The sequence below is a fragment of the Streptomyces sp. NPDC032161 genome (assembly GCF_040636995.1).
Taxonomy (GTDB): domain Bacteria; phylum Actinomycetota; class Actinomycetes; order Streptomycetales; family Streptomycetaceae; genus Streptomyces.
Genome location: NZ_JBEZVN010000026.1, coordinates 1 through 56,607, shown reverse-complemented (window position 1 = coordinate 56,607; position 56,607 = coordinate 1). Strand labels below are relative to the sequence as shown.

Here is a 56,607-nt window from a genome sequence, read left to right as displayed (position 1 = left end):
TTCTGCCACGCCTTCCAGGTCCGCTGGGCGAAGCCGAGCGCCGAGACCACGTTGGTCTCGAAGACCTTGCGGGCGACGTCGAGGTCGAGGTCCGCGACGGGGCCGAACACCGGGTTCGTCCCGGCGTTGTTGACCAGGAAGTCGATCCGGCCGAACGCCTCCATGGTGCGCTCGACGGCCGCCTCCCGGTGGGCCTCGTCGTGCGCCTTGCCCGCCACCGCGATCGCCCGGTCGGCGCCGAGCCGCTCCACGGCCTCCTTGAGCGCGTCCTCGCCGCGTCCGGTGATGCAGACCCGGTCCCCGCGGGCCACGAACGCCTCGGCGATGCCGTAGCCGATGCCGCGGCTCGCGCCCGTGATGAGCGCGACCCGCCCGCTGTCCTGCGCAGTCATGATGTCCTCAGTCCCTCGCGTCAGTTGAGCGGTCCGCCGGCGACGTACATGACCTGGCCGGAGACGAAGCCGGCCTCGTCGCCCGTGAAGAAGGCGATGGCACCCGCGACGTCCTCGGGACGGCCCACGCGCTGGACCGGGATCTGGGTGGCGGCGGCGGCCTGGAACTCCTCGAAGCCCATGCCGATCCGGGCGGCGGTCTGCGCGGTCATCTCGGTGACGATGAAACCGGGGGCGACGGCGTTGGCGGTGATGCCGAACTTGCCGAGCTCCTTGGCGAGCGTCTTGGTGAAGCCCTGCAGGCCGGCCTTGACGGCGGAGTAGTTGGCCTGGCCGCGGTTGCCGAGCGCGGAGGAGGAGGACAGCGAGACGATCCGGCCGAACCCGGCGTCCACCATGTGCTTCTGGACGGCCTTGGCCATCAGGAACGCGCCCTTGAGGTGCACGTTCATCACGGTGTCCCAGTCGGACTCGGACATCTTGAAGAGCAGGTTGTCGCGGAGCACGCCCGCGTTGTTGACGAGGATCGTCGGCGCCCCGAGTTCGGCGGCGACGCGCGCGACCGCGGCCTCCACCTGGGCGGCGTCCGACACGTCGCAGCCGACGGCGAGCGCGGCACCCCCGGCCGCGGTGATCTTCTCGACCGTGTCCTTGCAGGCCGCCTCGTCCAGATCGAGTACGGCGACGGCCCGGCCCTCGGCCGCCAGGCGTACCGCGGTGGCGGCGCCGATGCCCCGCGCCGCTCCGGTCACGATGGCGACACGCTGCTCGGTGGTGGACATGCTTGGTTCTCCTCGCCCTTGGATCGCCGCTCAGCGGACGTCGGGGGCCCGGCGCGGAACCTCGCGTCGCGCCGGACCTCCCATGACTGAGCGACCGCTTAGTACCTTCAGCAGACGAGACGCTAGAAGCCCCGGCACCCGGTGTCAACGGCCCACGGCCGCAGGGGCGCATGTCACATGGCTCGGCGCCGCCCGGAACACCGCGGGCGGGTGTTCCGGGCGGCGCCGAGCGCCGGGCCGGGCGGCGGACGTAGCGGACGCGAAGGAGCAGGAAGGGCTCAGCGCACCAGCAGGTCGAGCAGCCGCTCCACCTCGGCCGCGGGGTCCGCGGTGAGGCCGCTGTGCACGGGGCCCGGCTGGATCACGGTGGAGCGCGGCGCGATCAGCCACCGGAAGCGGCGGCCCGCGTCGTCACCGGCGGCCTGACCGGCGTCCGCGCCGCCCTGGCAGATGCCTTCGACCGCGTGCAGTGCGGCCCGTACACCGGCCACGTCGGCAGCGGGATCCAGCATCATCAGCTTGGCCTCGTCGAGATGCGTGCGGGCGGCGACGAAGCCCCGCGCACGGCAATAGACGACCACGCCCGCGTTGAAGCACTCGCCGCGCTGCACCCGTGGCACCACGCGCAGCAGTGCGTACTCGAAGACATCGCGCTCGCTCACCGGTGGCCGTCCTCGTCGTTCGTGTCGGTGCCGTCCTCGTCGCTCTTCCTGGTGGGGTGCGGCCAGGGGCTGTGCCCGGTCAGCCAGCCGGGCGCCTGCGACGGCCTGGAGGGCGTGGGCCCGGCCATCGTGATCCGCTCGTGAATGGTCGCGGCGCGCGGAAGCAGCGCCGCCACGTAGGCGCGGCGCAGTTCGTCCGTGGAGTCGAAGCCCGGCTCGTCGACCAGCCATTCGTCGGGGACCTCTGCCGTGACCTCGGTGAGCAGTTCCTCGGTGACCAGCGGCGCGAGTTCGGCGGCCGCCGCCGCTATGTCGGGGGCGAAGGGGGCGAGCGCGTGGTCCGAGGCGTCGTACGGCTTGGCGGCGGACGCCTGGGCGCCGGGCCAGTTGTGGTGCCAGATCATGGTGGCACCGTGGTCGATGAGCCACAGATCACCGTGCCACACCAGCATGTTCGGATTGCGCCAGGACCGGTCGACGTTGTTGATCAGCGCGTCGAACCAGACGACGCGTCCGGCTTCCCGGGGATCGACCTGGTAGGCGAGCGCGTCGAATCCGATGGACCCGGGCAGGAAGTCCATCCCGAGGTTGAGCCCGCCGCTGGCCTTCAGGAGCTCCTGCACCTCCTGGTCGGGCTCCGCGAGCCCGATGACGGGGTCGAGCTGGATCCGTACGAGTTCGGGCACGCGCAGCCCGAGCCGCTGCCCGAGCCGGCCGCAGACGACCTCGGCGACGAGCGTCTTGCGGCCCTGTCCGGCGCCGGTGAACTTCATGACGTAGGTGCCGAGGTCGTCGGCCTCGACGATTCCGGGGAGCGAGCCGCCTTCACGCAAGGGCGTGACATAGCGGGTCGCAGTGACCTCTTTCAGCATTTTCCCAGGCAACCCATCTATTCAGCCTTGCAATCCACGACCGACTCGGAGAGAGGCAGCAGTAGGAATCGCCCGTCGACGGCTCCGGGGAGAATCCGGTGGGTTCCGAACGGCATGCGGATTCCCCTGCCTCCCCAGCAGTCCGCCAATGGCCGTTCGCCCCTTGCTTCCGACCTCCGGCATGAAGTGAGCATAGTAACCGAGGGTGATCGTCGGCGAGCAGTACCCGAGCCACCGTGCCGAGGTCACGACAGACTCTCCCGCCTCCAGCATGATCGGGGAGCAGGTGTGCCGCGGCACATGGAAGCACTCCTTCGGCTCCGCGTCGGCCGAGGCCGGCATCATCCGGCGGCGGACGTGGCGGACGCCTCGCGCGATCCGGCGATTCCGGTCCGATGCCCAGTGGCGTGAGATGCCGAGTGGGTTCAGGCCCTGGGCCACCGTCTACGGACGCTTCCGGGCCCTGCGGAACGCCGGCGTGATTCGCGGTGGTTGGCATGGCCGGCCCGGAAGGCGAACAGGAAGGACTGGGCGGCGGCGCCGCAGATGCGGCGGGCGCTTCGTCACGATCCGATCTCGGCTTCCGGGCGAGGTCTTGTTTTCGGTCACGTAATCGATTCCAATCTTCCGTGTAATCGATTCCATGGCCGGTGAGTCGCTGGCTCCGAGGCCACGGGAACCGCAAGAAGGTGGTCAGGGAGATGGCGAGCATCAAGGATGTGGCGGCCGAGGCGGGGGTGTCCGTCGCCACGGTCTCCCGCGTTCTCAACAGCCATCCCTCCGTCAGCCCCGACGCGCGCGCACGCGTCCTCGCCGCCGTCGAGGCCCTCGGCTACCGGCCCAATGCCGTCGCCCGTTCCCTGCGCACCGATCAGACGCGCACCCTCGGCCTGGTCATCAGCGACGTACTCAACCCGTACTTCACCGAACTGACGCGCTTCGTCGAGGAGGAGGCCCGCTCGTTCGGCTACAGCGTCATCATCGGAAACGCCGACGAACGCCCCGACCTGCAGGAACATCACATCCGTACGCTCCTCGACCGTCGGATAGACGGACTCCTCGTCTCCCCGGCCAACGGCAGTTCGCCGTTCATGCCCGGTGCGGCGGCGGGCGGCACACCGATGGTGTTCCTCGACCGCTGGATCCAGGGCGTGGACGTGCCCGTGGTGCGTACCGACGGCCGCGCCGCCATCCGGGACCTCGTCGCCCACCTGCACCGCCTCGGCCACCGCAGGCTGGCGATCATCGCAGGCCCGGCCGCCACCACCACGGGCGACGAACGGGTCGAAGCCTTCCGCGAGGCGATGCGCGAGCACGGACTGGCGCTGCCCGACGGCTACATCGGCCAGGGCGATTTCCAGGCGGACAGCGGACGCCGTGTCACCGAGCGCTTTCTGACGCTGCCCGAACCGCCCGAGGTCGTGTTCGCCGCCGACAACCTGATGGCGCTCGGCGCGCTGGACGCGATCCGGGCGCGCGGGCTGCGCGTCCCGCAGGACATCGGGCTGGCGGCCTTCGACGACATCCCGTGGTTCCCGCACACCGATCCGCCGATCACGGCGATCGCCCAGCCGACCGGCGAACTCGGCCGCGCCGCCGTGCGCGCCCTGGTCGACATCGTCGAGGGGCGCCCCCCGCAGTCCGTCACCCTTCCTGCCCGCCTTGTCGTACGCAGCTCGTGCGGCGAACCCGCGTCGAACCGGAGGAGCAGCCCGTGAGCACCCGGGACGAGTTGCCGCGCGTCGAAGGCGTGGGCAGGACCAAGGCGCGCGAACCGGGCGTCGCCCGGCGGGAGATGGTGGAGTCCTCCGATCGACGACCCCTTCTTCGCGCAGACGGAGACGTGTGCGCGGGCGGAGGCGAAGGCGGCCGTGGTCGCGGCCGGAGGAACTGGGCCGACGCCGTGCAGAACGCGGTGCGAGCCGCAGAGGGAAAGCGGGTCGATAGCATGGTCGAGGTGCCAGTTCAAGGTAGTCACCGAGAAGAATGTTGCCGACTTCTCCAGAACAGCGCCTGAGCAGCGTCCGATCCCGGAAAGCAGGAACAATGCACGTCAACGACCACCACCAGTACGACCTGCTGGTTGTGGGCTCGGCCAACGCCGACCTGGTCATCGGTGTCGAACGCCGGCCAGCACCCGGTGAGACCGTGCTCGGTTCCGATCTCGCCGTCCACCCGGGCGGCAAGGGAGCGAACCAGGCGGTGGCCGCCGCCCGCCTCGGGGCCGTCACTGCGCTGCTGGCACGGGTCGGCGACGACGCCCACGGCCGCCTGCTGCTCGAATCGCAGCGGGCCGCCGGAGTGGACACCGAGGGCGTCCTCGTGGGCGGGGCGCCGACCGGAGTCGCGCTGATCACCGTGGACCCCTCCGGCGACAACAGCATCGTGGTGTCGCCGGGCGCCAATGCCCGGCTGACCCCGGAGGACATCCGGGCGGCCGGCCCCCTCTTCGAGGCGGCGCGGGTCGTGTCCGTTCAGCTGGAGATTCCGCTGGAGACGGTTGCCGAGGTGGCCGGTGCCATCTCCCCCGATACCCGGCTGGTTCTGAACCCGTCCCCGCCCGCACCTCTGCCCGATCACGTGCTGGCCGCCTGCGACCCCTTGGTCGTCAACGAGCACGAGGCGCGCTACATGCTGGGGGAAGCCGCCGGCGCCACGCCTGAGGAGTGGGCGCGGGCACTGCTGAAGCTCGGCCCGCGGTCGGTCGTGGTCACGCTGGGTGCGGCGGGCGCGCTCGTCGCCGAAGGCCGTACGGGGGACGCCGTCCTCGTACCGAGCCCCAAGGTCGAGGCCGTGGACACGACGGGGGCGGGCGATGCGTTCACCGCCGCCCTGGCCTGGCGGCTCGGCCTGGGAGAGCAACTGGCCGAGGCCGCCGCGTTCGCCGTCAGGGTCGGTGCGGTGGCGGTCACCCGGCAGGGCGCGCAGGAGTCCTACCCGAGCGCCGAGGAAATGTCCGTGCTGTGACGGAAACGGGAAAGCGCAACCGTCATCCCGCCGGGGCGCCGACGGGATGACACACGGTGCGGCGTGCCGGGTGCGTGGAGGCGGGGACCGGGGCGCATGACCGACAACCGGTCAGCCCCGGACGCCGACCACGGTCATGACGCCGGGTTTCCGGCACGTTCCCGGGCCCACGCCGCATCGCCGCCGGGCGCGGCGCCGGCCGGGCCGTTGCAGTCCGTCGCGCTGGAGCCGCGGACGATGAGTTCCGGCCCGAGTCGTACGGTGCGGCTCGGGCCTGCCTTCTCGCCGGCCAGCCGCCGGTCCAGCAACCGGGCGGCCTCCGCGGCCAGTTCGGCAACGGGTTGGCGGACGGTGGTCACACCTGGGTCGGTGAGGCTCGCCATGGGGATGTCGTCGAAGCCGGTGACGGCGATCTCGCCCGGGACGTCCACTCCCAGCTGTCGCAGCCGTTGCAGTACGCCGATGGCGATGAGGTCGTTGGCGCAGACGATGGCGTCCGGGCGGTGTGCGCGCACCCGGTCCACCGCGGCCCGCCCCCACTCGACGGAGAATTCACCGAGTTCGACACGTCCGGGCGCCCGCGGGTCCAGTGCGCCGACGCCGGACTCGTACGCGGCCAGACGTTCGACCGCCGCCGAGGCGGTGCCCGCGGCCCCGACGAAGCACGGACGGCGACGCCCCGCGGCCGCGAGGTGGTCCAGCACGAGCTGTATGCCGGCGGCGTTGTCGACGACCACGGAGTCGGCGACGCCGTGGCCGCAACCTCGGTCCAGCAGTACCAGCGGCACCCGGGCCGCTGCGGCGGTCACCGCGGCCACGCTGCGTTTCTCGTCGACCGGGACGACAAGCAGGGCGTCGACCTGCCGGGCCAGCAGGGCGTCGATCCGGGCCGCTTCGGTCATCGGGTCGTCGTCGCAGTCGGCGAGGATCACGGCACGGTCGTGGGTGTGCAGCGCGCGCGTCAGCTCCCGTACCAGAGTGGGGTAGAACGGGTTGGTGATCTGCGGCAGGACGAGACCGATGGTGCCTGTCGAACGGCTGCGCAACGCGCGGGCCACGTGGTTGGGCCGGTAGCCGAGGCTGTCGACGGCCGCACGTACCCGCCGGGCGGTTTCCGCGCCGACCGGCCGGCTGCCGGCGAGCACCCGGGACACCGTGGCGACGGAACAACCCGAAAGCCGAGCCACGTCTCGCAGTGTTACTTCCGCCACTTCGGATCGCCTGCCCTGTTCTTCTGGTCCGGCCGCGTGAAGCGGGCGGATGCCTACGGGGAGTTGGCAAACGTTATCACCGGTCGTTCCCCGCGCCCAGACTGCGATCCGCTGTCCCAAACGGGTCACAACGTGAGATAAGACTTCACCCATTGACATCGTGGGCGTCGGTGCGCAAAGTTCTCGGAGAACGATTTCCCAGATCGTTTTCCCAACGTTTTCCTACCGCGTGATCAAGGAAGAGTGCGCGGTACCCGTCTGTTCCGCTGCCCGCCCGTGGGTCGGCGCCGCACGCCGGCGTGGACCGCGAGGGCGGTCGGGGACCGTACCGGCGCACTCTGTGCAGTAGCCCTGTTGCGGCGCTGGCCGAGATCCATCGCAAACTGTTCAACTGAGCGAAGGGGCTCATTTGATGGCCAGAAAGATCATCCTGGACTGCGATCCCGGGCACGACGACGCGATCGCCATGCTCCTCGCGTACGGGAACCCGGACGTGGATCTGGTCGCCGTGACCACCGTGGTCGGCAACCAGACCCTGGAGAAGGTGACGCGCAACGCGTTGTCCGTGGCGCGTATCGCCGGCATCACCGGGATCCCTTTCGCCGCGGGAAGTCCGCGGCCGCTGGTGCGGACCATCGAGACGGCGCCGGACATCCACGGCGAGTCGGGACTCGACGGCCCGGTGCTGCCCGAACCGACCCTGGAGCTGGACCGCCGCCACGCCGTGGACCTCATCATCGACACGGTGATGTCCCATGAGCCGGGCGAGATCACCCTCGTCCCCACGGCCGGCCTGACCAACATCGCGCTCGCCGTACGCAAGGAGCCGCGCATCGCCTCCCGCGTCCGCGAGGTCGTCCTGATGGGCGGCGGGTACCACGAGGGCAACTGGAGCGCGGTCGCCGAGTTCAACATCATCATCGACCCGGAGGCCGCGCACATCGTCTTCAACGAGAGCTGGCCGGTCACCATGGTGGGTCTCGACCTGACCCACCAGGCGCTCGCGACCCCGGAGGTGCGGCAGAAGATCGCCGCGGTCGGCACCAAGCCGGCCGCGTTCGTGGGCGAGCTGCTCGACTTCTTCGGCGCCACCTACCTCGAGGCGCAGGGCTTCGAGCACCCTCCGGTGCATGACCCGTGCGCCGTCGCCTACGTCATCGACCCGACCGTCATGACGGTGCGCAAGGCCCCGGTGGACATCGAGCTCACCGGCGGGCTGACCCTCGGCATGACCGTGACCGACTTCCGGGCGCCCGCCCCGCCCGACTGCCACACCCAGGTCGCCGTCAAGCTCGACCACGAGCGCTTCTGGGACCTCGTCGTGGACGCCCTGACGCGGATCGGTGACGGCGCCGAATGAACGTCTCCACCAGTACCAAAGCCGTCCCGGACGGGCCGACGCCGGTCACCGGCCGGCGTCCGGTCCGGGTGGGCGTGCTGCTCGCCGCGCTCCTCATGGCGTGCTTCGCCTTCCAGCTGAACGCCAGCATGCTCAGCCCGGCCCTGAAGAGCATCGAGGACAGCCTGGGCGCCACTTCGGCCGAGATCGGGCTCACCCAGACCGCGTTCTTCACCTCCGCGGCCCTGTTCTCGCTGTTCCTGCCGAGGCTGGGCGACATCATCGGCCGCCGCCGGGTGCTGGTCGCGATGATGGTGCTCATGGCGGTCGGCTGCGTGGTCTCCGCGCTGGCACAGAACGTGCCGATGCTCTTCGTCGGCCGCATCATCCAGGGCGTGTCCGGGCCCACGGTGCCGCTGTGCCTGATCATGCTTCGGGTCGAGGTCACCGAGCCGAAGAAGTACGGCACCCTGCTGGGCGTGATCACCGCCGTCAACGGTGGTATCGCCGGGGTCGACTCCCTCGTCGGCGGGTTCCTCGCCGACAAGCACGGCTTCGCCTCGGTGTTCTGGGTGATGGCCGTGGTGGCGGCGATCGCCGCGGTCCTGGTCGCCACCATGACACCGGAGACCAAGGCGGACACCGCGTCCCGGATGGACTGGCCCGGCGTCACACTGCTGGTCGTCTCCGTCGGGGCACTGCTGATCGCGCTGAACGAGGCCGGCAAGCTCGGCGCAGCGAACTGGCCGCTCGTCGCCGTCCTTGCCGTCGTGGCCGCGATCGCCTTCGCCCTGTTCTGGCGGACCGAGAGCAGGAGCGGGCACCCGCTGGTCGCCACCCGGCACCTGCGACAGCGCGCGACCTGGGCGACGCTGCTGACCACCGTGCTCACCATGACCGGCGTGTTCGCCGTCATGAACGGGCTGATCCCGGCGTTCGCCCAGGACGCACACGCCGGGCTCGGCATGTCCGCCGAACAGTCCGCATGGTGGACACTCACGCCGTACGCGTTGGCCGGGCTCGCCATGGGTCCCATCGCCGGCCGGCTCGCCGCCGGCTTCGGTTACCGCCGTATCCTGCGTCTGGGCCTGATCGGCGCGGCCGGCTCCGTCGTCCTGATGATCCTCACCCTGGGCGGCCAGTCGCGTGCCCTGCTGCTCGTGGCCTCGCTCCTGGTCGGCATCACCTACGCGGGCGTGGGCAACATCGTGCTCAACGGCCTCGGCATCGTGCTGTCACCGCGTGAGAACCCCGGATTCCTGCCCGGGTTGAACGCCGGTGCGTTCAACCTCGGGGCCGGGCTCAGCTTCGCGGCGCTCTACGCGGTCCAGACGGCCTTCCAGCCCGCCGACCCGGCATCGACCGACGGCTATGTCGCCGGCATGGTCGCGGGCGTGGTCCTGCTGGGCCTCGCCACCGTGGCGTCCTTCCTGATCCCCAAGCCGGTGGCGGCGGAAGACGGAACCTGACGGCTGCGGCTGCGGCTGCCCCGGCATGACACTGTCGACGCCGGGGCAGCGGGATCGGCTCGGCCGGTAGACCGGTGGACTTCCCGGGGCTGTTCACAGCACCCCGAGGGGCGGGCGGATCTACCTGCTCAGGCCGCACGACTGATGGGCCGCGTCCCTCTTCGAGGGGCGGCCCATCACCCACGAAGTCGGCGTTCGACCGGACGACGAGCGTCTTCCCGTCCAGCGCCGCCCGGATCTCGTCGGCGGCCTCGGCCGGGTCGACGGCGTCGTCGGGGACGTCCTTGGAGCGCGACGGCACCTTGCGTGACCGGGTGTCCATCAGGGTGGTGCCGCCGGGGGCGAGGGCAGTGATGTGTGCGGCGGAGGGGTGCTGCGGTCGAGATGGGCGACGGCGAGATCCTCGCCCGGGAGGCCGACGGCTTCTGAGCCAGGTGGTCCCCGAACCTGCTCGCTGTGCCTCCAGGGGCCGGTGCGTGGGAAGAGGCGCCCTCACCCACCGGTGCCCCGAGTACGCGCCTGACCACCCTGTGCCCACGGCAGCGGCACGGCGCGGGTGCTGCTACGGCACGGGGCGGGAGCGAAGCGGCCCGCGCGGGCTGCCGTCAAAGCTCGAACTCGACGGCCACAGGGGGTGTTCTGCCAGGCGTGGGCGCGTTCGACATGCCGTCGTTGGGCGGCCCGGTTGAGGCTCGAGGCACCCCCCTGCGTCAATGGTCAGGCTACCGGCGTCGCATGGCTGACAGCGTGTCAACTTGCCGCCAGTTGAAGCGTCCTGGCTGGTCCGCGCTCGGTCCGGGCTCAAGCTGATCGCGGAGGCAAGCGTTTTCGAAACGGAACGCGCACACCCTCCGCAGCAGGCGGCGTGAGGAGAGTGCTCGGGTTCATGACGGAGGCATTCGGAGGCGCCGGACCCGGCCCACCCCGCCCACTCGTACTTCGCCCGACGCCACGACCGCATCCGGCGCGGCACCGCCGACGCCTTGCGAAAGGCCCGTGACGCCGGCCACGTACACCAGGACGCGCACCCCGACGACGCCGTGATTCGCCTGACCGCCCTGATGAACGGCCTCCAGGCGCAGTGGCTGTTCCAGCGTGAGATCGGCATGCCCCACCACCTGCGCGGGGCAATACTCGACCTCCTGACCGAGCAGGGCAGATCCGCGTCCGACGCCACGCCCTGACACAACACCCCCGCATCCCCGCGACGGTGTGTCCGGCGGCGCACATCGCCGAACACGCCGAACGCCCCTACGGGGCACGCTCCTCCCCCCGCACCACCACTCGGGCCGCACACAGCACCCTCCGCCCGATTCACCGCGCGACAACAACAGGCGCCCCGCGCCCATTTCGCAGGGCGGACGGCATACGGCGGGCAACCGCTCCACGCACACCCCAGGGGCGCGCCACCGAGCCTCCGCTCTCCCGAACAAACCGGCCGCTCACCGCCACGTCTTCACACCCAGTCGGACCGGTCGGCCACCCGGATGCCTCGACTCGCCCGCCAGACAGGCGAGTTCACCGCCGGTGCGACCACGACGCGGGCATCCGGGAACCCCCTCACGCAGAGCCCGCCGGACCGGCCGACACCACGCGTGCCGACGTGTGGCCGTCGGCCACGCCCGACGACAACACACCCGCCGACACGCCATCGGCCCGCTCCCGCGAGGCATCCCGGTCGCCCTATTTGCTCCCTTCCTCCCCTTGCCGATCAGGTGAAATACCTCACGAGACAACCGTTCAATGTTCAACTAGATCTCGCGTAGGGTTCGGATATACCCGGACAACCCGGTATGAGTTCCGCGGCCGCCGACCCAGCGGTCGCGGAAGGAGCAAGGAGAACAACGATGCTGAACCGCATGATCGGACGGCGGATCGCCGCCACGGCCGTAGCCACCGCAATCGCCGGTGGTGCGCTCCTGGCAGGTACCGGCGCCGCCTCCGCGGCACCCCGCCCCGCGCCCGAGCGAGCGGCGGCCGTCTCTCACTCCGTGAGCACCAGCGGGCACGGAGGATGGGACGACCACCGCAGCGATCGCGGCCACAACGGCCACCGCGCGGACCGCGACGGCCGCTGGGACCGTGGCCACCGCTGGGACGGCTACCGCACCTGGTACCGCACCGGCAGCAGCTGGTACAGCAACGACCACGGCCGCCACTACCGCTACGACGGCCACCGTCTCTACCACTCGGTCCACGGCACGTGGATCGTGGTGACCAGCCTTCCGCACGGCTTCGGCCACCACATCTTCCGCTGATCCCGGGATGAGCTGCACCGCCGCCCCTACGCGGCGGTGCAGCCGCCCCCGGTGCCCAGGAGTTGATCAGGCCATGGCCTACCACTTGGACAAGTCGCTCGACATGGAACTCGTGCTCGCCCCGGACGAGCACGTCACGGTGCCCGCTTCCCTGCGCTACGGATCGGACGATCCGTACGCCGTGACCTTCGCCTTCCACACCGGCACCGAAGAACCGGTGACGTGGACCTTCGCCCGCGACCTCCTGGCCGACGGTGTCCTCCGGCCGACCGGTGACGGGGACATACGCCTCTGGCCGAGCGGCGCCGGGCACCGGATGGTGCTCAACCTCGCCCTTTCCTCCCCGGCGGGCCGGGCCCGGCTCGCCGCCCCGCTCCGCGTGGTGACCGACTGGCTGACCCTTACGTATCACCTGGTTCCGGCCGGGCGGGAGACGGACGACCTCGACGTGGAGGCCGAGCTCTGCCGCCTGCTGCACGGAGCGGGCTGACGAGCCGCGCCGGGCACCCCGTCACCCGACCGGTTCACGCTCTCCTCCCGCGGCCCCCGATCGGAGAACCCGCACACCGGACCCCCGCGGGTTCCACTCGACCGGCCCCGCCCGCGAGGCCGTTCGGCACACGGCCGCCGCGCCTCCTCCGCCCCAGGGCCTTCCGGGCGACTGACCGTACGGCCGGCCCCGGAACCGCAGGACCACCGGTGCGCGAGATCGAGATGCCGCCCCAGGGCGATGTAACTAGCCTCCGAACCGGGACGCATCGGGTCCCTCCCTCGGCTTCGGCCTCTCCCGGACACAGTTCGGAGACCCCATGGACCACCCGCTCGGACCGTGCCGCGCGGTGCCCGTCGCCGCCCGCCCCACCGTCGTCACCGCAGGGTGCCCGTCATCCGCTGAGAATCCCCGGACGGGCCCGGTAGCGGCCGACCGGCCACGACACGGCCCACGCGGGAGCGGACACCGTCCCCGCCGTGAGGGCGGCCACCGCCGAAGTCGACAGCCGCGGCGACCAGCCCTTCGGCAGGACCGGTCCGCGGGCCGGCCCGTGCCGTACCTGATCCAGCCGAGTACCGACCGGCCGACGGGCGGGAGCAAGCCTCCCGGCCCCGGGGCCATGGAGCGTTCTCATGATCAACGTCATGCCAGTGGACGGCGTCTCCCCCGCCCCCGACGCACGGGAACCGGCCGACCTGATCGTCCGTAACGGCCGTGTGTTCACCGGGGACCGCGCACGCCCCGCCGTCTCGGCCCTCGCCGTACGCGACGGCCGTATCACCGCGATGGGCGACGACTCGGACGTCGCTCCCTTCGTGGGACAGCGGACCAGGGTGGTCGACGCCCTCAACCGCCGGATCGTTCCAGGGCTCAACGACTCCCATCTGCACGTGATCCGCGGCGGTTTGAACTATCTGCTGGAGCTGCGCTGGGACGGCGTCCCCTCGCTGCGCACCGGTCTGTGGATGCTGCGCGAGCAGGCCGCGCGCACGCCCAAGGGTCAGTGGGTGCGGGTGGTGGGCGGCTGGACCGGCGAGCAGTTCGCCGAGCGGCGGCTGCCCACCGTGTCGGAGCTGAACGCCGCCGCCCCCGACACACCGGTGTTCGTGCTGCACCTGTACCAGTCGGCCATCCTCAACCATGCCGCGGTGAAGGCGGTCGGCTTCACCAAGGACTCCGTGGCGCCTCCCGGGGGCCAGATCGTCCGCGACCACTCGGGCGAGCCCACGGGCATGTTGCTGGCCGCCCCGGCCGCCGGACTCCTGTACGCCACGCTCGGCAAGGGACCGAAGCTGTCGGACGACGAACAGATCGGCTCCACCCGGCACTTCCTGCACGAGCTGAACCGGCTCGGACTGACGAGCGCCATCGACGCGGGCGGCGGCTTCCAGAACTTCCCCGAGAACTACGGGGCCGTGACGAAGCTCGCCGAACAGGGCCTGCTGACCATGCGTATCGCCTACCACCTCTTCCCGCAGACCGCGGGGCAGGAACTGGACGACCTGCGGCGGTGGATCGGCATGGTGCGCCCCGGGGACGGCGACGAGTGGCTGCGGCTGAACGGCGCGGGGGAGAACCTCGCCTGGTCGCCCGCGGACTACGAGAACTTCACCGAGCCCCGGCCGACCCGCCCCGACACGGCGGACGGCGAACTCGAGGCGGCAGTACGCCTGTTGCTCGACAACGGCTGGGGCTTCCGGCTGCACGCCACCTACGACGAGACGATCCGCGCCGACCTCGACGTCTTCGACAAGGTCGCGGCGGACGGCGGATTCCCCCGTGGTGTGCCGTGGTTCTTCGACCACGCCGAGACCGTGTCCGAGGCCGGCCTCGACCGGATCGCGCGGATGGGCGGCGCGCTGTCCATCCAGAACCGCATGATGTTCCAGGGAACCGCGTTCAGCGAACGCTACGGCGCCGCGCGCACCGCCAGCACTCCCCCGATCCGCCAGATGCTCGACTCCGGCCTGACGGTCGCCGCCGGCACCGACGCCACCCGCGTCTCCAGCTACAACCCCTGGCTCTCCCTGGAGTGGCTGGTGCGCGGACGCAGTATCGGCGGGCAGCAGCTGGCGTCCCCGGAGAACCGGGTCGACCGCGCCACCGCGCTCCGCATGTACACCGTGGCCGGTGCCGAACTCAGCGGTGAGAGCGACGTCAAGGGGATCCTCAAGGAGGGCTACTACGCCGACCTGGCGGTGCTCTCCGAGGACTTCTTCTCGGTGCCGGAGGAGGACATCTCCCACATCGAGTCCCTGCTGACCGTCGTCGGCGGCCGCATCGTCTACGCGGCCGGGGAGTTCGAGGGTCTCGCCGCTCCGCTGCCCGGAGTGGAACCGTCCTGGAGCCCGGTCGCCTGCTTCGGCGGCTACCACCGGACGGTGGCCCCCACCCCGCCCTCCGGTGTGCGGCAGGCGCAGGCGCTGGTCGAGGCCGTGGCCGAGTCCGAGGAGCACCGGCAGTGGCGGATCACCCAGGGTTTCGCACGGGACGGCACCCGCCCCTCCGAGATCTTCGACGCCTGTTTCGTCCTGTAGCGGGCCGACGGACCGTCGCTCCCGGCCGCCGAAGGCGCCACCGGGCCGCGGCAGTCCGCCGCGCAGACACAGTTTCAGACGAAAGGTTCAGCATCGTGGTGAACACCCAGAACGTGAAGGCCGACCCCGCGGCGTCGCTCCTCAGCCCGGAGAACAGCGTGCTGCTGATGGTGGACCATCAACCGCAGATGTTCTTCGGCACGACCAACGCCGACCGGGGCGAGATCATCAACGCCACCGTGGGGCTCGCCAAGTCCGCCAAGGTGTTCGGCGTGCCGGTCGTCCTCACCACGGTCGCCTCCAAGAGCTTCTCCGGGCCGCTGCTTCCGCAGCTGGCCGAGGTGTACCCGGACACCGAGCCCATCGACCGCACCACCATGAACTGCTGGGAGGACCAGCGGGTGGTCGACGCCGTCAGGGCGACCGGCCGCCCCAAGATCGTGATGGCGGGGCTCTGGACCGAGGTGTGCATCTCGCTCGCCGCCCTGTCCGCCGTGGACCAGGGGTACGAGGTGCATGTGCCCACCGACGCGTGCGGCGGTGTGTCCGTGGCCGCGCACGACAACGCCGTGAAGCGCATGATGCAGAACGGCGTCGTGCCCACGACCTGGCTGACCACCCTGCTCGAATGGCAGCGCGACTGGGGCCGCACCGAGACCTACGACCCGGTCATGGACGTGGTCATGCAACACGCCGGGGCATACGGGGTCGGTGTCGTCTACGCCCGCGCCATGCTGTCCGGGCACTGAGGCGGAACTCGGGCCCGGTGCTCGTTCCCCGAGCACCGGGCCCGCCGTCCGGGCCTCACCCCATACCCATGCAGGGAGCGACAACGGATGACACCTCCTGGGGACGGTGGTACGACGGCCGGCGCGAAACCGCCCGCTCCGGACTCCGCCGCCGTGTCGACCTGGCAGCCGCTGCGGCTGCGTGTGTTCCGGACCCTGTGGATCGCGCAGTTCGTCTCCAACGTCGGCGGCTGGATGCAGACGGTCGGCGCGCAGTGGCTGATCACCCAGGAATCGGGGTCGGCCGGGCTGATCGCCCTCGTCCAGACGGCGGCCAGCCTCCCCGTCCTCCTGCTCGGCATCCCCGCCGGCGCCCTGGCGGACATCGTCGACCGCCGAAAACTGCTGCTGGCCGCCCAGGCCCTGATGTTCACGGCCGCCGGGCTGCTCGCCGTGCTGACCGCGCTGGGGCGGATGGACTCCTACGGCGTCCTGGCCCTGACCTTCGTGCTCGGATGCGGCACCGCCCTGATGAACCCGGCGTGGCAGGCCATCCAGCCGGAGCTCGTGCCGAGGGAGCAGATCCCCTCCGCCGCGGCCCTCGGCGGCGTGAACATGAACCTCGCCCGGGCCATCGGTCCGGCCCTCGGCGGCCTGGTGGTGACGCTGGCCGGCACCGCCACCGTGTTCGCCGTCAACGCGGTGTCGTTCCTCGTCACCCTGGGCGCCCTCGCGACCTGGCACCGCCGGGCCGAGCCCGACCCGATGGGGGCCGAACGGATCCTCCCCGCCCTGAGGGCAGGGAACCGCTACGTGCGGAACGCGCCCAGGGTGCGCCGGGTGCTCGGCCGGTCGCTGCTGTTCGTCCCCTGTGCCGCCGCCCTGTGGGCCCTGCTGCCGGTGGTCGCGCGGCAGCGGCTGGGCATGGGGGCCGGGGGCTACGGTCTGCTTCTCGGAGCGGTCGGCGTGGGCGCGGTCCTCGGGGCCGCCCTCCTGCCCCAGGTACGCAGACGCTGGTCGAGCAATGCCGCGCTGACCACCGGAGGGCTCCTGTTCGCGGTGACCCTGGCGCTGCTGGCGGTGGTACGCGTCTCCTGGGTCGTCGGTCCGGTCCTGGTGTTCTCCGGGGTCGCCTGGGTGGGCGTGCTGTCCATGCTCAACGCCCAGATGCAGGTGACGACGCCCGGCTGGGTGCGGGCGCGGGCCCTGGCCTTCTACCTGACCATCTTCCAGGGCGGAATGGCGATCGGTGCCGCCGTCTGGGGCAAGGCCGCCGACGGGGTCGGCCTGGTGCCGACCCTGCTGATCGCCGCCGTCGTGCTCGCGGCCGCGTCGCTGGCGGGGCTGTTCCTCGCCGTACCCGACTCGCCGCTGGACCGTTCGGTCTCGATGCACTGGGCGGCTCCGACCATGATGCTGGAGCCCGCGGAGGACGACGAACAGGTCCTCGTCACCATCGAGTACGTGGTGCCGGCCCACAACGCCGATCTCTTCATCGAGTCCATGCGGGCCATGGGCCGCTCACGGCTGCGCACCGGCGCGGTGAGCTGGGACCTCTACCGGGACGGCACCGATCCCGACACGTACCTGGAGGTCTTCCTGGTGGCCTCCTGGAAGGAGCACCTGCGGCAGCACAGCGGCCGTCTCACCGGCTTCGACCGGCAGACCGAGGAGCGCGCGCGGTCGCTGGTGGACCCGGACCACCCCTTCAAGGTCACCCACTACCTGCCCGCCCGCAAGAGCCCTCCGGCCTGACCCGTCCCCCCACGCCATCCGGAGGTGATCGCGGCCATGACCACCGAACCCGCCTCGTCCAGCCCATCGACCTCGCCCGCCCCACCGGGGAAGGGCCCCACGACGCCGTCGGCCGTCGCGGGGCGCAGCGCCCTCGAATGCCTCCTGACCTTCGTGCTGCTCTTCGGTGTCACCACGATCGTGCGCTGGGTCATGGGGCCCTCCGCGCTCTCCGATGCGGTTCCCGGGATCCACCCCAAGCTGCTGATCGTCGGGGCGGCGGTCGGTCTGCTCCTCGGCTCGTCGGATTCCTGATCGGTGCGGCCATCGCCCTGCTCGGCACCAGCTCGGGAGGCAGCGTCAACCCCGCCCGCCAGTTCGGTCCGGCGGTGGCGTCCGGCGAGCTCGCCTTCCTGCGGGTGTATCTGGTGGCGCCCATGGTGGGCGCGGTGATCGCGGCGTTCGCCCTGGACCGGCTGCGCGCCCGCCGTACCGTACTCACCCACCGGCTGTGCGGCACCCAGGCCGACGGCACGCCCCTTCCGCCTCTCACTCGCCGTCGAAGCACCGTCACCGACCGCCCATGACGCGAATTCTCCACGGCCGGAAATTCTCCCGTTTCCGTGGTCACCGAAGACGCGGCGGCACCCCACCCGTCGGCACGGACCGAAAATAATGGAGAAAAAGACGAACGGCCCCGCGGAACCGACCGTTCGGACTTGACGCCGAGACAATGGAGTCCCGATGTTCGAACAAAAGAGTTTCACACGAAATCAATGGCCTGAAACGAGTACATCCCACCGTCATCGCACCGGATTCCTTCCGGAATTGGGCGGGGCCTCCGTTCCCGCTTCTGCGACATCCCGCACCCCGTTGGCCAGTTGAGCGAATCCCTGGAAAGGCTTGTGATGCGTGCTCTGCGTTTCAGTCGTTCCGGAGATCCCGATGTCCTGCATGTCACCGACGTCCCCGACCCCGGGCACGGCACCACTGCGAAGCGGTCGTCGCCGTCAGATCCGCTTCGGTGAATCCCTCGGACCTGAAGAACGTGGCCGGCCGGATGGAGGGAACGACCCTTCCGCGCACGCCCGGACGCGACTTCTCCGGGGTGGTGGTCGACGGACCACCCGAATGGGTCGGCGTCGAGGTGTGGGGCACGGGAGGGGACATCGGGTTCTCGCGCGACGGCTCGCACGCGGAGTATCTCGCGATCCCCACAACGGCCCTGGCCCGTAAACCCGAACCGCTGAGTTTCGAGGAGGCGTCGGTCGTGGGGGTCAACTTCGTCGTCGGCTGGCTCGGCGCCGTCGAGGCGGCACGGCTGACCGCGTGGGAATCCCTCGCGGTATTCGGCGTCTCGGGTGGGGTCGGCGGCGCCGTGGCCCAGATCGGCCGTGCTCTCGGCGCCCGTGTCATCGGCATCGACCGGGTCCGGCCGGCCGACGACACACCCGCCGTGTCGTCCATCGACGCCTTCGTCGCGCTCGGCGGCGACCCGCAGGACGTCGGAGCGCAGGTCGGACGCCTCACGGCGGGCAAGGGCGCGGATGTGGTGTACGACGCCGTCGGAGGCGTCACCACACCGGCGGCGCTGGCCTCGTTGGCACACCGCGGCCGACTGGTGGTGATCTCCTCGGTCGGCACGCGGACCGCGGAGATCGACCTCGTCGACCTGTACCACAACGAGACGCGGATCCTGGGGTGCGACAGCCGCCGGCTCGACGCCGCGCAGAGCGGCGCACGCCTCGACCTGCTCAGGCCGTTCTTCGACCGAGGGAGTTTCCGGCCGCTTCCCGCCGCCGGCCGATACGACCTGGAGAACGGCAAGGACGCCTATGTCGCCCTCGCGAACGGAACACGGGGCCGCGTGGTCATATGCCCCTGAGGGGGTATACGGATCGTGTCCCCTCGCCCGAACCGGTCGGAGAAACGTGACCATATCGGCACCGTCGCCGCCTTTTCACCGGAACACCGAACGGGCGGCGACGCGGCTTTTTTTCCAGGTCGATCGTCAGAAATACCGATTCGCCTGGATTCCAGGAGGAAACACCTTCTCCGGCGAAAGAAATCGAGAATCAACTCCGAGAAATCACGGCCGCGAAGAATCCCGCCCCGGATTGCGGCTCCCACGAGTTGTTGACCGTAGAGGGTCGTCGTAGTGTCGGTAGTGCCGCTGCAGGAGCAAGGAGCGGCACCCTCAGAATCCTACGAAGGAGACGAAGATGAAGATTCAGAGCATCTTCGGCCACGGAGACGGGGACAGGGACTACGGCGGACGCGGTCGGGACTTCGGGCGCGGACGCGGCTACGGGCGCGGACGCGGCTACGGACGCGGCCGAGGCTACGGACGGGGTCGCGGACGCGGCCGCGGGCGTGGCGGACGCTACTGACGGCCCCCCGACTTCATCCCCCAGCAAGAGGCCGGCCCGCGCTTCGGCGCGGGCCCGTCTCGGGCGCCGGAACCGTGTCAGTGGGCCGCGGCACGCGGCCCGGGGGCCGGTGCGCCCCGAGGCGCACGTCGCCGCGTGGTCCGGCGCACCGTCCGGCGCGCGGAGCGGGTCCGTTCCGTGACGACGGCTCACTCGTGGTGCGCGACGCACTCCGCGAGCGGAGCGAACAACGTCTCCCAGTTGCCCGGCAGATGCCGTATCGCCGCGCCGAGATGGAAGCGGACCATCGTCCACTCGTCGGGCCGGGCCCGGGTGCCGTGTTCCCGGACCGCGTCCAGGCACCGGTCGATGAACTCCGGGTCCTCCTCGTCCAACCCCAGCCACTCGCAGGCGCGTTCCGCCTGCGGTGACTCGTCGAACCAGTCGTCCCATTCGGTCGCCGCGCCCAGGAGGTAGAGCAGATGGCTTCCGGGGGCCGGCAGGCCACCGCGCAGCCCCTCGGTGGTGAACTCGCGCTCGGTGTCCCCCGCCAGGGCCGAGTTCTCGGCGGCGTGGGCGACCAGATCCGCCCAGTACGCCGCGTCGTGCGTACCGGTGGTCTGTCGCATGTGCGCGCTCGCGAAGGCCGCCATCGCGTCCGGATCGTCGATCAGCGGCGAGAGGACGATGTCGCTGCTGTGGTCGAACCCGAAGTAGTGGCGCCGGCCGTCGAGCGTGAGCGACTCGATGCCGCCGACATGGCCGTCCCGTCCGGGCAGCGGGGAGAAGCGTTCGGCACGTTCTTGTTCCATGCCGACGACCGTAGCGGCCACCACCGACATCGGCGGGACGGACGCGAAGGGGCACCCGCCACCGGCTGGTGTCGGGTGCCCCGGGTCTCCTGCCTCAAGGGAGGTGGATGCGCGTCACTTCACCTTGCAGCCGCCCCTGTCGTGGCAGGGCCTGGGCTTCGGGCAGTGCTTGTCGTGACACGGCTTCGGCGGCTTCGGGCAGTGCATGTGGTCGTGACACGGCTTCTTCTTGACGACGATGCGGGCCATGTCCTGGTTCGACCTGACGGTGCCGTTCTCCGCCGTGGCGAACGCCACGTTGGTGACATGGCCGTTCCTGGCATCGGCCTCGGTCACCTGGTAGGTGCCGTTGCAGGTGGTGCTGTCACCGGGCTGTCCGACCGGGGCGAGCGTCGTCGCGGCACAGGTCACACCGGTCACCCGGTCGTCCGTGATCTCGACGCCCGTCAGCTCCTGCGGTCCGGTGTTGGTGACCGTGTAGGTGTAGGTCACCGTGTCGCCCACCCGGTAGGTGCGCGACGTGTCCACCGTCTTGTCCAGCCTCAGCCCCGGCTCGCCCACGACGGTCACGGTGGCGTCCCCGGGCTCCGACACGACCTCGGTGTTGCCTGACCGTCCTTGCGCGGCGGCCACGTTGACCACCCGTCCCCGCGCGGCGTCGGCCTCGGTCACGGTGTACCTGCCGGTGCAGGTGGTGGTGGCCCCGGGGACCAGTTCCGTGGCCCGGCAGGTCACGTCCGGCACGAGGTCGTCGCTGATCGCGATGTTCGTCAGGCGCGCGTTGCCGGTGTTGGTGACGGTGTACGTGTACGTCACCGTGTCGCCGACGCGAGCGGTCGTGACATCGGCCGTCTTCTCCAGGCGCAGCCCCAGCTCGGAGGCGACGACCAGCGTCACGTCGTCGGGCGGCGACGTGACCGTGGTGCCGCCGGACTGTCCTTGCGCCCTCGCGGTGTTGGTGACCGAACCGGCCGCCGCGTCCGCGTCGGTGATGGTGTATCTGCCGGTGCAGGTGGTGCTGTCACCGGGCTGTCCGGCCGGGGCGAGCGTCGTCGTGGCACAGGTCACACCGGTCACCCGGTCGTCCGTGATCGCGAGTCCCGTCAGCTCCTGGGGGCCGATGTTGGTGACCGTGTAGGTGTAGGTCACCTCGTCGCCGACCTCGTACACCCTGGTGTCGTCGGCCGACTTCTCCAGCCGGACACCGGGCCCGGACTGCACGGGGACGGTGACGTCGTCGGGCGGTGATGTGATCTGCGTGCCGTCGGCCTGCCCGTGCGCCCTCGCGGTGTTGGTGACCGAACCGGCCGCGGCGTCAGCCTCGGTGACCGTGTGTCTGCCGGTACAGGTCATCGTCTCGCCCACGGCGAGGGCGGTCCGCGGACAGGTGATGCCGGTGACCCGGTCGTCCGTCACGTTCACGCCCGTCAGCGGGACGTTGCCGCTGTTGGTCACCACGTACTCGTAGGGCACCTCGGTGCCCGGCGTCACCGGGGTGGGCAGCGGCGGGTTCTGCGGGATCTGCTTGACCAGGTTGAGCTGGGGCAGCGGGGCCGCGGGGTGGACGGTGACGTTCCTGATGAGGTGGACGTCCGTGAACAGACCCGTCGACGCGCCGAACCCGAACTTGTAGGTCGAGGGCACCGGTTGGGGCGCCGGGGTCTGCAGCACCTGCTGGGTGCCGTTGCCGTCGTGGAAGTCGATCGAGACCGTGATCACCGGGCTGGGCGACGGGGAGATCTCGACGGTCACCGTGCGGCGCGACGGCTCCAGGAGCGCCTCGGCCTCCTCCGGCGTGGAGCCCGCCGGGATCGAGGTGGTCGGTCCCTGCAGCTGCCCGGGCAGCGTGGAGGGCCAGGGGCCGGTCGTCGAGAAGTTGTTGGTCGTCGCGGTGAGGAAGCAGTAGCCCTCGGTGCCGTTGCCCGGACCGCGCAGGGTCACCATGTTCGCGCCGGGCGCCGGGACCCGGAACGACGTACCGGCGGGCGAGCGCGTGGCACAGCCGTTGCCGCGGTGCTCCCAGTCACCGAAGTAGTTGCCGAGCACGTCCAGACCGACGCCGAGGTAGCCGTGGTTCACACCCGGCAGGAACGTCTCGTTCGGGTCGTCGTCGGGCAGCTTCTGCGCGTAGCCGAGGCTGCCGCCGAAGGCGCCGGGCGCGCTGAGCGACGCGGCACCGTCGATCAGGAAGAACGAGATGCCGTCGGCCGGAGGGCTGGTCGTGCCGCCGTACTGCCACTGGTCGAAGGTGGTGACCAGACCCTGGTTCGCCGGGAGTGCGTGGTTGTAGAGCACCGCGGCGGACTGGTCGTTGGACGCGTCCGTCAGCCGGAGATACCCGTGCGGCGCGGCGTTGTCGGGCGGTACGGGGCCGCTGTTGCCGGCCGCCGGGCAGCCGGTGAGCGGGTGGGTACCGGGGCCGGGCGCGGGCGCCTGGGGCGCACCGGTCAGGCAGGCCGACCCGAACGCCTCGAATTCGGGGTCCGCCGTGGCCCCGGTGAACGTCTCGTCCACCAGCGGTACGCCCACGGGCTGCGCGACGGCCATCTGGGCCGGCAATCCCAACCCGGCGGCCAGCAGGCCGAGTACGCCGATGCCACTCGCGGCCCACCGCCCCAGTCTGTTCCGCCCCTGTCCTCCGGTCGGGACTGGGATGTGTCTCAGAATCATGCGGCGAAACGTAGGTGGGCCGTTCCGGCCTGCGGGAACAACACGCCCTGTGGTTTTTGATCCCCTACGTCCGGCGTACGCACGCGGACTATGAATGATCTGAAAAGAAACCGCACCCGGAACTATAGGAATACTAAGCCGAATTGACGGGGGTGAAGCGGCCCGGCGCAGCACCCTTCGCGTCCCCTCTCGGGCGGCTCCTTCGGCCCGGTCCCGTCTTCGCCCTCTCGGTCGGTGAGCGGTGGCGGCACGTGGCCGACGGTCGAGGCTGCGGCCATGTACGCGATGCGGGTCCCGGTCCCACGGCCCGTTCCGGCCCTGCCCGGATGTCCGGCGTGTTCACCGGACCCATTCGTACGCCTCGTCCTCCTCGCCGGTGTCCCGGTCGTCGTCGCTGAGGAGATCGTTCATCTCGTCCTCGGTGAGTGTGCGTGTCTCGTCCATGGTTCTCATGATGCAGATCGGGCTTCGGTCGGCCGGGTGGCCCGGCCGATGTTTCCGGCAACCAGGTCAACGGGACGCGCGGACGACCTCCCCGGGTCGTACGCGGGAGCGCTGCCGGCCGCGGGCGGCCGTGCGGCACCGGGCCCGGATCACGCCGACGGGCCACCGGCCGCCCGGGCGGTCACCCCCTGCCGGGCTCCGCGAGCGGCCCCGGTCCCCCGCTCCTGCCCTGCGAAGGAGCCCGCCCCTCCGGTGCCCCGGCCCGCCGGTGGCCCAGCTGTTCGCACTGCCGCGCAGCAGGGCGATCGGACACACCAGCGGGAGCAGCCGGTAGGGCAGGGTCCGCGGCTGTGCGCCGGGGCCCCGCGACCACGGGTACCAGCCGGTGGAGCCGAAGCCCAGCGCGTGTCCGCCGGGGTCGATGCGCAGCGCCCAGTCCCACACGTCCTGGAGGTACGGGACCGGGGCGAGGGCGGCGAGGACGAGGGCGGCGAGGTGGACCCCGTCCAGCCACCAGGGCCGCGCCGTGTCGTCGAAGGCGGCGCGTACCCGGGGCTGGGCACCCGCGCGCACCAGCGCGACGACCTCCCGCGGCGGGGCCACGAACGGCCGGGGTACGCCTCGGCCGGGCAGGCCAGCACCTCCTGCCCCTGCCGGGCACGCACGGCCCGGGGGTGGGCGGCGAGCAGCAGGCGGTTCACGCCCCGGCCGTCCCGAGCCTCGCCGAACGTCCGATGACGGCGGCGGCCGCCTGCTGCATCCGCTGCGCCTCCCGGCCCAGCGCCTCGGCGCCGTCATGGGTGAGCCGGTAGTAGCGCCGTGCCCGGCCGTCCACGACCTCCTCCCGGTCGGTCGCGATCAGCCCGGACCGCTCCATCCGTTCCAGCGCGCCGTAGAGGGTTCCGACGGCGATCCTGAGCCGTCCGCCGGTGGCCCGCTCGGCGGCCTTGATGATGCCGTATCCGTGCAGCGGTCCGTCCATGAGCGCGACGAGGATGAAGTACTGCGGCTCGGTCAGAGTCGATTGTCTTGTCGTCACACCGGTCATCATATATCGGCCGACGATGCATGCTCTTCGGCCACTTCGCGCAGCGGCCGTTCGGGGATCCGGCCGACCCGTGCGGGGTGTGCGCGGCACGTGCCCCGCCCCACGGGAAGCGGATGTCCCGATTCCGCCCCTGCCGGGGCCCGCTCCCGGGACCCGCTGTCAGTGAGGGCTCGTAGAGTCCGGCCCATGAGCGACGTGAAGAGCAGTTCCCTCTTTGCCGCCGTCGCCCCCGCAGCCGACGGGGACGAAGCCCAACGGGACGCCGAAGTCCGTGCGTTGATCGCCGACGGGGCCGATCCCTCGGCCAGTGACGCGGAGGGGGGCGTCCCTACGCATCCGACGGTCGCACTTCCCCGGAACGGCGACGCCCCGTTGCCGTCTCCGCAGGTCGTCGAGGCGCTGCTGGAGGCCGGCGCGGACGTGCACGCGGTCGACGCGCACGGCTCGACACCCGCCGCGTGGGCCGCGGACGCCCAGGACTCCGATCCGCAGGCCGTGGTGGACCGCTCGCTGGCAGTGCGCTGCGCACGTCCCCGAGCGGTGGAACTGCTGCTCACACGCGGAGCCGACGCCCGGACGATCAACCACCTGGGCCGCACGCCCCGGGAATCGCGCCGTCTCTGCCGGAGTTCGGCACGGCGCGGCGGAACGCACGAGAGGAGATCATGACCATGCTGGAGAACGCGGGCCCGCCCGCCCGTATCGGCTACCCCGTGACGGAGGGCGGGCCACTGCCCATCGACATGGCCGCCGTCCGGCGGATCGCGGAGGAAACGCGGGCCAGGTTGTCCGAGGCGTGCCGGGCCGCCGGGATTCCGGACGACAGCGACTGGCTGGCGGAGCGGGTCCGGCCGGATTACGAGAGCTACCAGGCGTTCGTCGCCGAACTGCGCCACGACTGCGATCCCGATCACGTCCCGTTCATGCCGAAGCTGTGCGCCGAGGCCCTGGGGGACGACGCCCGGACGAACCGCACCCTGGTCGGGAACCAGGAGCTGGACGAGCCGTTCTTCCACCACGGCGATCTGATCGTGAAGGGGCATCTGGACGTGGCGGCCCCCTTCGTGGTCACGGGCTCGCTGACCGTCGAGGGCTGCATGAAGGACTGCGGCCCGGACTCCGTGGTGGCCGTGGGCGGGGACATGACGACCCGCGCGGTGCACACCGACGGCGAGATGTACGTCGGCGGCGACATCGAGGCCGAGATCGTCTACGGCTACTACAACGACAACACGCTCCAGGCCGGGACCATCCGCGCCCGTCTGGTCATCGAGGACGAGCACGCCACGATCGCCGATGTGGAGGCGGAGACGCACTTCGACCTGGACGACTTCCAGCAGGGGCTCGGCGACGGAGTCCAGGAGCGCCTGCGCGCACTGCTGGTGGACGAGGTCTTCAGCAACGAGGAGGACGAGGACGTGGAACAGCTGGACCAGACGCTCCTCTTCGCCCGCCTGCGCGAGGGGGAGAAGGTCTTCCGTAACGACGGTGCGGGATCCGACTGATCCCGCACCGCCGGCGCACGGGACGCCTCGGAGCGACGGTGTACGGCAGGGCTCCTACGGTCGCAGCGCGGCCAGGACCCGGCCGCGGAGGAGTTCGTACTCCTTACGGAGTCGCACGATCTCCGCGGGCCTTTCGATCACGTCCCCGCCGACGACCTGTTCCTCGGGACCGAACTGCTCGCGCGTGAGGTCGACTTCGATCCCCATGCCGAGCCGGTTCCACCAGTGGTGGTCCACCCGCTCGCCGTCGACGTGGACCTCTCCGCGTATCAGGTCACCGCCCAGCAGGTCGTGCACGACCAGGGCGGTGACCCCGCACTGGTCACGGGCGGGATTGTCGGGGGTCCAGTGCGGGCGGTGATCGGGCGTCGACGTGTCCGCGCCCCAGCCGTCACGAATGGCCCGCTCGATGGCGGTGAAGCCGCTCAGTGTCATGCTCCCCAGCCTCGCACGCGCCACCGGCCGACCGGGCGTCGAGCCGCCCGCCCGGCCACCGGCCGACCGGCCGCTGCACAACACCCATTGGGCCCAACGGCCCCGCGGCCATCCGGAGTAATTCCGGTGGGCCGCACGCCGTATCACCGCCCTTCCGCGCCGTCGATCCGTGACGCCCGCTCATGCCGGCGCCCGTATGTGCCGATGACGACGAGGTCCCGGGCCCTGGAAGACGCGGCTCTCCCGTCGCACGCCCGGGCACCCCACACCAGTCATCAGGCAAGAAGTCGCGAGCACCGGCGGCCGCGACTGTCGCGGAAGGAGAACCGGCGTGAGCACGTCGCAGGAACACGAGGTCGGCCCCGGACGTCGGACCGTCGTCACAGCGGTCGGAGCCGCTTCGGTGGCCGCCGTACTCGCCGCGTGCGGCAGCAAGGAGGAGGCACAGGCGGAGGTGGAGCCGGCGTCCGGGCCGACCACGGCCGCGGGGAGCCCCACCGCGAAGGACGGCGGCAAGGACGTCCTGGCGAAGACGGCCGACATCCCGCAGGGCGGCGGCAAGATCTTCGCCGACCAGGACGTGGTGGTGACACAGCCCAAGGCAGGTGACTTCAAGGCGTTCTCCTCGAAGTGCACCCACCAGGGGTGCAACGTGTCGAGCGTGTCGGGCGGCACCATCCACTGCCCCTGCCACGGCAGCACGTTCGATATCGCGACGGGCGACGTGACGTCGGGTCCGGCCACGCAGGCACTGCCCGCCCGACCGATCAAGGTCGAGAACGGCACGATCACGCTCGCTTCCTGACACCGGGAGGAACGCCGGCACCGGCCCCCTTGCCGGCACCGGCCCGCCCACGGCTCCGCCAGGAGTCGAGCACGGCGTCGGTGGTCGTGACGGTGGCGACGAGGGCGAGCGTGTGACGGATCATCGCGGGGGTGTAGTCGGCCGGCACCCCCGCGATGGCGTCGGAGGGCACCACCACCGTGTATCCGAGGTTCACCGCGTCGAACACGGCGTTGGGGACGGCCACATTGGCCGAGACACCGGTGACGACGAGTGTCCGGCAGCCGAGGTTGCGGAGCAGGGCGTCCGCGTCCGTTCCGGCGATCGGTGAAAGACCGTGCAGACGCCGCACGACGAGGTCCTCGTCCCTCACCTCGACGGGCCCGGCGATCCGGACCGCCGCGGTGCCCGGGTGCTGCTGCACGGGCAGGCGGCGGGCGGCCCGGAACAGACGGGCGTTGGTGTTGGCGCCCCGCCCGTCGGGGCGGCGCTCGGCCACCGCGTGCATCACCTGGACCCCGGCCTCGTGAGCGGCCTCGACCAGCCGGGCGACGCGGTCGAGCATTCCGGACGATCTGGCCTCCTCGGCCAGTTCGGGCAGTGCGCTGCCGGGGCCCACGACGCCTTGCTGGCATTCGACCGTCATGAGCGCGCAGGTGACCGGATCGAGCAGTCCGGCGAGCTGCCCGGGGGACTGTGCTGCGGGGCGTTCCCTCGACGGCACGGCGGGTCCTCTCGGTGAAGGATCGGCTCTGTCGGTGACGGGACATCGGTACGGATCGGGTGCCGTCGGCGTGCGAACCGGCTCCTTCGCCGACTGTCCGGGCGCGGAGGCTAGCCGCCATTGCGCGCCGAAGGAAGAGACCCCATGATTTCTGACACATAGTCAGATAGTCGGAGAAGGGGAGGCGCTCCATGACCGTCACACAGCGACGGGGCCGCCGGATCATGATGACCGGGACCGAACGCGACACCTACCTCGCCGAGCAGCGCACCTGCCGGGTCGCCACGGTGTCGTCGGACGGCCACCCGCACGTCGGAGCCCTGTGGTTCGCCTGGGACGGTACGTCGCTCTGGCTGTACTCGATCACCCGCAGCCTGCGCTGGTCGCAGTTGCGCACCGACCCGAGGATCGCGGTGGTCGTGGACGACGGGGCGGAGTACGGGGAACTCCGCGGCGTCGAGCTCTCCGGCAGGGCCGTTCCCGTCGGCGAGGCACCCCGCACCGGTGCCCCCTGCCCCGAACTCGACGGACCGGAGCGCCTGTTCGCCCGGAAGTACTTCGGGACGGACGCGATGCCGCACGACGGGCGGCACGCCTGGCTGCGGCTCACCCCTCAGGCCGTCACCTCCTGGGACTTCCGGAAACTCGCGGGACCGCGCACGGCCTGAGCGCTCCCGCGCCGGAGGGCCGGCCCGATGCCCAAGGGCTCCGGCCGGATACCCGGAGCCCCCGACCCTGCCGCGCCCTGGTGCCCCTGGAGGCCCGGCCCGATGTCCGGAACGACCGGCGGGGGGCCGTGACCCGGTGCCCGGAACGCTCCGGCTCGGCCGTGCGCCGGTGTGCGGGAAGACGCCCCGAGGGCGTGCCAGGCGTCGCGGGCCGGACGGGACATTCGAAACACGCCCTACACCGTCGCCTCGCCCAGTTCCCGGGCGGCCGTGCGCAGCGCGTCCACCGTCGCCCGGACCGACGGACGCCGTTCCGCGCCGGTGCGCCACACGGCGTGGACGTGCCGCCGCATCCGCTGCCGTACGGGCACGAGCCGCACCCCGTCGGGTACCGGTCCGCGTCCCAGGCGGGGGGCCACGCAGACCCCCACTCCCGCGGCGATCAGGGCGAGCTGGGTGTGGTGCTCGCCCACCAGATGCGCGATGCGCGGCTCGAAGCCCTTCGAACGCAGCGTGAACACCAGCCACTCGTGGCAGAACTCACCCTCGGGCCAGGACACCCACTCGTCGTCGGCGAACTCCTCCAGGTCCACCTCCGGCCGGTCCGCGAGGGGGTGGTCGGCCGGCATCGCGATGTCCGGTGTGTCGTCCAGGAGTTCCATCCTGGTCAGACCGCCGGGAACCGGCAGCCGCTTGTTGCTCCAGTCCAACGCGACCGCCAGGTCGATGTCACCCCTCAGGACGCCCCGGATGCCGTCCTCGGGTTCCAGCTCCCGCGTCCTCACCCGCAGTTCGGGATGGTCGGCGCACAACGCCCCCAGCACGGCGGGGAACAGCCCGCGCGCCGCCGTGGGAAAGGCGGAGAGCAGGATCTCGCCCACCACCTCTCCGCGCTGCGCCTCGATGTCGGCCTGCGCCAGTTCGACCTGGGAAAGGATCCGCGCCGCGTGGTCGGCGAGCAGTCGGCCCGCGTCCGTGAGGCGGATCCCGCGGCCGTTCCTGGCGAGGAGCCGCTGTCCCACCTCCCGTTCCAGCTTCGCCATCTGCTGGGAGACGGCCGACGTGGTCACGTGCAGGCCCGTGGCGGCGCCGCTCACCGAACCGTGTCGGGCGAGGGCGTCCAGGGTGCGCAGGCGCTCCAGGTTCAACATGTAAGGAACACTACGAGAATCCGCGCAGGAAGTCTCACTTGTTCTACGTGGTTGAGCTCGTCATCGTTGACGCATGAGCGCCGCCGTCACGCCGGAGACCTCTCCGGCCCCCGAGTCCCCCACCACCCCCCGACCGATCCCGGCCACCGGAACCGCCCACAACCCCGGGAGCCGCACCGCGGCTCCGGATCCGCGCCCGGACGGGGCCGCCCCGCACAGCCCGGACACCTCCCCGTCACGGCACAGGCTGGACTGGCGCATACGCTTCGGGGCGCTCGCGCTCATCTGGGGCTTCAGCTTCCTCCTCATCAAGGTGGGAACGCGCGGATACGCCCCGTTCCAGGTCACGCTCGGCCGCCTCCTCGCCGGGACGGCCGTGCTGGCCGCGGCGATGGCGGTACGGCGGGTGCGGCTGCCGCGCGGAGCCCGCACCTGGTGCCGTCTGGCCGTCGCCGCGTTCTTCCTGAACGCGCTGCCGTTCTCGCTCTTCGCGTATGCCGAGTTGAGCATTCCGTCGACCCTGGCGGGCATCTGCAACGCGACGTCCCCCCTGTGGGGCATGGCGCTGTCGCTGGTGGCGCTCTCGGAGGACCGGCCGACCCGCCGCCGGGTGGCCGGGCTCGGCCTCGGCTTCCTCGGTGTCCTGACCGTGCTGGGCGGCTGGCAGGGCTTCTCCGGGCTGGACTTCGGCGGTACGGCCATGGCCCTGCTCGCCTCCCTCTGCTATCCGATCGGCTGGATATACGTCCGCAGGACGCTGTCGGGAACCGGTGCCTCCGCGCTCGCCCTGACCGGCGGCCAGCTTCTCCTCGGAACGGCGCAACTCGCGCTGGTGACCCCGCTGTTCACGTCGGCCCCCGAGGGCTTTCCGCTGCTTCCGACCCTCGCGGTGGCCGCCCTGGGAGCGCTGGGCACGGGCTTCGCGATGCTGGTGCAGTTCGGCCTGGTGGCGGAGGTCGGACCGACGACCGCGCAGATGGTGACCTACTTCATCCCGGTCGTCGCCACCGCGGCCGGAGTCGTCGTACTCGGCGAACGGCTGAGCTGGAACACGCTGGTGGGCGCCCTGGTGGTCCTCGCGGGTGCCGTCCTCACCCAGAGCGGGCCGCGCGGCGCCGGACCCCGGTCCGCCGCGGGCCGCCGGCCGTAGCCCATGCCCTTGGCCCCACCGCGGTGGCCGACCGGCCGCCGACCACCGACCACCGCGTCGTCAGCCGTAGTTCAGGGGAGCCACCGGACCCGTCGCGGCCGCCACCGCGTCGGCCAGGGGAGCCACGTCGGCGTCGGTGAGCGGTGAGACGGTCAGGCGGATCCCCTGCGGCGCGGCCATCCGGAACCGCGCGCCGGGCGCCACCACCCAGCCCGCGTGCAGCAGCCGCGCCACGGCTCCGGTCTCGTCGCCCACCGGCACCCACACGTTCATGCCGCTGCGCCCGTGCGCCACGACTCCCCGCTCTGCCAGCGCCCGCAGCAGTGCGTTCCGCCGCTTCCCGTACGACCGCGCGACGCCCCCGCCGTCGACGGCACCCGTGCGCCACAGGTGTGCCACGGCCCGTTGCAGGAGCCCACTGACCCAGCCGGGCCCGAGCCCCTGTCGACCCGACACCCGGTCGGTGGTGACCGGGTCCCCGGTGAGCAGCGCGACCCGCAGGTCCGGCCCGTACGCCTTGGCGACGGACCGGACGAACGCCCACCGGTCCGTGGCGCCCGCGAGCGGATGCAGCGGCAGGTCGACGATGCCGTGGCCGTGGTCGTCCTCGACGAGCAGCACATCGCGGTGGCACGCGAGGACGTCCCGCAGTTCGGCCGCGCGTCGCGCGCCGACGGCGGCACCGGTCGGGTTCTGCGCGCGGTCGGTGACCACGAGCGCCCGTGCGCCGGCGTCCAGCGCGCGCTCGACGGCGCCCGGCAGCGGTCCGTCGTCGTCGAGCGCCACGGGCACCGGGCGGAGTCCCAGCGCCGGTACGAGATCCAGCATGCTGCCCCACCCCGGGTCCTCGACGGCCACCGCGTCCCCCGGCCTGAGATGCGCCGTCAGGACGCGCTCGATCGCGTCCAGCGATCCCGAGGTCGCGAGCACGGCCCCGGCCGGCACGCCGTCGGCGTCCAGCGCGGCGCGGGCGAGGTCCGCGAACTCCGGCACCAGCGGCGACTGCCCGTACATCCCGGGCTCCCGCGCGTATGCGCGGGTCGCCGCCGCGAACGCCTCGTCCAGCGCGGGGAGCAGCGCCGGATCGGGATTGCCCGACCCGAGGTCCCGCGCCCCGGGGGGCACCTCCACCCGGAGCGATCCCCGCGCCGTGCTCGCGGGGCGCGGCCGCACCCTGCTGCCCCGGCGTCCCGCCGTCTCGATCACCCCGCGCTCGCGCAAGGTGCGGTAGGCCGCCGCCACCGTGTTGGGGTTCACCCCCAGCACTTCCGCCAACTCCCGCATGGGCGGGAGCGACTGACCGGGCGCGAGGTCGCCCGAGCCGACCCCCCGCTCCACACTCGCGGCGATTTCCGATGCGCGCCGCCCCTCGATCCGATACTCTCCTAGCACAAACAATACTATGCACTAGTGCAATGGAGACCGCAATGCCGGACACCGCAGCGCCGCAGTCCCAGGAACCGGCCCCCTCGGCCGGGGACGAGTACCGGCCGACCGGGCGCACCGTGCCGACCCGGGCCCGTGAACGCGCGGCGTACGACCGGGAGACGGTCCACTCGATACTCGACGAGGCGTACCTCTGCCATCTCGGTTTCGTCCGCGACGGCGCCCCGGTCGTCCTGCCGACGCTCTTCGGCCGACTGGGGGAACGGCTCTACGTACACGGCTCGACCGGTTCCCGGCCGCTGCGGGAGGCGGGCGGGGCCGGTCCGGGCCTTCCCGTGTGCCTGACGGTGACGCACGTCGACGGTCTGGTGCTGGCCCGCTCAGCCTTCCACCACTCGATCAACTACCGCTCCGTGGTGGTCCATGGCATCGCCCGCACGGTGACCGATCCGGAGGAGCGGCGTATCGCCCTGGACGCCATCGTCGACCATGTGGTGCCGGGCCGGTCCGCCGACGCGCGGCCGGCCGATGCGAAGGAACTGGCCGCGACGGCGGTGATCCGGCTCGATCTCCGGGAGGTGTCCGCCAAGATCCGCACCGGCGGCCCCAACGACGAACCGGAGGACCTCGCGCTGCCCCATTGGGCGGGCGTCCTGCCGCTGGCCCGCGGATACAGCACGCCGGTCCCCTCCGACGACCTCGATCCCGCCATCGGGGTGCCGGACTACCTCACCGCGCTCTGAACCGGCCCCGGGACGGGGCCGGGCCCGCCACCGGGAGAACGGCGGCGGAGCCGGCCGTCCGGCGTTCGGACCGGAACGAACGAGCGGGGACGGTCCGGAGGGGATGCCCCCGGACCGTGGCGAACGAACGCGCGGTCAGACCGGAACGGAAGCACGGCGGGCGTGGGCGGCCCCGCGCACCTCGCCGAGAGCCGGACCGGCCACGGCCGCGAGGAGGAGCAGCGTCCCGACGACCGTGGACACGGTGAGCCGCTCATGGAACAGGACGACGGCGATGACCGCCGCGGCAACCGGTTCGAGCAGCATGATCACGGACACGGTCGCGGCGCGCACCGCCGCGGCACCCGCGAAGTAGAGCGCGTAGGCGAGCGCGGTCGGCACCGCCGCCACGTACACCAGCAACGTCACCACCTGTGCCGCCTGCTCGGTGTGCGGTACGAGACCCTCGGCCGCGGCCATCGGCAGCAGTCCGAGGGTGCCGATCCCGAAGGCCCAGGCGCTGGTGGTGAGCGGGTCGGCGGCACCGCCGTCACGGCCGAGCCACCGGGTCAGCAGGGTCATCGTGGCGTAGCCGGCCGCGGAGAGCAGGGCCAGCGCGACACCGACGGGCCGCACGGTCGCGCCGTCGCCGCCGAGCACCAGGACGGCGAGCCCGGCCAGGCCGCCCGCCACCGCGGCGAGTCCCCCGCGCCCCAGCCGCTCCCCCATGGTCAGCCGCGCGCCGACCGCGATGAGCACGGGGCCCGCCCCGAGCGTCACGACGGTTCCCACCGCGAGGCCCGTCGCCCCGACGGCCGCGAAGTAGGCGCTCTGGAACACGATGAGCCCGAGGCCGTTCCCCAGGACGCGCAGCAGTCGGCGGGCACGCGGTTCGGCGGGGGCTGCCGGGCGCCGGGGCCGCACCGCCAGCACGGCCAGCAGCAGCACGAGGCCGCCCGCGCAACGCCAGAACGACAGGGCGAGCGGCCCCATGTCGCTGATCCCGAAGACCAGCGAGGCGGCGGCGCCCGCGGTGCCCCAGGCGACACCGGCGACGATCAGACAGATGAGGCTCCGCCCGACGGGCAGGCCGGAAGCAGTGTTCGACACGTGTTTTCTCCGCATGAAGAATCGGGACGGTGGTCGTCGGCTCCACGCGCGGGCAGCGACGAACCGCTCGGGGACTGCCCGAGCCCGGTCTTCGTCAGGAGCGTCCGCCCGCGCCGTCAGGCGGCGGGCGGCGAAAGCACGGCCGTATGCATGGCCGTCACCCTACGACGTGGTGCGGCCGGTGGACAACGGCGTCTCGGCGGCCGCGAAGCCGGTGACCGGACCTGCGGCCCGCCCGTCACCCCCACCGGTCACGGCGTGTCCTTCGCCCGGACCGTAGGCGACCGGTCCGGAGGGCGTCTTGGGCGTGGCGGACTGGGCGATCAGGGACCCGGCCAGCACCACGGCGCCTCCGAGGAGCTGCGGGGCCGACAGGTGCTCGCCGAGCATCACCCAGGCCAGCACGGTGGCGATGACCGCCTCCAGGCAGGCGACGACGCCCGCGACCGCCGGGGAGAGCAGCCGTACCGAGACCACCCCGGTGACGTAGGCGAGCACGGTCGCGACGAGCACGATCCAGGCGAGCAGCAGCCAGGCGGGGACATCCGTGCCGTCCATGCCCGCGCTGCCGCCGAGGGTCGCCCAGTCCATGTTCCAGGGGCGTGCGACGGCGGTGAGGACGAGTGCGCCGATCAGGAGTCCGTACGCGATGACGCCGACCGGGTTCGGCGGCTCGACGCCCTGGCCCCTGTCCGCGCTCCCCTGGTCCGACAGGACGAAGTAGCCGACCTGGCAGCACGCCGCGCCGAGTGCGAGCAGCAGTCCGATCGCGTCGAAGCTCAGCCCCGACCAGACCTCGACGACGCAGGCGAGCCCGCCGACGGCGAGCAACACACCGAGCGCGGCACGCCGGGTGACCGGGCGGCGCTGGACGAACCGGACCCATCCGAGGACGAGCGCGGGCGCCAGGTACTCCACCAGCAGCGCCACACCGACGGGGATGCGGGAGATGGCGGCGAAATAGCACGCCTGCACACCCGCGACGGCCAGCAGCCCGAACCCGAGGAGGAGGACCGGACGGTTGCGCAGCAGAGCACGGTGGCGCCAGGCGACGGGCAGCATGACGAGAGCGGCGCCCGCCACCCGCAGCCAGACCACGTGGAGCGGATCGACGCCCGCCTCGATGAGCGGCTTGGCCGCGACCCCTGAACCACCGAAGGCGAACGCCGAGACCAGGGCGAGTCCCAGGCCGCTTCTTGCTCGTGACGCGTACATCGGCACATCATGACAGGCGCCTGTCAGGAGCGTCACCCCGGTGACCCCTGACCGGCGGGACCTCCGTCCGCCCGCGGCCGGGGCCCGGACCGGGCACCCCGAGCGAGCCGTACGGAATCGTGCGAACCGACCGCGTCATCCGCGTCGCCGTGCCGAACCGGCACGGCGACCCCGATCTTCTCGTCGCCTGTCGGCCGCCTTCTTGTCACCTGCCGGCCGTCGGGCACCGGTTGTCATCGACCGTGCGCCGGACACGGGTATCGGCACGCGTCGCGCGGACACCGGCAGCGGTCACTCCTGGCCCGGCGCCCGGACGATGCGGGCCGCCAGCCGATCGGCGTCCACACCCGCCCGCTCCAGCACCTCGACGGCCCGGCATTCGTGGTCCATGGCCAGGGCCGCCAGCAGGTCGAGGCCCCCGGCTCGCACATCCCCGCGCCGCCGCGCACGCTCGCCGGCCTCGGCCATGGCCGAGGCGGCCGAGGGCGACCAGCCCGCCACTCCCGGGTCACGCCGGCCCGGCCCGGGTACGGTGACCACCGGAACGGCGCCGGAGTCCTCCACCGAGCCCTGCCAGCGCAGCCCGTACCCGATGCTGCGCTGGACGAGATAGCCGAGCACCTTGGCCAGTTGCGGCCCCTCGTCGAGGGCCGCTCGCACCTCGGGGTCCGATTCAATGAGGGAATGCAGCAGATGCGCCGTGTCGATGTGCCGGTCACCGTCGCGCAGCGCGCGTCTGCGGGCACCCGTGACCACGGTGGCCAGCTCCACGGTGAGTCCGGCGTCGAGATCGGCATGGTTCGATGCGGGCTGGTGAGGGATCTGCGGCGTCCGGTTTTGCACACCTCTTACCCCATCAGTCCGGTGGCGGGAAATCATCGGCGGAGCGACCCATTTGGGCATCCCACGCAAGGTGGGCACGCCAGAGCGGCCCCTCCTCCTTGCGGATGAGATCTCGCCACTCGGGAACCCGAACCGGAGAAACGGCGTGCGCCGCCTTGCTTCACCGCCCCGGAGCAACCGCGAACCGCTCCGGGCACGTCCCCACAGGCAACAACGCCCACGGCGGCCGGAAGGGGTCTGCTGACGTGTCCTGGCTGGTCGCCCTGCCGGCACTCGACGGACGGGAGTACGTGTACCGGATCCACGCACCGGCGGACGCCCTGCACGCCGACCTGTTCTGGGCCGCGTTCCACTGCCACGACGACGGCCCGCACCCACGCGCCTCCGACCGTTTCGACGCCGCGTCGATCTGGCACGTGGGGGCGGAAGCCAGAGCCACCCTGAACTGACGGTTCATCAGTATTGAATGTTCACGCCGCTGCGGCTACGTTCCGCGACACCGTAACCCGTCGAGAAGGGGTGGTCGCATGGCCGAGGTCAGCGCGGAGGCACGCATCGAGGCACCGGCCGAGAAGGTCTGGGCCCGGCTGACGGACTTCGCCGCGTACGGTGAGTGGAACGCCACCCACACGAGCTTCCCGAAGGGCGGCCCGGCCACGCTCGAACTCGCGGCCACGTACGAGGAGAACATGAAGCTCATGGGCTTCCCGGCCGAGGTGACGTGGACCGTGACGGAACTGGAGTCCGCGCGTCTGCTCGCCACCCGGGGCAAGGGACCGATGGGGGTCGACCTGGCCATGCGCTACTCCCTGGCGCCCGACGTAGAGGCGACCACCGTCCGTATCGACGGAGAGTTCACCGGGGCCGCGGTCTCCCTGATGGCGGGCAGGCTCAAGGATTCGGCGACCGCGGCGCTCGTCGAGTCGCTGCGCAAACTGGACGGGCTGGTCACCGCCTGACGGCGGCGCCCCGCACGGGAACGCCGCCCGGACGGGCTCGCGACATCCCGCGCGGCCCTTCGCGCACCGGCCCCGCCCCGACAGGGGGCGATCGCCGGACGTCCGGACTCCCCCGACCGACGCCACCCGCCAAGGCGTCCGGCGTACGGCCCGGCGCCGCCCACGGCCGGGCCTGTCGGGCCATCAGGCGCGGATTGGCCTTGGCCGACGGCCGCCCGTCTCGCGTACGTTCACGCCATGAGGATCCGAATCGTCGACGCCTTCACCGACCGCCCCTTCACCGGAAACCCCGCCGCAGTCGTGCTGCTGGACGCGGATGCCGCACCCGACGCCACGTGGTTCCAGCGCATCGCCATGGAGATGAACCTCTCCGAGACCGCGTTCGCCCGCCCGGCGGCACCGGGCGGCCCGGCCGGCTGGGAGCTGCGCTGGTTCACCCCGACCACCGAGGTCGACATGTGCGGGCACGCCACCCTCGCCACCGCCCACGTCCTGCGCACCACCGGAACGGCGAGCGGAACCGTGCGCTTCGCCGCCCGGTGCGGCATCCTCACCACGACCACCCACCCGGACGGCGCGATCACGCTCGACTTCCCCACCGCCCCGCTCACCCCCACGGCCGCCCCCGCCGGGCTGGCCGCCGCGCTCGGCGCGGAGCCGGTCCGTGTCCACGACACCGGAGCGCACGTCGGCGACCTGCTCGTCGAGCTCGCCGACGAGGCCTCGGTGCGGGCACTGGCCCCGGACCTCGTGGCGCTGGCCGGACTCTCCCGGCGGGGTGTCATCGCCACGGCCGCCGCCGAGGACCCCTCGCGCGGCTACGACTTCGTCTCCCGCGGCTTCTTCCCCAACGTCGGAATCGACGAGGACCCGGTCACCGGCAGCGCCCACACCGCGCTGGCCCCCTTCTGGTCGGCCCGGTTCGGCCGCGACGAGCTGACCGGACTGCAGGCCTCCGCCCGCACCGGCCTGGTCCGCACCTCGTTGCGCGGCGACCGCACCCTGCTGACCGGCAAGGCGGTGACCGTCGTCGACGGCGAACTGCTCACGCCGTAGGCAACCACCCCACCTTGCCCGCCAGCAGCGCGTACCCGACGAACGCCCCGATGTCGAGCAGCGCGTGCGCGGCCACCAGCGGACCGACCCGCCCCCAGCGCCGGTACAGCAGCACGAAGACCACGCCCATCACCACATTGCCGATGAACCCGCCGATCCCCTGATAGAGGTGGTACGAACCGCGCAGCACCGAACTCGCCGTCAGGGCCGCCGTCGGCGACCATCCCAACTGACCGAGTCTGCGCAGCAGGTAGCCGACGACGATCACTTCCTCCAGCACGGAGTTCTGGAGTGCCGACAGGATGAGGACCGGGAACTTCCACCACACGTCGGGCAACGACTCCGGGACGACGGTGAGGTTGAATCCGGTGGCACGCGCCACCAGGTAGAAGGCGAGCCCGGCGCTTCCGATGCCCGCCGCGACCGCCGTACCGCGACCCAGGTCCTGCCAGGGCCTCGTACGGTCGAAGCCGACGGCACGCAGCCCGGCACCCTCCCTGACCAGCAGATGGGCGACGAGTGCGACGGGTACCAGGGCCGTGGCGATACCGAAGAGCTGCCAGGCCAGATCCAGCCAGGGGCGTCCCGGGGCGTACGAGCCATTGAGTGTCGCGGCCTGCTCCTTCAAGCCCCCTGGTTTCGTCAGGGAACCGACAAAGCTGATCAGGGCAGACACCCCGCTGGCCCCCAGTGAGAGAGCCAGTACCAGCACCGTCTCGGTCCGCGCGGTCCGCCGTGACAGCTCTTCTCGGGGAAAAGAACTGGCCATGTACCCCGTCTCCACCTGTACACCTGCCTCGAGTTGTGCATTCACGCCCCGTACCCCTGCCGGTCGCGCCAGGGTCTCGAATGCGAGTACGAAGATCATGCGCGACAGATCGGGGGGACGGCCATCTTCGGCGATGGTCCCCCTCCTCCCTCTTCATCCTCAAGGAGGGGCACCACCGACATGGGACGTCACAGCTTGCCCGACGACTCCGCGGCCGACGGACGCGGGGAGGCCCCGCCGCGTCGTCGAGGTCGGCCGTGCCCGCACGGACGCGGGTCGGCGCCGAAGGGCGGAGTCACGTCGCGGAAACGCCGGTGGGCCAGCTGTGCACGGGCTCGCCGCCGCGCATCAGTTCCGCGTATCTGCGGGTGGTGGCGGCCAGTGCCGCATGCCGTCCCAGTCCCGCCTCCCGTGCCCGGTGGTACGTGTCCGTCTGCCAGGACGCCCCGTTCATCCGCCGTCTGCAGCGCCCCTCGATGACTCCGAGATAGTGGTCGCGGTCGGCGGGCGCGATGTTCCAGGCGTCGAGTCCCTCCGCGGCCAGCGGCAGCAGTTCGTCCCGGACGAGTTCGACGGCCGGGATCCGGGTCAGCCCGCCCGACCGACCGGGACGGGGCCAGATCAGCTCCGCGTCGATGCCGTGGCGGCAGGCGGTCTCGAAGTTCTCCTCCGCCGCCGCGAACGGCAGCCGGGTCCACACCGGACGGGGCTCCTCGGCGAGGGCCCGCACGAGCCCGTAGTACAGCGCGGCGTTGGCGATCACATCGGTGATGGTGGGGCCGGCGGGCAGGACCCGGTTCTCCACCCGCAGATGGGGCACGCCGTCGGCCACCCCGTACACGGGCCGGTTCCACCGGTAGACCGTCCCGTTGTGCAGCACGAGTTCCTGAAGCGCCGGCACCCCGCCCGCGTCCAGCACCGCCAGCGGGTCCTCCTCGTCGCAGATCGGCAGCAGCGGGGGGTAGTAACGCAGGTTCTCCCGGAAGAGCTCGTACGCAGAGGCCACCCACCGTTCGCCGAACCAGGTCCGGGGCCGCACCCCCTGGTTGCGGAGTTCGGGCGGTCTGGTGTCCGTGGCCTGCTGGAAGAGCGGCGGCCGCGACTCGCGCCACAGCTCCCTGCCGAAAAGGAAGGGGGAGTTGGCGCCGATGGCGATCTGCACTCCGGCGACGGCCTGGGCCGCGTTCCACACGGCGGCGAAGCGGGTCGGGGTCACCTGCAGATGCAACTGGACCGAGGTGCAGGCCGCCTCCGGGGTGATCGAGGACGCTGTGGAGAGCAGATGTTCCACGCCCTGGATATCGAGCGAGAAATCCTCGCCCCGCGCGGCCACGATTTGATCGTTCAGCAGTGTGTAGCGGTCCGCATCCGAGAGGTTGGACGCCACGAGATCCGCACGCCCGAGCGTGGGCAGAATTCCGATCATCATGATCCCGGCATCGACCTCGCCCGCCTTCCGGTGAGCATATCCGAGGCCGGTCCTGAGCTCTTCGGCGAGCTGATCGAAAACGCGCCCCTGCAGGGGATGCGGGACTATGTTCACTTCCAGATTGAACAGCCCCAGTTCCGTCTGGAAATCCTGGCTCGCTATGCGCTGGAGCACCTCTCCGTTCATCATCCTCGGCATGCCGTCGGCGCCGGCCAGGTTCAGCTCGATCTCCATGCCCATGAGATTACGGGGGCGGTCGAACCTTTGCTCCGCCAGTAGCCTCTCCAAACCCTCCAGACACTGGTGGAGCTTCCTCCGGTACGTCTGCCGATCGGACAGGTCAAAGGTGCCCGCCACGACCTTCTCCCCCATCGAAGTGTCCCTCCCTCAATTGGGCAGCCCGCGGCCCAGGCCACTCATGTCACGGTCGATAATGCCCAGGCCGATGATCCACAACGCCCTCCCGGAGGCCGCGCACCCAGTAACCTGAGAGCTACGGCCGGAGGCACATTCCCTCGGCATGACGGAGCGTGCGGTTTGCGTTCTCGAAGCACGCTGATAGAACAACTCGTTTCAGCCGTCCCCACTCGGAGAAAAACTCCTGGCAGCGACTGAGCCGTTGACGGCAAATCAACAGAAAATACCGCATAATAAAGTCTCGATGCCGCCTTGTCGGCAATACCCTCGGCGGCTAGGGAAAACACTGTGTGAACACCTGTCGTATAAACTTTGCTGACGAGGCAGAGAGTTGACGCACCGGTCCGGTCACCGGCAGCCCCTCTGGCCCCGTACGCCGACAGCGACGTCTGCACCCGCCCACGCATCAACGTGTCTCCGAAGTGAGAGGCGACCCACTATGCCGCTGCATGTACCCCCGGCCCCCGCGCCCGCTCTGCGCAGCGTTCTCGCGGCACTCGGTTCACCCACCGCAGTCCGTGAGGCCCGCACGCCCGCGCTCCGGTCCGCCCAGGGACCGCTGAGCCCCGAACTCCCGCTCCCCGTCCATGTGCTGGACCGGATCGGGCCCGCCGGGGTCGCCCCGGCCACCCGGCTCGCCGGGTGGCGGTTCCTGATCCGCGACTCGGGACGGGCCGTCGCCGCGGCGGACACCATGCTCACGCCGGACGGCTGGGCCTTCTCGCACTTCTTCGAGGGCCCGTACGTCCCGGCGACCGAACTCGCCCTGCGCCAGGCCGAGACGGTGACACCGCACTACCAGCCGCGGTTGCTGTCAGTCCCGGCGCTCTACATGCTGGCGCTGTGGCTGCACGCCGACCCCGAGACCGATGCCTCCGGCGGCTCGCTCGCCCCAGCCGACCTCCTGGTACCGCTGGCACCCGCGCCGCCGGGCATCGCGGCGCACCGCGCCCACCGGGTCGCCGACCTGCTCAGCCTGATGACCCGCCGGATCACCCCGGGCCCGGGCCCGCTGCTCGGATCACCCGCCTGACGACGAACGCTCCGTCGCCACGCCCCCTGTGCCCCGTCGCCGTGTCCCCCGGCGACGGGGCACGGTGCCCTCCGGCCCAGACTTCGTACGCCCCAGGGCTCGCTCGGACAGCACGTCACGGGCGCGCGGCCTGCGGAACACGGGACCCATGGACTCCCCGAATACGCGAGGCGCGGAGTGGGGCGCGCGTTCCGCCCGTCCGGACTAGCCCGGTCCGACCACCCCGAACCACCCGAAAGGACAGTGCAATTGTGGTGAACCGTCCGGCCGGGTGACGCGTCATCGGAGTAGACGGAAGTGCTGCCGCGAAATCCCTGCGGAATGGCGCCCGTGGAGCAACACTGGGACCGGACCTATCGATACGGGGGAGCGGCCATGAACACTTCGTCAAGCCGCAGGACATTCACCACGACGCAGCGAAAGAACCCATCCATGTGCCAGCACCAGCCGCCCTGCCCCACCGCCGACTCACCCGACCGGGAAGCAGCCCGCCTCGTGGCGCATCACCCGGAGCAGGGCTGGAGCCTGCTGTGCAACGGCGTCCTGCTCTTCGAGGACACCGGTGAGCTGCTCCCGGACGGGCAGATCATCGCCCCTCATCGGCCGCCGACGGCCGACCGGGTGATGCGGGCCGCCTGAGAGCGGCAGCTACGAACGGGGGCCGGCCCGGAAAGATCTCCGCACCGGCCCCGACGCGTGTCCGTGACGTGCCCGGACGCGGGTGCGTCAGTTGTCGTACTCGTCCAGCGGCGGGCAGGAGCAGACGAGGTTGCGGTCGCCGAATGCACCGTCGATCCTGCGCACCGGCGGCCAGTACTTGTCGGCGGCCATGACACCCGCCGGGAAGACGGCCTCCTCACGGCTGTAGCCGTGCTTCCACTCGCCGCCCAGCGCCGCGGCGGTGTGCGGTGCGTTGCGCAGCGGGCTGTCGTCCACGCTCCACTCCCCCGAGGCCACCTTCTCGATCTCGCCGCGAATGGCGATCATCGTGTCGCAGAAGCGGTCGAGTTCCGCGAGGTTCTCGCTCTCGGTCGGCTCGATCATCAGCGTTCCGGCGACCGGGAACGACATGGTCGGCGCGTGGAAGCCGTAGTCGATCAACCGCTTGGCGACGTCGTCGACGCTGACGCCGGTGGCCTTGGTGAGCGGCCGGAGGTCCACGATGCACTCGTGGGCGACCAGGCCCGCCGGGCCGCTGTAGAGGATCGGGAAGTGCGGTTCGAGCCGCTTGGCGATGTAGTTGGCGGCGAGCACGGCGACCTGCGTCGCGTGCTTCAACCCCTCCCCGCCCATCAGGCGGACGTACGCCCAGGAGATGGGCAGGATGCCGGCCGAGCCCCACGGCGCGGCCGAGACCGGTCCGACCCCGGTCGCGGGGCCCGCGGCGGGCTGCAGCGGGTGGTTGGGCAGGAACGGCGCGAGGTGCGCGCGCACGCCGACCGGGCCGACACCGGGGCCGCCGCCGCCGTGCGGGATGCAGAAGGTCTTGTGCAGGTTCAGGTGCGAGACGTCACCGCCGAACCGGCCCGGCTTCGCGAGGCCGACCAGGGCGTTGAGGTTGGCACCGTCCACGTACACCTGGCCACCGGCGTCGTGCACCTCGGCGCAGATGTCCGCGACATGCTCCTCGAACACACCGTGCGTCGACGGGTAGGTGATCATGAGCACGGCGAGCTCGTCGCGGTGCTTCTCGATCTTGGCGCGCAGGTCCTCGACGTCGACCTCGCCGTCGTCGGCGGTCTTCACCACGACGACCTTCATGCCGGCCATCACCGCGCTGGCGGCGTTGGTGCCGTGCGCGGAGGACGGGATGAGACAGACGGTCCGCTGCTCGTCGCCGTTGGCCCGGTGGTAGGCGCGCACGGCCAGCAGGCCCGCGAACTCGCCCTGTGAGCCGGCGTTCGGCTGGATGGACACCTTGTCGTACCCGGTGACCTCGGCGAGGCGCTCCTCCAGCTCACGGATGAGGGTGAGGAAGCCCTGCGCCTGCTCGGCCGGGGCGAAGGGGTGCAGCGCACCGAACTCGGGCCAGGTGATCGGCTCCATCTCGGTGGTCGCGTTCAGCTTCATGGTGCAGGAGCCGAGCGGGATCATGCCACGGTCCAGGGCGTAGTCCCGGTCGGCGAGCCCGCGCAGGTAGCGCAGCATGGCCGTCTCGGAACGGTGCTGGTGGAAGACCGGGTGGGTGAGGAACTCGTCGGCGCGCAGCAGGTTCTCGGGCAGCGCGTCGGCGGCTTCGGCGTCCAGCGCGTCGATGTCGCCCTCGGCGCCGAAGGCGGCCCAGACGGCGGCGATCTGCGTACGCGTGGTGGTCTCGTCGCAGGCCACGGAGACCAGGTCGGCGTCGACGAGCCGCAGGTTCACCCCGCGCTCGCGGGCGGCGGCCACGATGTCGGCGGCCCCGCCCGGGACTCGCACGGTGAGAGTGTCGAAGTAGCTCTCGGTCACGATCTCGGCACCGGCGGCGCGCAGGCCTGCGGCGAGGATCGTCGCGTAGCGGTGGGTGCGCCGGGCGATCAGCCGCAGCCCGTCGGGGCCGTGGTAGACGGCGTACATCCCGGCCATCACGGCGAGCAGCACCTGGGCGGTGCAGATGTTGCTGGTGGCCTTCTCGCGGCGGATGTGCTGCTCGCGGGTCTGCAGGGCCAGCCGGTACGCCTTGTTGCCGTCCGCGTCGACGGAGACGCCGACGAGGCGCCCGGGCAGGCTGCGGGCGAACTTCTCGCGCACGGCCATGTAGCCGGCGTGCGGTCCGCCGAATCCCATCGGGACACCGAAGCGCTGCGTGGTGCCGACGGCGATGTCGGCGCCCAGCTCGCCCGGCGAGGTGAGCAGCGTGAGGGCCAGCAGGTCGGCGGCGACGGTGACGATCGCACCGAGTTCACGGGCCTGCTCGATGACGCGCCGGGGGTCCCGCACCGCGCCGGAGGCGCCCGGGTACTGCACCAGGACGCCGAAGACGCCCCGCTCGGCGAGCTCAGCGGGGATGCCGTCGGTGAGATCGGCGACGACGACCTCCACACCGGTCGGTTCGGCGCGGGTCTCGACGACCGCGATGGTCTGCGGCAGGGCGTCGGCGTCGACCAGGAAGACGCCTTCCTTGACCTTGCCGACCCGTCGCGAGAGCGCCATCGCCTCGGCGGCCGCCGTGCCCTCGTCGAGCAGGGAGGCGCCGGAGGTGGGCAGCCCGGTGAGGTCGGCGACCATGGTCTGGAAGTTGAGCAGCGCCTCCAGCCGGCCCTGCGAGATCTCCGGCTGGTACGGCGTGTAGGCCGTGTACCAGGCGGGGTTCTCCATGACGTTGCGGAGGATCACCGGCGGGGTGAAGGTGCCGTGGTAACCGAGCCCGATCATCGGGGCCAGCACCTGATTGCGGTCGGCCAGGGAGCGCAGCTCGGCCAGGACCTCGGCCTCGGTGCGGGCGCCCGGCAGGGCGAGCGCCTCGGCGCTCTTGATGACATCGGGCACCGCGGCCGCGGTCAGCTCGTCCAGCGATCCGTAACCGACCTGGGCGAGCATCTTCGACTGCGCCTCGGCATCGGGACCGATGTGGCGCTGTTCGAACGGAATGCCCTGCTCCAGCTGGGAGAGCGGAGTGCGACGGGGGGTCATGGTGGAGGCCTCCTGGTCTGTCACGACCTGCGAAGGGGCACCGCGGCGCGGGTGCCCGAACGGCCTCCCCCTCTGTCATCTCGACCTGAGAGCTTCACCGGCACACCTGCGGCACACCGGCTTTCACCGTCGGTGAGGAAGGGAACCGAACCGGCACTCGGCCGCACGGGACCCGCCCTGCTTTCCAGAGTGACCTCGTCCGTGCGGTACGGGGGCCTGAGAGATTCCGGGGAGGATTTGCTCCTTCGGCGCCTTCGGATCGGCTCCGGAGGCTCTCCCGCACGGGGTCAGCGGCCGCCACCAGCCTACCAGCGGGGTTCGTGACGGAGCCCTCGAGTGGCCAACCCCCCGATTGTGCCTTTCTGTAGTGCTTGTGGAGTAGCCGCGACCAGTGGGAGGGATCGTGCAGACCGACATCGATCCGCGCAGCCTGATCGGCCGCAAGGCGTTCGACCGCAAGGGCACCAAGATCGGAACCGTGGACGAGGTGTACCTCGACGACGCGACCGGCGTACCCGAGTGGGCGGCCGTGCGCACCGGACTCTTCAGCCGGGACGCGTTCGTCCCGCTGGAACCCAGCGAATTCGTGGAGGACACCCTCCGCGTCCCCTTCGACCGCGCCCTGATCAGGGAAGCGCCCGACTTCGGTGTCGGCCGCCACCTCTCGCCGGAACAGGAGCTCCAGCTCTACCGGCACTACGGCCTCGACTCCTCGCCCGGGGGGACCGCCCCGGACAGGGACTTCGGCAGGCTGGCCGGCCAGGAGGAGTAGTCCACCGGATCGCGCACCAGTGGCATCGGCTCGGTCGGCCGCAGCTCCGGGTCGTCGGTCCGGAACGTGCGCACCCGGCCGGGCGCCGACCAGGGTTCCTCGAACCGGACCGTCACCCGGCCGAGACCGCTGCCCTGCACCCAGCCGTGACCGTATGTGTCGTGGTGGACGTCGTGGCCCGCGGGCCAGCCCCTGGCCGCGAGCCGTTCGGCGGTCACCGGCACCTCCTCGGACGCGTCGGCCGCCACGCGGTCCGGCTCCCGCCCCTCGTCGGCGTCCGTCTCGGCCGTGGCCCCGGCGGCCCGATCACCGGCGGCCTGGGCGAACAGGTCCTCCTGGGTGTAGTCGGCGAGGCCCGTGACCCCCACCCCCAGGAGCCGCACGCCCCCGGTGGTGTCGACGGCCTCCAAGAGCCGCGCGGCGGCCTCCCGGACCACCGCGGGATCGTCCGTGGGCCCCCGCAGCGTCTCGGACCTCGTGAGCGTGGAGAAGTCGTAGCGCCGCACCTTCAGCACCACCGTGCGCCCGGACCGCCCCGCCTCGCGCAGCCGCCGGACGCACCGGTCGGCCAGCCGCTCCACCTCCGTCCTGACCCGCACCCGGTCGTGCAGGTCCGTGTCGAAGGTGTCCTCGACCGACACCGACTTCGCGTCGCGTTCGGCGACGACGGGCCGGTCGTCGTGCCCGAGGGCCATGCGGTACAAGGAGCCGCCGTGCGCCTTGCCGAGCAGCCGTACGAGCTCCGCCTCCCCCGCCTCGGCCAGGTCGTCGACCGTCGTCATCCCGGCCCGACGCAGATGATCGGCCGTCGCGGGCCCGACGCCGGGCAGGATCCGCACGGACTTGGGCGCGAGCAGCGCCCGTTCCGTCCCCGGCTCGATGAGCCGCAGACCGTTCGGTTTCGCCTCCTCCGACGCGATCTTGGCCAACATCTTGGAACCCGCGAGCCCGACCGAGCCGGTGAGCCCGGTGACGGCCTCGATGACCGCGCGCAGCTCCTTGCCGACCGCCAGCGCGGAGGCCGTGTCCTCGGCTGCCCCGCCGGCTTCCAGGTCGACGAACGCCTCGTCCAGGCTGAGCGGCTCCACCAGCGGGGAGAGCCGCCCCAGCAACTCCATCACCTGGTCGCTGACCGCCCGGTACAGATGGAAGCGCGGCACCAGATAGGCCGCGTTGGGCGCCAGGCGCCGCGCCTGCGCCATGGGCATCGCCGAGTGCACCCCGAAGCGCCGGGCCTCGTACGAAGCGGTGGCGACGACTCCGCGCGGCCCCAGACCACCCACCACGACCGGTTTGCCGCGCAGGCTGGGCTTCGCCGCCTGCTCCGCGGAGGCGTAGAAGGCATCCATGTCGAGATGCAGGATGGTGGGCGCGGCTCTCACATCTTCCGATGCTGCCCCATGGCACTGACAATCGCCGTGCCCCGGTTCCCCGGCGCGGTCATCCGGCGCGGTTGCGCCGCCGTGCCAGTTCGTCCGTGGGGTTGTTCCCGATCAGCGTCTCGCCGGTGTCCACCCGCTCGCCGTGCAGCTGCGACAGGGCGGCGTCGACGTCGTGCCACACCACGCCCACGGCGATCCCGAAGACCCCCTGGCCCCCCTGGAGCAGGTCGACGACCTGGTCGGGCGAGGAGCATTCGTAGACAGTCGCCCCGTCGCTCATCAGCGTCATCCGCTCCAGGTCCTGGAATCCCCGGGCCCGCAGGTGCTGCACCGTGGTGCGGATGTTCTGGAGGGCGACGCCCGTGTCCAGGAAGCGCTTGACGATCTTCAGCAGGACGACGTCCCGGAAGCTGTAGAGCCGCTGCGTGCCCGATCCGTACGCGGGGCGCACGCTCGGCTCGACCAGGCCCGTGCGCGCCCAGTAGTCGAGCTGCCGATAGGTGATCCCCGCGGCCGCGCAGGCCGTCGGCCCCCTGTAGCCGATGTCGTCGGCCGATGTCACTCCGCCCCCCGCCACCACAGTCGGTTTCACCGATTGCCCGATGGTGCGGCCGGCCGTACTCCCCTGCTGCGGATACGGCCCACCGACTGCCGTACCGTCGCCGCTGCTTCTCACGCCGACCTCCGTCCTTGACCTGCCACCTCGAAGGTAGGCAGTCACTCGGGGTGCGTCAACGATCGCCACACTCGGCACGCCGAGTGATAATCACCCTGAGGGTGGTTTCTCTTGCCGTGCGAGCGGGAAAGGCTTGTCGGATGCGCTGTCGGCGTCCCCGCGGACGAGCGGTCGGGTTCCTGACTGACGGCTACTGGCTGCTGCTGCCGAAATCCTCCGGTGAGATCTGGTCGAGGAACTCGCGGAACTTCTCCACCTCGTCCTCCTGCTCGTCCGGAATGGCGATGCCCGCGTCGTCGAGCACGCTGTCGCTGCCGTAGATCGGCGTTCCCGTCCGCAGGGCGAGGGCTATGGCGTCGGAGGGGCGTGCGCTCACCTCGACCCCGCTGGCGAAGACCAGCTCCGCGTAGAAGACCCCCTCCCTCAGATCCGTGATACGGACCTCGGTCAGCTCCTGACCGACGGCCTGGAGCACATCCTTGAAGAGGTCGTGTGTCAGGGGCCTGGCCGGAGCCATGCCTTGCTGGGCGAACGCGATCGCGGTCGCCTCACCAGGACCGATCCAGATGGGGAGGAACCGGTCGCCTCCCACTTCACGCAGGAGCACGATCGGTTGATTGGAGGGCATCTCCACCCGGACACCCACAACGTCGAGCTCGTTCACACAGCAACCCTAGGACGTGCTCGGCAGGTTTGGGTAGTCGGGGCGGCGACGCGATCAGTGGAGGCGCACCCGCAGAGCGGTCTGCACCAGGGCGGAATGGAGCCGTACGGACAGCTCCGCGAGTTCTCGCGCGGTGGCCTCCGCGTGGGCTCTGGTCTGCGGATTCCGGTGACGGCGCAGGGGGGCGACGACCTGCTCGATGAGCCCGGCCTCGCGGTCCGCCGCCGCCCGCATGGCGCGCAGGTGACGCGGTTCCAGACCGAATCGGCCCAGATCCGCCACAAGCTTGGCCACGGTCACCATCTCGGCGTCGTAGCCGCCCTCGGCGGTGGGGGTGACCAGCCCGTACGACTCCCACTCGGCCAGGTCGCTCTCGGTGACCTCGGCGGCCGCGAGCAGCTCCGCACGGCCGATCCGGGGCGCCGTCGCCCGGAAGGGCTGCGCGTCCGCGCCCGCGTCGACCGGATCCTTCAGGCTGCCGGTGGGCAGCGCGGGCCGTTCGCCGCGGGCGAGCGCATCGAGATGCTCGCGGATGACCTTCAGCGGGAGATAGTGGTCCCGCTGCATGCGGAGCACCTGTGCCAGGCGCTCCACATCGGCCGCGCGGAACTTGCGGTAACCGGAGGGGGTCCGCTGCGGTTCGACGAGTCCCTCGGCCTCCAGGAAGCGGATCTTGGAGATCGTGACCTCGGGAAACTCGTCCCGCAGCCGCAGGAGCACCGTGCCGATGCTCATCGGACGGTCTTCGGCCGTGGCGGTGCCGTGACCGGCACCGCCTGTCGGTGTTCTCAGCATGGACCTTCCCTGACGGGTCAGATGCCCCGCTGGCTCGCGTAGAAGACCAGCCGGTACTTGCCGATCTGCACTTCGTCACCGGTCGACAGCGCGACGGAGTCGATGGGCTCACGGTTGACGTAGGTGCCGTTGAGGCTGCCCACGTCACTGACCGTGAAGCTGCCGTCGGGGTTCCGGCGGAATTCCACGTGCCGACGCGACACGGTCACGTCGTCGAGGAAGATGTCGCTCTGCGGGTGGCGGCCGGCCGTGGTCAGCTCACCGTCCAGCAGGAAGCGGCTCCCGGAGTTCGGACCTCGCCGCACCACGAGGAGCGCCGATCCGACCGGAAGGGCCTCGACGGCGGCCTGCGCCTCGGGCGAGAGGGACGGCAGGGCCGTCTGCCCGGTGGTCTCCGCGTCGTACGCCTCCAGGCCGGAGATGGAGATGGTCGATGTCGTCTCCGAGGCACGCTCGGGAATTCCGCCCCTCAGCGGCGCGCCGCAGTGGGAACAGAAGCGACTGTCCTCGGTGTTGCGGTGACCGCACCTCGTGCAGACCGGCATGGACGAACCCTCCTGACCCGGGGCGAGCCCTCCACCCGTACCCGAGTTCGACGATGCCCCGAAACCTATGCGGCCGGCACCGGCGGGGTCAACGGACGACGCGCCGGAGGCGCCCGCGGCGCCGCTGCCCGGACCGGACGTCTCATCGCGGAAGAGCGGGCGCTGCGAGCCCTCCTCGTCCGCCTGGCCGTGGCGAGGTGCGCGATGACGGGCAGCCTCGTCGCGAGCGCTCTTGCCGAACAACTTCCCAAACAACTTCACGGGCGATTCCCCTTGACCGAAATAGACCCGCCCGTGGGGCAGGACGAACCCTGAACGAACACACCTGCCGACCCGGACAACTTCACAACGTCCGTATCCACTCGACAGTTTCCACCACGCACCACCATGTCGGTGCGGCGACCCCCCGCAACCTCCCGCCCGTGTCGCTCAACCCTTCCGTACCGCGGCCTCACGGGGATGACGACCGAGCGTAGTCAGGCCGCTGCGCCGGTCGCAAGACGTCCACGACGATGTCGTCGACCCGTTCCACATGCACCGTGGCCTGCTCCTTCTCCAGTGTCTGCACCACACCGCCGGGGATGTTGAGCGCGGGTTCCAGGTCCTGGGGCTTCCCGATCACCTTGAACACATACGGTGCGGTGATCTTACGGCTGTCGACCTTGACATTGCCGCCATCACCCGAGAAGTACGTGTTGGCCACCACTCTGACCCCGTTCACCTCGATCGCCTCGGCACCCGCCGCGCGCAGCTCCTGGAGCGCGTCGAGCAGCATGTCCGCCTTCACTCCGTTGCCGGGGTCGTCGACGGTGAGGGTGATCCCGGGCCCGTGGGCGGCCACGGTACCCGCGAGGACACCGAGTTGCCGTTCCTTCTCGACGGTCTGTCTGCGGGCCTCCTCGGCCTGGTCGGAGCTGTTCTCCAGCTCCGTGCGCTGGGCCTCGAGATCCTGCTTCTCGTCCTCCAGGCGCTGCGTGCGGTCGTCCAGCTCGTCGAGGATGCGCACGAGGTCCTCCTGACGGGCCCCGCGCAGCGCGCTGTTGTCGCTGGTGGAACGCACCTGGATGGCCAGGCCCAGGCCGAGGACGAACAGCAGGAGCGCCACGACGAGTTGGGCGCGCGTCACCCGCGGGGGCCACAGTCCGGCGATGAGCCGCTGACGCCCCGTGAGCTCCGGGGTGGTGTCGTCGGGCCGCTCGGCGGCCGGTTCGCTGTTCTCGGGGATCTCTGCGTCGCTCATCGGCGTCAGGCCCGGAAGACGTGCCGGCGGATGGCCGCGGCGTTGGAGAAGATCCGGATCCCGAGCACGACCACCACGCCGGTGGAGAGCTGGGCCCCGACGCCCAGCTTGTCACCCAGGAACACGATCAGCGCGGCCACCACGACGTTCGACAGGAACGAGACGACGAAGACCTTGTCGACGAAGATGCCGTCCAGCATGGCCCGCAGCCCGCCGAAGACGGCGTCGAGAGCGGCGACGACGGCGATCGGAAGGTAGGGCTCGACCACCGCCGGCACCTCGGGCCGGACCAACAGTCCGACCACGACTCCCAAGACGAGGCCCAGTACGGCGATCACGATGTGCCCTTCTCTGCGTCTGCCGCACCACTGCCGGTGTCTGCGGCCCGGTAAGGCTGTGCTGTTCGTACGATCAGGCTGGGGGCGACCGGGAGGCTCACCTTCTCCTGGACGGACATGCTGGTCCGGATGTCGAAGGTGTCCTTGAGCGCCTGCAGGTACTGGCCGTCGTCGCTGTCCCTGAACGCGGCACCGAGCGGCTTCCCGTCCCCCACCGCCAGCACCGTGTACGGCGGCACGAGCGGTCTGTTGTCGACCAGTATGGCGTCACCGGCGGCGCGGATCGCCGACAGGGCCGTCAGGCGCTGCCCGTTGATCGCGATCGCCTCGGCGCCGGACTGCCACAGGCCGTTGACGACCCGCTGGAGGTCCCGGTCGCGGACGCGCCCGGTGTCGGAGAAGTTGCTGCTCTCCCGGGGGCCGCCGCCTCCCGCGTCGGCTTCCCTCGCATCGTCGACCACGAGCTTCACACCGGGCCCCCGCACGGGTGTCGCCCCGGCGAGCAGTGCCACCAGCTCCCCCTGGTCCCCGCCGTGCTTCTCCAGCGCCTTGCGCTGGCGCCTGCCCACGTCTTCCCGGAGTCCGTCGACCTGGGACTCGAGGGTGTCGGCCGCCTTCGTCTCGCCGTCGATGCGATCGATGAGCTCCTCGCGTTCCTTGGCGAGGACCGGGGCCGAGACACGCGCCTGCGCGGCGCCGAGCGTGACGACGAGAGCGGCGAGCACCAGGCAGGCGGCGAGGCCGAGCTTCGACCTGAGCCTGCGGGGCATGCCCGCGGTCCCGTCGGCCCTGCGACGCGCCGAGGCCTCGGCGTATCCGTCGTCCAGGCTGTGGTCCATCACGTTGGTCAGCAGCGACATGGACGCGTCCGGACGTGCGGGGGTACTCCGTTCGGGGGTCTGCTGCGACATGCCGCACATCGTCGCACGGCTCCGCCGCTACCGCCGAATGGGCCCACCGGAGTGCCCTGCGGTGCCCGGGAGCGCCCCGGGCACACCGGTGGGTCCCCTCAGTGACCTGCGCTCTCCACGACGCCCGCCCACTCGTCCAGCAGGGCCTGTGCGGAGGCGTCGTCGGGCCCCTCGGCCCACAGATGGGTGACGGCCTCGGCCGGGTCGGGCAGCACCATCACCCATCGCCCGTCGGCCTCGACGACCCGCACGCCGTCCGTCGTGTCGACGCTGCGCTCCCCGGCGGCCTCGACGACCCGCCTCATGACCATGCCCTTGACCGCCCAGGGCGTGGCCAGATCGCGGCGCAGGACGTGGGCGCGCGGGATCCGGGCGTCGATCTGGCTGAGCGTGAGCTGGGTCCTGGCGACGAGCCCGAGCAGTCTCACGAAGGCCGCGGAACCGTCGAAGACACTGCTGAACTCGGGAACGATGAAGCCGCCGCGGCCGTCTCCCCCGAAGATGGAGCCCTCCTCGCGTCCCACACGGGTCAGGTCGTCGGGCGATGTCGTCGTCCATTCGACCTGTGTCCCGTGGTACGCCGCGACCTGTTCGGCGACCCGCGTGGTGGTCACCGGCAGCGCCACGCGCCCGCTGCGCCTCTCGGCCGCGACGAGGTCGAGCATCACCAGGAGTGCCCGGTCGTCCTCGACGATCCTGCCCTTCTCGTCGACGAGGGAGAGCCGTTCGCCGACGGGGTCGAACCGCACGCCGAACGCGGCCCCGGCCGAGGAGACGATCTCGCCCAGTCGCACCAGGCCGGCGCGCCGGGTGTCGGCGGACTCGGTGGGCCGCGATTCGTCGAGGCCCGGGTTGATGGTCAGCGCGTCCACGCCGAGCCGCCCCAGCAGGCTGGGCAGGACGAGCCCGGCGCTGCCGTTGGAAGCGTCGACGACGACCTTCAGCCCGGCGGCCGCGATCCCCGTGGTGTCCACGTTGCGCAGCAGGGATCCGGTGTACGAGTCGAAGACACTGGACGGGAAGTGCAGGTCCCCGATCTCGCCGGGGAAGGCGCGACGGTATTCCTGACGGGCGTAGACCCGGTCCAGTTTCCGTTGCCGGGCCTGGGACAGGTCCGCGCCCCGCTCGTCGAAGAACATGATGTCGACCGAGTCGGGCACGCCGGGGGACGTACGGATCATGATCCCGCCGGCGCTGCCCCGCGCGGTCTGCTGGCGGGCGACAGGCATCGGTACGTTCTCCAGGTCCCGTACGTCGATGGCGCTGGCCTGGAGCGCCGAGATCACCGCACGCTTCAGCGCCCGGGCGCCGCGGGAGTGATCGCGCGCCGTGGTGACCGTCGAACCCTTCTTGAGGGTGGTGGCATAGGCACCGGCGAGCCGGACCGCCAGCTCCGGAGTGATCTCGACGTTCAGAATCCCTGAAACGCCCCGGGCTCCGAAGAGATGGGCCTGACCGCGCGATTCCCAGATCACCGAGGTGTTGACGAACGCCCCGGCCTCGATGGTCTTGAAGGGGTAGACGCGGACATTGCCCTGAATGATCGATTCCTCGCCGATCAGGCACTCGTCCCCGATGACGGCCCCGTCCTCGATCCGGGCGGCCCGCATGACGTCGGTGTTCTTGCCGATCACGCATCCGCGCAAATTGCTGTGCTGGCCGATGTAGACGTTGTCGTGGACGACGGCCTTGTGCAGGAAGGCGCCGCTCTTGACGACGACGTTGGACCCGATGACCGTGTGCTCGCGAATTTCCGCCCCGGCTTCGATCTTCGCGTAGTCCCCGATGTAGAGGGGGCCGCGGAGTACCGCGTCGGGGTGCACCTCGGCGCCTTCGGCCACCCAGACGCCCGGTGAGATCTCGAAACCGTCGATGTCGACGTCGACCTTGCGTTCGAGGACGTCGGCCTGGGCCTTGACGTAGCTCTCATGGGTGCCGACGTCTTCCCAGTAGCCCTCGGCGACGTAGCCGTAGATGGGCTTGCCTTCCTTCATGAGCTGCGGGAAGACGTCGCCGGACCAGTCCACGGAGACATCGGCCTCGACGTAGTCGAATACCTCGGGCTCCATGACGTAAATGCCCGTGTTGACGGTGTCCGAGAAGACCTGACCCCAGGTGGGCTTCTCCAGGAAGCGCTCGACCTGGCCCGCCTCGTCCACGATCGTGATCCCGAATTCCAGAGGGTTCGGGACCCTCGTCAGGCACACCGTCACCAGCCCGCCCTTTTCCTTGTGGAAGGCGATGAGATCGGTGAGGTCGAAGTCGGTGAGCGCGTCACCGGAAATGACGAGGAAGGTGTCGTCCTTCAGCGCCTCTTCGGCGTTCTTCACGCTTCCGGCGGTGCCGAGCGGTTTTTCCTCGTTGGCGTAACTGAGCTCCATCCCGAGCTCTTCGCCGTCCCCGAAGTAGTTCTTGACCAGCGAGGCGAGGAATTGGACGGTGACGACGGTTTCGTTGAGCCCGTGCCGCTTCAGCAGCCGCAGCACGTGCTCCATGATCGGCCGATTGGCGACCGGGAGGAGCGGCTTGGGCATGCTTGAGGTCATGGGGCGAAGGCGCGTGCCTTCGCCACCAGCCATCACGACGGCCTTCATGTCGGAATCGTCCTCCTTGAAGAGACGACGGTCTGGCCGACTTCGCCCGTCGGGGCACTGTTCGGGGCCTCAGCGGGGGGCCGGCCACACTGCGCGGCGCCGCTTCAACGAGCTCAATCGGCTGTTGCGTCCGCCTTGACGAGTCGGCGGACCTGAACGACGTAGAGGATGCCTGCCCACCAGTAGAGCGTTGTACCCCAACCTGCGAACGCCCATCCGAAAATCGCGGCCAGCGAAGCCAGCCAACCACTTCCATCGCTGAGCAGCAACAAGGGGAACGCGTACATCAGGTTGAACGTGGCGGCCTTGCCGAGGAAGTTCACCTGGGGCGGCGGGTAGCCGTGGCGACGGAGGATCCCCACCATCACGAGGAGCATCAGCTCACGCGCCAGCAGTACCGCGGTGAGCCAGAGCGGCAGGATCTCCCGCCAGGTCAGGCCGACGAGGGTCGAGAGGATGTACAGACGATCCGCGGCGGGGTCCAGGATCCGGCCGAGGCTGCTGATCTGGTTCCAGCGCCGGGCCAGTTTGCCGTCGAGGTAGTCGCTGATGCCGCTCAGCATCAGGACGAGGAGGGCCCAGCCGTCGCTCTGCGGGCCGCCGAAAACAGGGCGGAGAATCAGCCACAGGAAGAGCGGGACGCCGACAAGGCGTGCCATGCTGAGGATGTTGGGGATGGTGAGTACCCGGTCCGTCTGAACCCGAGTCTCCTGGACCTCCACCCGGGGGCCTCCTGTGAACAACGTACGAATGATGCCCCCTGACCCTACCCGCAGCCATCTGGTGCGGGTGCACAGGGGTGGACGGGGCCGTCTCCCGTGAAGAGCAGGCCCGCAAAAAGAGAAAGCCCCGCACCACAAGGGTGCGGGGCTTCCCCACAAAAACTGTTCGGCGGCGACCTACTCTCCCACAGGGTCCCCCCTGCAGTACCATCG

Annotated in this window: 52 protein-coding genes, 3 pseudogenes and 1 riboswitch (1 of these 56 only partly in view); of the genes and pseudogenes, 26 read left to right on the top strand and 29 right to left on the bottom strand. The window is 71.0% G+C overall.

Annotation, left to right across the window (positions count from 1 at the left end; genetic code table 11):
* From AB0E67_RS28565 to AB0E67_RS28550, 4 genes are all read right to left on the bottom strand, one after another.
* Positions 1-392 carry the 5' portion of an SDR family oxidoreductase gene (locus AB0E67_RS28565; protein WP_362031882.1) on the bottom strand. 364 nt of this gene lie to the left of the window's left edge, so 392 of the gene's 756 nt are visible here — the first part of the coding sequence; the start codon lies at positions 390-392; its stop codon lies off the left edge, out of view.
* A 20-nt stretch (positions 393-412) separates the two neighbouring features.
* Positions 413-1,174, bottom strand: coding sequence for a 3-oxoacyl-ACP reductase FabG (gene fabG, locus AB0E67_RS28560; RefSeq protein WP_362031880.1), 762 nt, complete (start codon positions 1,172-1,174; stop codon positions 413-415).
* Positions 1,175-1,452: 278 nt separating this feature from the next.
* Positions 1,453-1,836 carry a DUF3037 domain-containing protein gene (locus AB0E67_RS28555; protein WP_360106751.1) on the bottom strand — a complete coding sequence of 128 codons (384 nt, stop codon included), beginning with the start codon at positions 1,834-1,836 and terminating at the stop codon, positions 1,453-1,455.
* A complete protein-coding gene (locus AB0E67_RS28550; protein WP_362031879.1) occupies positions 1,833-2,708 on the bottom strand; it encodes a HipA family kinase in 876 nt (291 codons plus the stop codon). Before AB0E67_RS28550 ends, AB0E67_RS28555 begins: the two co-directional genes overlap by 4 nt.
* 376 nt (positions 2,709-3,084) lie before the next feature.
* Here AB0E67_RS28550 and AB0E67_RS28545 point away from each other — a divergent pair.
* The 3 genes and pseudogenes from AB0E67_RS28545 to AB0E67_RS28535 form a co-directional block, all read left to right on the top strand.
* Positions 3,085-3,189: pseudogene (locus AB0E67_RS28545) on the top strand (transposase); the annotation flags it as partial.
* A 220-nt stretch (positions 3,190-3,409) separates the two neighbouring features.
* Positions 3,410-4,426, top strand: coding sequence for a LacI family DNA-binding transcriptional regulator (locus AB0E67_RS28540; RefSeq protein WP_362031877.1), 1,017 nt, complete (start codon positions 3,410-3,412; stop codon positions 4,424-4,426).
* 328 nt (positions 4,427-4,754) lie between these two features.
* Positions 4,755-5,675: a ribokinase gene (locus AB0E67_RS28535; protein ID WP_362031875.1), complete on the top strand. Its 921-nt coding sequence runs from the start codon at positions 4,755-4,757 to the stop codon at positions 5,673-5,675.
* Between the two features lie 134 nt (positions 5,676-5,809).
* Here AB0E67_RS28535 and AB0E67_RS28530 read toward each other — a convergent pair whose 3' ends face one another.
* Positions 5,810-6,862, bottom strand: a complete 1,053-nt coding sequence (locus tag AB0E67_RS28530; protein ID WP_362031873.1) for a LacI family DNA-binding transcriptional regulator — start codon at positions 6,860-6,862, stop codon at positions 5,810-5,812.
* Between the two features lie 436 nt (positions 6,863-7,298).
* Here AB0E67_RS28530 and AB0E67_RS28525 point away from each other — a divergent pair, with 436 nt between their 5' ends.
* The 11 genes and pseudogenes from AB0E67_RS28525 (at position 7,299) to AB0E67_RS28475 (ending at position 19,329) form a co-directional block, all read left to right on the top strand.
* Complete coding sequence (locus tag AB0E67_RS28525) at positions 7,299-8,246, top strand: nucleoside hydrolase (protein ID WP_362031871.1); 948 nt, start codon at positions 7,299-7,301, stop codon at positions 8,244-8,246.
* Positions 8,243-9,694: an MFS transporter gene (locus tag AB0E67_RS28520; RefSeq protein ID WP_362031869.1), complete on the top strand. Its 1,452-nt coding sequence runs from the start codon at positions 8,243-8,245 to the stop codon at positions 9,692-9,694. The genes AB0E67_RS28525 and AB0E67_RS28520 overlap by 4 nt, the downstream gene beginning before the upstream one ends.
* A gap of 953 nt (positions 9,695-10,647) precedes the next feature.
* Positions 10,648-10,878: pseudogene (locus tag AB0E67_RS28515) on the top strand (TetR family transcriptional regulator C-terminal domain-containing protein); the annotation flags it as partial.
* A 663-nt stretch (positions 10,879-11,541) separates the two neighbouring features.
* Positions 11,542-11,952, top strand: a complete 411-nt coding sequence (locus AB0E67_RS28510; RefSeq protein ID WP_362031868.1) for a hypothetical protein — start codon at positions 11,542-11,544, stop codon at positions 11,950-11,952.
* Positions 11,953-12,025: 73 nt separating this feature from the next.
* Positions 12,026-12,442 (top strand): SsgA family sporulation/cell division regulator, encoded by a 417-nt coding sequence (locus AB0E67_RS28505; protein WP_362031866.1) that lies wholly within the window; start codon positions 12,026-12,028, stop codon positions 12,440-12,442.
* A gap of 635 nt (positions 12,443-13,077) precedes the next feature.
* A complete protein-coding gene (locus AB0E67_RS28500) occupies positions 13,078-14,982 on the top strand; it encodes an amidohydrolase (RefSeq protein WP_362031864.1) in 1,905 nt (634 codons plus the stop codon).
* A 95-nt stretch (positions 14,983-15,077) separates the two neighbouring features.
* Positions 15,078-15,731, top strand: a complete 654-nt coding sequence (locus tag AB0E67_RS28495) for a hydrolase (RefSeq protein WP_362031862.1) — start codon at positions 15,078-15,080, stop codon at positions 15,729-15,731.
* A gap of 87 nt (positions 15,732-15,818) precedes the next feature.
* Positions 15,819-17,465: an MFS transporter gene (locus AB0E67_RS28490; protein WP_362031860.1), complete on the top strand. Its 1,647-nt coding sequence runs from the start codon at positions 15,819-15,821 to the stop codon at positions 17,463-17,465.
* A gap of 36 nt (positions 17,466-17,501) precedes the next feature.
* A complete protein-coding gene (locus AB0E67_RS28485; protein ID WP_362031931.1) occupies positions 17,502-17,759 on the top strand; it encodes a hypothetical protein in 258 nt (85 codons plus the stop codon).
* Complete coding sequence (locus tag AB0E67_RS28480) at positions 17,651-18,031, top strand: aquaporin (RefSeq protein ID WP_362031930.1); 381 nt, start codon at positions 17,651-17,653, stop codon at positions 18,029-18,031. Before AB0E67_RS28485 ends, AB0E67_RS28480 begins: the two co-directional genes overlap by 109 nt.
* Before the next feature lie 437 nt (positions 18,032-18,468).
* Complete coding sequence (locus AB0E67_RS28475; protein WP_362031858.1) at positions 18,469-19,329, top strand: zinc-binding alcohol dehydrogenase family protein; 861 nt, start codon at positions 18,469-18,471, stop codon at positions 19,327-19,329.
* Positions 19,330-20,022: 693 nt separating this feature from the next.
* Here AB0E67_RS28475 and AB0E67_RS28470 read toward each other — a convergent pair.
* The 4 genes and pseudogenes from AB0E67_RS28470 to AB0E67_RS28455 all read right to left on the bottom strand — a co-directional run bounded on the left by AB0E67_RS28470 (position 20,023) and on the right by AB0E67_RS28455 (position 24,778).
* Positions 20,023-20,625 carry a hypothetical protein gene (locus AB0E67_RS28470; RefSeq protein WP_362031856.1) on the bottom strand — a complete coding sequence of 201 codons (603 nt, stop codon included), beginning with the start codon at positions 20,623-20,625 and terminating at the stop codon, positions 20,023-20,025.
* A 114-nt stretch (positions 20,626-20,739) separates the two neighbouring features.
* Positions 20,740-23,295 carry a hypothetical protein gene (locus AB0E67_RS28465; protein ID WP_362031854.1) on the bottom strand — a complete coding sequence of 852 codons (2,556 nt, stop codon included), beginning with the start codon at positions 23,293-23,295 and terminating at the stop codon, positions 20,740-20,742.
* Positions 23,296-24,021: 726 nt separating this feature from the next.
* Positions 24,022-24,440, bottom strand: a pseudogene (locus AB0E67_RS28460) (hypothetical protein); the annotation flags it as partial.
* A complete protein-coding gene (locus AB0E67_RS28455) occupies positions 24,437-24,778 on the bottom strand; it encodes a PadR family transcriptional regulator (protein WP_073782891.1) in 342 nt (113 codons plus the stop codon). The gene AB0E67_RS28455 and the pseudogene AB0E67_RS28460, both read right to left, overlap by 4 nt.
* A 195-nt stretch (positions 24,779-24,973) precedes the next feature.
* On the opposite strand from AB0E67_RS28455, the gene AB0E67_RS28450 reads away from it, so the two are divergent.
* Both AB0E67_RS28450 and AB0E67_RS28445 read left to right on the top strand, forming a co-directional pair.
* Entirely contained in the window at positions 24,974-25,456 is a 483-nt protein-coding gene (locus tag AB0E67_RS28450; protein WP_362031852.1) for a hypothetical protein, read from the top strand.
* Complete coding sequence (locus AB0E67_RS28445) at positions 25,453-26,292, top strand: hypothetical protein (RefSeq protein WP_362031850.1); 840 nt, start codon at positions 25,453-25,455, stop codon at positions 26,290-26,292. Before AB0E67_RS28450 ends, AB0E67_RS28445 begins: the two co-directional genes overlap by 4 nt.
* Before the next feature lie 54 nt (positions 26,293-26,346).
* Here AB0E67_RS28445 and AB0E67_RS28440 read toward each other — a convergent pair whose 3' ends face one another.
* Entirely contained in the window at positions 26,347-26,727 is a 381-nt protein-coding gene (locus AB0E67_RS28440) for a hypothetical protein (RefSeq protein ID WP_362031848.1), read from the bottom strand.
* Between the two features lie 331 nt (positions 26,728-27,058).
* Between AB0E67_RS28440 and AB0E67_RS28435 the strand changes: the two genes are divergently transcribed.
* Entirely contained in the window at positions 27,059-27,532 is a 474-nt protein-coding gene (locus AB0E67_RS28435) for a Rieske (2Fe-2S) protein (protein WP_362031846.1), read from the top strand.
* Here AB0E67_RS28435 and AB0E67_RS28430 read toward each other — a convergent pair.
* Entirely contained in the window at positions 27,516-28,235 is a 720-nt protein-coding gene (locus AB0E67_RS28430; RefSeq protein WP_362031845.1) for a cysteine hydrolase, read from the bottom strand. The two genes, AB0E67_RS28435 and AB0E67_RS28430, sit on opposite strands and share 17 nt — an antisense overlap.
* Before the next feature lie 191 nt (positions 28,236-28,426).
* Here AB0E67_RS28430 and AB0E67_RS28425 point away from each other — a divergent pair, with 191 nt between their 5' ends.
* Complete coding sequence (locus tag AB0E67_RS28425) at positions 28,427-28,903, top strand: pyridoxamine 5'-phosphate oxidase family protein (protein WP_362031843.1); 477 nt, start codon at positions 28,427-28,429, stop codon at positions 28,901-28,903.
* A gap of 236 nt (positions 28,904-29,139) precedes the next feature.
* On the opposite strand, the gene AB0E67_RS28420 is transcribed toward AB0E67_RS28425, so the two are convergent.
* Positions 29,140-30,054 carry a LysR substrate-binding domain-containing protein gene (locus AB0E67_RS28420; protein ID WP_362031841.1) on the bottom strand — a complete coding sequence of 305 codons (915 nt, stop codon included), beginning with the start codon at positions 30,052-30,054 and terminating at the stop codon, positions 29,140-29,142.
* A 73-nt stretch (positions 30,055-30,127) separates the two neighbouring features.
* Between AB0E67_RS28420 and AB0E67_RS28415 the strand changes: the two genes are divergently transcribed.
* Complete coding sequence (locus tag AB0E67_RS28415) at positions 30,128-31,204, top strand: DMT family transporter (RefSeq protein WP_362031839.1); 1,077 nt, start codon at positions 30,128-30,130, stop codon at positions 31,202-31,204.
* Positions 31,205-31,264: 60 nt separating this feature from the next.
* Here AB0E67_RS28415 and AB0E67_RS28410 read toward each other — a convergent pair whose 3' ends face one another.
* Positions 31,265-32,596: an aminotransferase class I/II-fold pyridoxal phosphate-dependent enzyme gene (locus tag AB0E67_RS28410; RefSeq protein WP_362031837.1), complete on the bottom strand. Its 1,332-nt coding sequence runs from the start codon at positions 32,594-32,596 to the stop codon at positions 31,265-31,267.
* A 35-nt stretch (positions 32,597-32,631) separates the two neighbouring features.
* Here AB0E67_RS28410 and AB0E67_RS28405 point away from each other — a divergent pair, with 35 nt between their 5' ends.
* Positions 32,632-33,333: a pyridoxamine 5'-phosphate oxidase family protein gene (locus AB0E67_RS28405; RefSeq protein ID WP_362031835.1), complete on the top strand. Its 702-nt coding sequence runs from the start codon at positions 32,632-32,634 to the stop codon at positions 33,331-33,333.
* Positions 33,334-33,468: 135 nt separating this feature from the next.
* Here the strand turns inward: AB0E67_RS28405 and AB0E67_RS28400 are convergent, their stop codons facing one another.
* The 3 genes from AB0E67_RS28400 to AB0E67_RS28390 form a co-directional block, all read right to left on the bottom strand.
* Complete coding sequence (locus tag AB0E67_RS28400) at positions 33,469-34,437, bottom strand: EamA family transporter (protein WP_362031834.1); 969 nt, start codon at positions 34,435-34,437, stop codon at positions 33,469-33,471.
* Between the two features lie 147 nt (positions 34,438-34,584).
* Complete coding sequence (locus AB0E67_RS28395) at positions 34,585-35,637, bottom strand: EamA family transporter (RefSeq protein ID WP_362031832.1); 1,053 nt, start codon at positions 35,635-35,637, stop codon at positions 34,585-34,587.
* Positions 35,638-35,928: 291 nt separating this feature from the next.
* Positions 35,929-36,480 (bottom strand): Clp protease N-terminal domain-containing protein, encoded by a 552-nt coding sequence (locus AB0E67_RS28390; RefSeq protein WP_362031830.1) that lies wholly within the window; start codon positions 36,478-36,480, stop codon positions 35,929-35,931.
* Between the two features lie 245 nt (positions 36,481-36,725).
* Here AB0E67_RS28390 and AB0E67_RS28385 point away from each other — a divergent pair, with 245 nt between their 5' ends.
* The 3 genes from AB0E67_RS28385 to AB0E67_RS28375 all read left to right on the top strand — a co-directional run bounded on the left by AB0E67_RS28385 (position 36,726) and on the right by AB0E67_RS28375 (position 38,495).
* Entirely contained in the window at positions 36,726-36,929 is a 204-nt protein-coding gene (locus AB0E67_RS28385; protein WP_362031828.1) for a hypothetical protein, read from the top strand.
* A gap of 78 nt (positions 36,930-37,007) precedes the next feature.
* Positions 37,008-37,439, top strand: a complete 432-nt coding sequence (locus AB0E67_RS28380) for an SRPBCC family protein (RefSeq protein ID WP_362031826.1) — start codon at positions 37,008-37,010, stop codon at positions 37,437-37,439.
* Between the two features lie 237 nt (positions 37,440-37,676).
* Positions 37,677-38,495, top strand: a complete 819-nt coding sequence (locus AB0E67_RS28375) for a PhzF family phenazine biosynthesis protein (protein WP_362031824.1) — start codon at positions 37,677-37,679, stop codon at positions 38,493-38,495.
* Here the strand turns inward: AB0E67_RS28375 and AB0E67_RS28370 are convergent.
* Together AB0E67_RS28370 and AB0E67_RS28365 are read right to left on the bottom strand one after the other, a co-directional pair.
* The gene (locus tag AB0E67_RS28370; RefSeq protein WP_362031822.1) at positions 38,485-39,264 is read right to left on the bottom strand and encodes a CPBP family intramembrane glutamic endopeptidase; all 780 of its coding nucleotides are present in this window, start codon (positions 39,262-39,264) and stop codon (positions 38,485-38,487) included. The genes AB0E67_RS28375 and AB0E67_RS28370 overlap by 11 nt on opposite strands.
* 295 nt (positions 39,265-39,559) lie before the next feature.
* Positions 39,560-41,065 carry a glutamate-cysteine ligase family protein gene (locus AB0E67_RS28365; protein WP_362031820.1) on the bottom strand — a complete coding sequence of 502 codons (1,506 nt, stop codon included), beginning with the start codon at positions 41,063-41,065 and terminating at the stop codon, positions 39,560-39,562.
* 484 nt (positions 41,066-41,549) lie between these two features.
* Here AB0E67_RS28365 and AB0E67_RS28360 point away from each other — a divergent pair, with 484 nt between their 5' ends.
* Both AB0E67_RS28360 and AB0E67_RS28355 read left to right on the top strand, forming a co-directional pair.
* Positions 41,550-42,143, top strand: coding sequence for a hypothetical protein (locus tag AB0E67_RS28360; protein WP_362031818.1), 594 nt, complete (start codon positions 41,550-41,552; stop codon positions 42,141-42,143).
* Positions 42,144-42,575: 432 nt separating this feature from the next.
* Entirely contained in the window at positions 42,576-42,782 is a 207-nt protein-coding gene (locus AB0E67_RS28355; RefSeq protein ID WP_362031816.1) for a DUF5999 family protein, read from the top strand.
* An 87-nt stretch (positions 42,783-42,869) separates the two neighbouring features.
* On the opposite strand, the gene gcvP is transcribed toward AB0E67_RS28355, so the two are convergent.
* Positions 42,870-45,755 carry an aminomethyl-transferring glycine dehydrogenase gene (gcvP, locus tag AB0E67_RS28350; RefSeq protein ID WP_362031814.1) on the bottom strand — a complete coding sequence of 962 codons (2,886 nt, stop codon included), beginning with the start codon at positions 45,753-45,755 and terminating at the stop codon, positions 42,870-42,872.
* Between the two features lie 194 nt (positions 45,756-45,949).
* Positions 45,950-46,045: riboswitch (glycine riboswitch) on the bottom strand.
* A gap of 113 nt (positions 46,046-46,158) precedes the next feature.
* On the opposite strand from gcvP, the gene AB0E67_RS28345 reads away from it, so the two are divergent.
* Positions 46,159-46,527: a PRC-barrel domain-containing protein gene (locus AB0E67_RS28345; RefSeq protein ID WP_351518799.1), complete on the top strand. Its 369-nt coding sequence runs from the start codon at positions 46,159-46,161 to the stop codon at positions 46,525-46,527.
* Here AB0E67_RS28345 and AB0E67_RS28340 read toward each other — a convergent pair.
* The 10 genes from AB0E67_RS28340 to AB0E67_RS28295 all read right to left on the bottom strand — a co-directional run bounded on the left by AB0E67_RS28340 (position 46,452) and on the right by AB0E67_RS28295 (position 56,394).
* The gene (locus AB0E67_RS28340; protein ID WP_362031812.1) at positions 46,452-47,909 is read right to left on the bottom strand and encodes a DNA polymerase IV; all 1,458 of its coding nucleotides are present in this window, start codon (positions 47,907-47,909) and stop codon (positions 46,452-46,454) included. The genes AB0E67_RS28345 and AB0E67_RS28340 overlap by 76 nt on opposite strands.
* A gap of 58 nt (positions 47,910-47,967) precedes the next feature.
* Positions 47,968-48,585, bottom strand: coding sequence for a MerR family transcriptional regulator (locus tag AB0E67_RS28335; protein WP_351518802.1), 618 nt, complete (start codon positions 48,583-48,585; stop codon positions 47,968-47,970).
* A 190-nt stretch (positions 48,586-48,775) separates the two neighbouring features.
* A complete protein-coding gene (locus tag AB0E67_RS28330) occupies positions 48,776-49,249 on the bottom strand; it encodes a bifunctional nuclease family protein (RefSeq protein ID WP_362031810.1) in 474 nt (157 codons plus the stop codon).
* A gap of 54 nt (positions 49,250-49,303) precedes the next feature.
* Positions 49,304-50,044 (bottom strand): MerR family transcriptional regulator, encoded by a 741-nt coding sequence (locus AB0E67_RS28325; RefSeq protein WP_362031808.1) that lies wholly within the window; start codon positions 50,042-50,044, stop codon positions 49,304-49,306.
* A gap of 17 nt (positions 50,045-50,061) precedes the next feature.
* On the bottom strand, positions 50,062-50,850 hold the full coding sequence (locus AB0E67_RS28320; protein ID WP_362031806.1) for an FHA domain-containing protein: 789 nt from the start codon (positions 50,848-50,850) through the stop codon (positions 50,062-50,064).
* Between the two features lie 190 nt (positions 50,851-51,040).
* Positions 51,041-51,829 (bottom strand): DUF881 domain-containing protein, encoded by a 789-nt coding sequence (locus tag AB0E67_RS28315; RefSeq protein WP_362031804.1) that lies wholly within the window; start codon positions 51,827-51,829, stop codon positions 51,041-51,043.
* A gap of 5 nt (positions 51,830-51,834) precedes the next feature.
* Positions 51,835-52,167 carry a small basic family protein gene (locus AB0E67_RS28310; protein ID WP_073782734.1) on the bottom strand — a complete coding sequence of 111 codons (333 nt, stop codon included), beginning with the start codon at positions 52,165-52,167 and terminating at the stop codon, positions 51,835-51,837.
* Positions 52,164-53,027: a DUF881 domain-containing protein gene (locus AB0E67_RS28305; RefSeq protein ID WP_362031928.1), complete on the bottom strand. Its 864-nt coding sequence runs from the start codon at positions 53,025-53,027 to the stop codon at positions 52,164-52,166. Before AB0E67_RS28305 ends, AB0E67_RS28310 begins: the two co-directional genes overlap by 4 nt.
* Positions 53,028-53,176: 149 nt before the next feature.
* Entirely contained in the window at positions 53,177-55,672 is a 2,496-nt protein-coding gene (locus tag AB0E67_RS28300) for a mannose-1-phosphate guanyltransferase (RefSeq protein WP_362031802.1), read from the bottom strand.
* A gap of 113 nt (positions 55,673-55,785) precedes the next feature.
* The gene (locus tag AB0E67_RS28295) at positions 55,786-56,394 is read right to left on the bottom strand and encodes a CDP-alcohol phosphatidyltransferase family protein (RefSeq protein ID WP_362031800.1); all 609 of its coding nucleotides are present in this window, start codon (positions 56,392-56,394) and stop codon (positions 55,786-55,788) included.
* Positions 56,395-56,607 lie beyond the last annotated feature (213 nt).

Excerpts from the sequence above, each read along its gene's own strand:
- fabG (WP_362031880.1), bottom strand. The coding sequence starts at position 1,174 with ATGTCCACCACCGAGCAGCGTGTCGCCATCGTGACCGGAGCGGCGCGG.
- AB0E67_RS28550 (WP_362031879.1), bottom strand. The coding sequence starts at position 2,708 with ATGCTGAAAGAGGTCACTGCGACCCGCTATGTCACGCCCTTGCGTGAA.
- AB0E67_RS28540 (WP_362031877.1), top strand. The coding sequence starts at position 3,410 with ATGGCGAGCATCAAGGATGTGGCGGCCGAGGCGGGGGTGTCCGTCGCC.
- AB0E67_RS28535 (WP_362031875.1), top strand. The coding sequence starts at position 4,755 with ATGCACGTCAACGACCACCACCAGTACGACCTGCTGGTTGTGGGCTCG.
- AB0E67_RS28525 (WP_362031871.1), top strand. The coding sequence starts at position 7,299 with ATGGCCAGAAAGATCATCCTGGACTGCGATCCCGGGCACGACGACGCG.
- AB0E67_RS28520 (WP_362031869.1), top strand. The coding sequence starts at position 8,243 with ATGAACGTCTCCACCAGTACCAAAGCCGTCCCGGACGGGCCGACGCCG.
- AB0E67_RS28510 (WP_362031868.1), top strand. The coding sequence starts at position 11,542 with ATGCTGAACCGCATGATCGGACGGCGGATCGCCGCCACGGCCGTAGCC.
- AB0E67_RS28505 (WP_362031866.1), top strand. The coding sequence starts at position 12,026 with ATGGCCTACCACTTGGACAAGTCGCTCGACATGGAACTCGTGCTCGCC.
- AB0E67_RS28500 (WP_362031864.1), top strand. The coding sequence starts at position 13,078 with ATGATCAACGTCATGCCAGTGGACGGCGTCTCCCCCGCCCCCGACGCA.
- AB0E67_RS28490 (WP_362031860.1), top strand. The coding sequence starts at position 15,819 with ATGACACCTCCTGGGGACGGTGGTACGACGGCCGGCGCGAAACCGCCC.
- AB0E67_RS28485 (WP_362031931.1), top strand. The coding sequence starts at position 17,502 with ATGACCACCGAACCCGCCTCGTCCAGCCCATCGACCTCGCCCGCCCCA.
- AB0E67_RS28470 (WP_362031856.1), bottom strand. The coding sequence starts at position 20,625 with ATGGAACAAGAACGTGCCGAACGCTTCTCCCCGCTGCCCGGACGGGAC.
- AB0E67_RS28465 (WP_362031854.1), bottom strand. The coding sequence starts at position 23,295 with ATGATTCTGAGACACATCCCAGTCCCGACCGGAGGACAGGGGCGGAAC.
- AB0E67_RS28450 (WP_362031852.1), top strand. The coding sequence starts at position 24,974 with ATGAGCGACGTGAAGAGCAGTTCCCTCTTTGCCGCCGTCGCCCCCGCA.
- AB0E67_RS28445 (WP_362031850.1), top strand. The coding sequence starts at position 25,453 with ATGACCATGCTGGAGAACGCGGGCCCGCCCGCCCGTATCGGCTACCCC.
- AB0E67_RS28440 (WP_362031848.1), bottom strand. The coding sequence starts at position 26,727 with ATGACACTGAGCGGCTTCACCGCCATCGAGCGGGCCATTCGTGACGGC.
- AB0E67_RS28425 (WP_362031843.1), top strand. The coding sequence starts at position 28,427 with ATGACCGTCACACAGCGACGGGGCCGCCGGATCATGATGACCGGGACC.
- AB0E67_RS28420 (WP_362031841.1), bottom strand. The coding sequence starts at position 30,054 with ATGTTGAACCTGGAGCGCCTGCGCACCCTGGACGCCCTCGCCCGACAC.
- AB0E67_RS28415 (WP_362031839.1), top strand. The coding sequence starts at position 30,128 with ATGAGCGCCGCCGTCACGCCGGAGACCTCTCCGGCCCCCGAGTCCCCC.
- AB0E67_RS28405 (WP_362031835.1), top strand. The coding sequence starts at position 32,632 with ATGCCGGACACCGCAGCGCCGCAGTCCCAGGAACCGGCCCCCTCGGCC.
- AB0E67_RS28400 (WP_362031834.1), bottom strand. The coding sequence starts at position 34,437 with ATGCGGAGAAAACACGTGTCGAACACTGCTTCCGGCCTGCCCGTCGGG.
- AB0E67_RS28395 (WP_362031832.1), bottom strand. The coding sequence starts at position 35,637 with ATGTACGCGTCACGAGCAAGAAGCGGCCTGGGACTCGCCCTGGTCTCG.
- AB0E67_RS28380 (WP_362031826.1), top strand. The coding sequence starts at position 37,008 with ATGGCCGAGGTCAGCGCGGAGGCACGCATCGAGGCACCGGCCGAGAAG.
- AB0E67_RS28375 (WP_362031824.1), top strand. The coding sequence starts at position 37,677 with ATGAGGATCCGAATCGTCGACGCCTTCACCGACCGCCCCTTCACCGGA.
- AB0E67_RS28370 (WP_362031822.1), bottom strand. The coding sequence starts at position 39,264 with ATGGCCAGTTCTTTTCCCCGAGAAGAGCTGTCACGGCGGACCGCGCGG.
- AB0E67_RS28365 (WP_362031820.1), bottom strand. The coding sequence starts at position 41,065 with ATGGGGGAGAAGGTCGTGGCGGGCACCTTTGACCTGTCCGATCGGCAG.
- AB0E67_RS28360 (WP_362031818.1), top strand. The coding sequence starts at position 41,550 with ATGCCGCTGCATGTACCCCCGGCCCCCGCGCCCGCTCTGCGCAGCGTT.
- AB0E67_RS28355 (WP_362031816.1), top strand. The coding sequence starts at position 42,576 with ATGTGCCAGCACCAGCCGCCCTGCCCCACCGCCGACTCACCCGACCGG.
- gcvP (WP_362031814.1), bottom strand. The coding sequence starts at position 45,755 with ATGACCCCCCGTCGCACTCCGCTCTCCCAGCTGGAGCAGGGCATTCCG.
- AB0E67_RS28325 (WP_362031808.1), bottom strand. The coding sequence starts at position 50,044 with ATGCTGAGAACACCGACAGGCGGTGCCGGTCACGGCACCGCCACGGCC.
- AB0E67_RS28315 (WP_362031804.1), bottom strand. The coding sequence starts at position 51,829 with ATGAGCGACGCAGAGATCCCCGAGAACAGCGAACCGGCCGCCGAGCGG.
- AB0E67_RS28305 (WP_362031928.1), bottom strand. The coding sequence starts at position 53,027 with ATGTCGCTGCTGACCAACGTGATGGACCACAGCCTGGACGACGGATAC.
- AB0E67_RS28300 (WP_362031802.1), bottom strand. The coding sequence starts at position 55,672 with ATGAAGGCCGTCGTGATGGCTGGTGGCGAAGGCACGCGCCTTCGCCCC.